Here is a 57,671-nt window from a genome sequence, read left to right as displayed (position 1 = left end):
GGTTCTGTTCGCAGCAGAACGTGGTTATCTGGCGGATGTCGAACTGGCGAAAATCGGTAGCTTCGAAGCCGCACTGCTGGCTTACGTCGACCGTGATCACGCTCCGCTGATGCAAGAGATCAACCAGTCCGGTGGCTATAACGACGAAATCGAAGGCAAGCTGAAAGGCATCCTCGATTCCTTCAAAGCAACCCAGTCCTGGTAACGTCTGGCGGCTTGCCTTAGGGCAGGCCGTAAGGCATTGAGGAGAAGCTCATGGCCGGCGCAAAAGAGATACGTAGTAAGATCGCAAGCGTCCAGAACACGCAAAAGATCACTAAAGCGATGGAGATGGTCGCCGCTTCCAAAATGCGTAAATCGCAGGATCGCATGGCGGCCAGCCGTCCTTATGCAGAGACCATGCGCAAAGTGATTGGTCACCTTGCGAACGGTAATCTGGAATATAAGCACCCCTACCTGGAAGAGCGCGACGTTAAACGCGTGGGCTACCTGGTAGTGTCGACCGACTGTGGTTTGTGCGGTGGCTTGAACATTAACCTGTTCAAAAAGCTGCTGGCGGATATGAAGGCATGGTCCGATAAAGGCGTTCAGTGCGAACTCGCAATGATCGGCTCTAAGGGCGTGTCATTCTTTAATTCCGTAGGCGGCAACGTTGTCGCTCAGGTGACAGGTATGGGGGATAACCCTTCTCTGTCCGAACTGATCGGTCCGGTTAAAGTGATGTTGCAGGCCTACGACGAAGGCCGTCTGGACAAGCTTTACATTGTCAGCAACAAATTTATTAACACCATGTCTCAGGTGCCGACGATCACTCAACTGCTGCCGCTGCCGGCGTCAGAAGATGATGATCTGAAGCGTACAGCCTGGGATTACCTGTATGAACCAGACCCGAAAGCGCTGCTGGATACTCTCCTGCGTCGTTATGTGGAGTCTCAGGTTTATCAGGGCGTGGTAGAAAACCTGGCCAGCGAGCAGGCCGCACGAATGGTGGCGATGAAAGCCGCAACCGATAATGGCGGCAGCCTGATTAAAGAGCTGCAGTTAGTATACAACAAAGCTCGTCAGGCCAGCATTACTCAGGAACTCACCGAGATCGTCTCGGGGGCCGCCGCGGTTTAACCAGGTTATTTCGTAGAGGATTTAAGATGGCTACTGGAAAGATTGTCCAGGTAATCGGCGCCGTGGTAGACGTCGAGTTCCCTCAGGATGCCGTACCACGCGTGTACGATGCCCTTGAGGTGCAGAATGGTAATGAGAAGCTGGTGCTGGAAGTTCAGCAGCAGCTTGGCGGCGGTATCGTGCGTACCATCGCGATGGGGTCTTCTGACGGTCTGCGTCGCGGTCTGGATGTAAAAGATCTCGAACACCCGATCGAAGTCCCGGTAGGTAAAGCTACGCTGGGTCGTATCATGAACGTCCTGGGCGAACCGGTCGACATGAAAGGCGAGATCGGCGAAGAAGAGCGTTGGGCGATTCACCGCGCAGCGCCTTCCTACGAAGAGTTATCAAACTCTCAGGAACTGCTGGAAACCGGTATCAAAGTTATCGACCTGATGTGTCCGTTCGCGAAGGGCGGTAAAGTCGGTCTGTTCGGTGGTGCGGGTGTAGGTAAAACCGTAAACATGATGGAGCTTATCCGTAACATCGCGATCGAGCACTCCGGTTACTCTGTGTTTGCGGGCGTAGGTGAACGTACTCGTGAGGGTAACGACTTCTACCATGAAATGACCGACTCCAACGTTATCGATAAAGTATCCCTGGTGTATGGCCAGATGAACGAGCCGCCGGGAAACCGTCTGCGCGTTGCACTGACCGGCCTGACCATGGCGGAGAAATTCCGTGACGAAGGTCGTGACGTACTGCTGTTCGTCGATAACATCTATCGTTACACCCTGGCCGGTACGGAAGTATCCGCACTGCTGGGTCGTATGCCTTCCGCGGTAGGTTACCAGCCGACTCTGGCGGAAGAGATGGGCGTTCTGCAGGAACGTATCACCTCCACCAAGACCGGTTCTATCACCTCCGTACAGGCGGTATACGTACCTGCGGATGACTTAACTGACCCGTCTCCAGCCACCACCTTTGCGCACTTAGATGCAACTGTGGTACTGAGCCGTCAGATCGCATCCCTGGGTATCTACCCGGCCGTTGACCCGCTGGATTCCACCAGCCGTCAGCTGGATCCGCTGGTTGTTGGTCAGGAACACTACGACACCGCGCGTGGCGTTCAGTCCATCCTGCAGCGTTATCAGGAACTGAAAGACATCATCGCCATCCTCGGTATGGATGAACTGTCTGAAGAAGATAAACTGGTGGTAGCTCGCGCGCGTAAGATCCAGCGCTTCCTGTCCCAGCCGTTCTTCGTGGCGGAAGTATTTACCGGTTCTCCGGGCAAATACGTCTCCCTGAAAGACACCATCCGTGGCTTTAAAGGCATCATGGAAGGCGAATACGATCACCTGCCGGAGCAGGCGTTCTACATGGTCGGTTCCATCGACGAAGCCGTGGAAAAAGCCAAAAAACTTTAACGCCTTAATCGGAGGGTGATATGGCAATGACTTACCACCTGGATGTCGTCAGCGCGGAGCAACAAATGTTCTCCGGTCTGGTCGAGAAAATCCAGGTTACGGGTAGCGAAGGTGAACTGGGGATCTACCCGGGGCACGCGCCGCTGCTCACCGCCATTAAGCCTGGTATGATTCGCATCGTTAAGCAGCACGGTCACGAAGAGTTTATCTATCTGTCCGGCGGCATTCTGGAAGTGCAGCCTGGCAGTGTGACCGTTCTGGCGGATACCGCGATTCGCGGTCAGGATCTCGACGAAGCGCGAGCCCTGGAAGCGAAGCGTAAAGCCGAAGAGCACATTAAGAGCTCGCACGGTGACGTGGATTACGCTCAGGCGTCTGCGGAACTGGCCAAAGCGATCGCTAAACTGCGCGTTATCGAGTTGACCAAAAAAGCGATGTAACACCGGCTTGAAAGCATAAAACCAGTCTGATTGCGGACTGGTTTTTTTTATCCTCTCAATTTTTATTCGATAAACTAGCAACGACAAAAACAAGCGGCTGAAGGCGATGCGTTTTCAGCGACAGCGCTGTTTTCATTAAATCCTTCTTTCTGTCATTGGCATCTGCACATTGTGCGAAGAAGGAAGGAATGGATGCGTTTTTATTGCATAAAATGAGGGATTATTACTATGTCATTTCAGCCATCCTTTGCGGGGCCACAACCCGACTCAAGGATTGATCGTACTACCTTTATTCGTCGCGCTTATCTTCATCTCGCCGTCGCCATCGTCGGTTTTATCGTGTTGAGCGCGGCGTGGAGTTTTATAGGGGGCGGGGAGTATGCGCTTGATGTGCTGCTGGCTGGTGGAAGATATAGCTGGTTGGTTGTTCTCGGCGCTTTTATGCTGGTGGGAATGCTGGCGACCCGTCTGGCGGATAATGCGGGGACTAATCAAACGCAACTTATCGGGCTGGGGATTTATGTGTTGGCAGAATCCCTGATTTTTGCCCCCCTGTTAACGGTGGCGGCGTATATTAACCCGTCGAGCATTGGCGCGGCGGCAATAACGCCCCTGTTGCTGGTTGGCGGTCTGACGTTTACCGCGTTTTCCATAAAAAAAGACTTTTCTTTTCTGCGCTCGTTTCTGACTATGGCTGGATTCATTGCTTTTGGCGCGATTATTGCCAGCGTCATCTGCGGCTTTTCGCTGGGCGTCTGGTTTTCTGCGCTAATGGTACTGCTGTGCGCCGGGTTTATACTTTACGACACTTCTAACATTATTCACCATTACCCTACCGATCGCCCTGCTGGCGCGGCATTACATCTGTTTGCTTCTATCGCGACCATGTTCTGGTATATTTTGCGGATTTTTATGTCGCGTAATTAAGTAAAAAATACGCGCAACGGAAAACCAGCGGCCTCTGTCGCTGGTTTTTGCTTTTCTGACTCCCCTGCGCTTTATTTCGTTATCTTCTTTATTTATGGAGTAAAAAAACAGCAAAAACATCGGACTACGTTGCCAATACGCGGGTGTTTTTACTTTTCAGGAGACAAGAGGCGCGGTAATGAACGAAAATGATTCATTAGCAGGCGGGGATTTTATCCCGGTGAGCGTTTTATCCTTCTTCCATTTTACGATGAAAAAAATGTAGTATTTTCAACGTGAAACAGTATAAATTCGTTCTCAAATTACAGTCAGGACGCGTATGTTAAATAGTGCTATGAGCGTAGTGATCCTTGCCGCAGGTAAAGGCACGCGCATGTATTCCGATATTCCTAAAGTGCTGCACACGCTGGCGGGTAAACCCATGGTGCAGCATGTCATTGATGCAGCTACTAAATTAGGGGCCGCACAGGTTCATCTGGTCTATGGCCACGGTGGCGAGTTGTTAAAACAGACCCTGAAAGATGACAAGCTGAACTGGGTGCTTCAGGCGGAACAGTTGGGAACAGGTCACGCAATGCAGCAGGCCGCGCCCTTTTTTAGCGACGATGAAGATATTTTAATGCTTTACGGCGACGTGCCGCTGATTTCGGTTGAAACCTTACAGCGCCTGCGCGATGCCAAACCGCAGGGTGGTATTGGGTTATTAACCGTGAAGCTGGACGATCCGAGCGGCTATGGCCGTATTACGCGTGAAAACGGTAAAGTGACCGGCATCGTTGAACATAAAGACGCCACTGATGAACAGCGTCAGATCCAGGAAATTAACACTGGTATTCTGATCGCCAACGGCGCGGACCTGAAACGCTGGTTGTCTAAGCTGACTAACAATAATGCGCAGGGTGAATATTACATCACAGATATCATCGCGCTGGCTTATCAGGAAGGACGGGAAATCGCCGCGGTGCATCCGGCTCGCATCAGCGAAACGGACGGCGTGAATAACCGTCTACAGCTTTCTCGTCTGGAGCGTATTTACCAGGCCGAACAGGCGGAGAAACTGCTGTTATCCGGCGTTATGTTGCGCGATCCGGCACGTTTTGATCTCCGCGGCACCCTTTATTGTGGAATGGATGTCGAAATTGACGCTAACGTTATCATCGAAGGTTATGTAACGCTCGGTCACCGCGTGAAGATCGGCGCGGGCTGCATTATTAAAAACAGCGTTATTGGCGATGACTGCGAAATTAGCCCATACAGCGTGGTGGAAGATGCGCATCTGGAAGCGGCCTGCACCATCGGCCCGTTTGCTCGCCTGCGTCCCGGCGCTGAGCTGTTAGCGGGCGCTCACGTCGGCAATTTTGTTGAAATGAAAAAAGCGCGTCTGGGTAAAGGTTCTAAAGCCGGCCATCTGACCTACCTGGGCGATGCGGAAATTGGCGACAACGTGAATATTGGCGCGGGGACCATCACCTGTAACTATGATGGCGCGAACAAATTCAAAACGGTTATTGGCGACGATGTGTTTGTCGGCTCCGATACCCAACTGGTGGCGCCGGTTACTGTTGGTAAAGGGGCCACCATCGCCGCAGGGACTACCGTCACCCGTAATGTAGCCGACAATGAACTGGTATTAAGCCGCGTGCCGCAGGTGCATAAGCAAGGCTGGCAGCGTCCGGTGAAGAAAAAGTGATTTTGTAGGCCGGATAAGCGTCAGCGCCATCCGGCAGACCGGAGATGAGAGGATAAAATAATCCTCCGCTCCATGAGCAGTACTTATAAAAATAACCCCACTCTCTACAAGGCTCGGGGCGCCCGCAACGACGGGCATACAGGTCAGCGACAACGCATGGCGTAATGCCATAATCAGGAAATAAAACTATGTGTGGAATTGTTGGCGCTATCGCGCAGCGTGATGTAGCTGAAATCCTTCTCGAAGGTTTACGTCGTCTGGAATACCGTGGTTACGACTCTGCCGGTCTGGCCGTGGTGGATGCAGAAGGTCATATGACCCGCCTGCGTCGCCTCGGTAAAGTCCAGATGCTGGCTCAGGCAGCGGAAGAACACCCGCTGCATGGCGGCACCGGTATTGCTCACACTCGCTGGGCGACGCACGGTGAACCTTCAGAAGCTAACGCGCATCCGCATGTTTCTGAACACATTGTGGTGGTGCATAACGGCATCATCGAAAACCATGAACCGCTGCGTGAAGCGTTAAAAGCGCGTGGCTATACCTTCGTTTCTGAAACCGACACCGAAGTGATTGCACACCTGGTAAACTGGGAACTGAAACAAGGTGGTACTCTGCGAGACGCGATTTTGCGTGCGATCCCGCAACTGCGTGGCGCATATGGCACGGTGATCATGGATACCCGCCATCCGGATACGCTGCTGGCTGCCCGTTCAGGTAGCCCGCTGGTGATTGGCCTGGGTATGGGCGAAAACTTTATCGCTTCTGACCAGCTGGCGCTGTTGCCAGTGACTCGTCGCTTTATCTTCCTTGAAGAGGGCGATATCGCTGAAATCACTCGCCGTTCGGTAAATATCTTCGATAACACCGGCGCGGAAGTAAAACGTCAGGATATCGAATCCAATCTGCAATATGACGCGGGCGATAAAGGTATTTACCGCCACTACATGCAGAAAGAGATCTACGAACAGCCGAACGCGATCAAAAACACCCTTACCGGGCGCATCAGCCACGGTCAGGTGGATTTAAGCGAGCTGGGACCGAACGCCGATGATCTGTTGTCGAAGGTTGAGCATATTCAGATCCTCGCCTGCGGTACGTCTTACAACTCCGGTATGGTTTCCCGTTACTGGTTTGAATCGCTGGCAGGTATTCCGTGCGACGTTGAAATCGCCTCTGAATTCCGCTATCGCAAATCTGCCGTGCGCCGTAACAGCCTGATGATCACGCTCTCCCAGTCTGGCGAAACGGCAGATACCCTGGCTGGCCTGCGTCTGTCGAAAGAGCTGGGATATTTGGGCTCTCTGGCCATTTGTAACGTGCCGGGCTCTTCGCTGGTGCGTGAATCCGATCTGGCGCTGATGACCAACGCGGGTACGGAAATTGGCGTAGCATCTACCAAAGCCTTCACCACCCAGTTAACCGTGCTGTTGATGCTGGTGGCGAAACTGTCTCGCCTGAAAGGTCTGGATGCGTCCATTGAGCATGATATCGTGCATGGCCTACAGGCGCTGCCGAGCCGTATTGAGCAGATGCTGTCGCAGGACAAACGCATCGAGCTGCTTGCAGAAGATTTCTCTGACAAGCATCACGCGTTATTCCTCGGTCGTGGCGATCAATATCCGATTGCGCTCGAAGGCGCGCTGAAGCTGAAAGAGATCTCTTACATTCACGCGGAAGCCTATGCTGCAGGCGAGCTGAAACACGGGCCGTTGGCGCTGATTGACGCCGATATGCCGGTGATTGTGGTGGCGCCGAACAACGAACTGCTGGAGAAACTGAAATCCAACATCGAAGAAGTTCGCGCGCGTGGCGGTCAGTTGTACGTCTTCTCCGATCAGGATGCGGGTTTTGTGAGCAGCGACAACATGCACATCATTGAGATGCCGCATGTGGAAGAGGTCATTGCGCCTATCTTCTACACCGTTCCGCTGCAACTGCTGGCGTATCACGTGGCGCTGATTAAAGGCACCGACGTTGACCAGCCGCGTAACTTGGCGAAATCGGTGACGGTAGAGTAAGTCAAATGTTGTACCAAAAAAAAGGCTGTCGATAGACGGCCTTTTTTTATGAGTTTTTTGAACAAAAATAAAAAATATTTACGGGAGATGAGAATAACGGAATAGTGGTTGATAAATAAACAATTGTTTGATTGTTAAACTAAAAAATAAATTTTTTCCTAAAAATATGTACGTTAAATGTCTCTGACTTTAGTGTTTGTATATAATTATTTATATTCTTTGGTTTAGTAAAAATAAAATTTTAAAAAGATAATATTGCCTGTTATTTCACTCAAACAATTCCATTGTGTAAATTTGACTGCTTGATATTTATTTTCTCGGGAGTAGTATTCGCTTCCGTTGTAGACACATTGTGTTTTATTTATTTTTAAATGAAACATCGGGATATATAATATATCAATAGAGTTATAATGAAACTGAATTTAATTGCCAGCGCTCTGGTTCTGTCTTCTACTATGCTGGTAGGTAATGCAATGGCATCTGATGGCACCGTTCACTTCCTTGGTGAAGTGGTTGACAGCACCTGCCAGGTTACGCCACAAACCGCTGATCAAAACGTTAATTTAGGCAAAGTTAACAAAACGGCATTTGCTGGCGTGGGAAGTACCGCTGCGCCTACCGAGTTCCATATCGACCTGACCGGGTGCCCGGCTACGTATACTAAGGCTGCCGTTCGTTTTGATGGTACCGAAGCTTCCAACAGCGATGGCGACCTGGCTATCGGCAACCCTGCTAATGGCGATGCCCCGGGTGATTACACCGGTGACGGCGCTGCCATTACAGCATCTGGCGTAGCGATCCGTATTTACAACCGCGCGGATAACTCACAAGTTAAACTGTACAACGATTCTGCGTATAGCACGATTGATACCACAGCGGGTACGGCTTCTATGGAGTTTATCGCGCGTTATATCGCCACTGACGCAACCGTCACTGCGGGTACTGCTAACGCAGATTCTCAGTTCACTGTCGAATACCAAAAATAAGATTCGCTCTTCTTAAACGTCTTTTATTAATTTATTGACGCCTGCCATTGTGAACAACTGTAGTTGTATAAATGCCCGGCGTCTTTTTTATCCAGGGATGAGTTTGTCTATGTTTGCTCGTGGAATAAAAATAGTTATTCTGGCACTCCTGTGCCTTAATCTTCCCTCTGCTTTTGCAGGTATTGTGGTCGGTGGAACTCGCGTCATTTTTCATGGCAACGATCCTGACTCTACTATTTCTATTTACAATAAAGAAGTTGATTTGCCTTATCTAATACAAGTATGGGTTGATCCTTTCAGTAAGGATGATAAGAGCAAACCACCTTTTACCGTCATTCCGCCTGTTTCTCGTCTTGAGCCGAGTCAGGAAAAAGTGCTGCGCATTATTAAAACAGCGGGTGAGTTGCCAAAGGATCGCGAATCTGTTTTTTGGTTTAATGTGAAAAACATTCCGCCATCCAGTAAAAATAAAGATAGCAGTACGCTTGAGATCGCAATTAAAACGCGTATCAAGTTATTCTGGCGCCCGGCCTCTATTACGCTTATCCCGGAAAAGGCGGTAGCTAAAGTCAAATGGTATCGACAGGGAAGTAAACTGGTTGTAGAAAATAATAGTCCTATTCATATGAATATCATGGATGTCTCTGTAGACGGTAAAGATGTTCCATTGAATATGATAAAGCCTTTTGAAAAATTAACGCTGGATTTACCTACTGGTGTTACGGGGCACGCTTTAGCCTGGCGTTTTATTAATGATTACGGCGCGATTAGTAGCCCTGTTAAGCAAGCGCTTTAGTTTTGCGATAAGGATATCTTGATGATTCACCCTCGTCTTTGCCTCGTCTTGATTTCAGGTGCTTATCTGAGTATCGCTTTCCCGACAATGGCTAGGGAAACGCTATTTAACCCTGGTTTGCTGGAAATCGATCACCCCGTGGACGTGGATATTCATCAGTTTAACCGTTCCAACGCGTTGCCGCCGGGCGATTATAAGGTCGATATCGTCATTAACGGGAAACTGTTTGAACGACGGGATGTGACCTTTGTGCAGGATCAACCGGATGCCGAACTGCATCCCTGCTTTGTCGCGGTTAAGGATGTATTGTCGTCGTATGGTGTTAAGGTAGACGCGGTGAAAGGCTTGCAGGATGTCGATAATACAGCCTGCGTGAATCCCGTTCCGTTAATTGATGGCACCACCTGGTTATTAGATGCGAATAAGCTGGCGTTAAATATATCTGTTCCACAGATCTATCTGAACACGGCGGCCTATGACTATATCAGCCCGTCACGCTGGGATGAGGGCATCAATGCGATGATGGTCAATTAAGATTTTTCCGGATCGCACACGGTAAAGTCTAATTACGACAATGGGAACGATGACTCTTATTATCTGAACCTGCGTAACGGGATTAACCTGGGAGCATGGCGGTTGCGTAACTACAGTACGCTGAGCGCCACCGGCAGCGACACGGAATATCACTCCATCAGTAGCTATGTCCAGCGCGATATCGCCGCGCTGCGCAGCCAGATTATGGTCGGCGACACCTGGACGGCGAGTTATGTCTTTGATAGCGCCCAGATCCGCGGGGTCAGACTCTATACCGACGATGACATGCTACCGTCGAGCCAGAACGGGTTTGCGCCAGTGGTTCGCGGGGTGGCGAAAAGTAACGCCACCGTCATCATCCGGCAGAATAGATATGTCATTTATCAGTCAGCCGTGCCGCAGGGCGCTTTCGAGATCACCGACCTGAACACCACCAGCGGCGGCGGCGATCTTGATGTCACCATAAAAGAAGAAGACGGCAGCGAGCAGCACTTTACCCAGCCGTACGCGTCGCTGGCGATACTGAAGCGTGAAGGCCAGACCGATTTTGATATTAGCGTCGGTGAAATGCGCGATGAAAGCGGATTTACCCCTAACGTCGTTCAGGCGCAGGTGTTGCATGGCCTGCCATGGGGATTAACGCTCTATGGCGGCACGCAGGTTGCGGAAGATTATGCTTCCGCCGCGCTTGGTATGGGTAAAGATATGGGGTCGATCGGGGCCGTATCGTTTGATGTGACCCACGCCCGTTCACACTTTGACGATGGTGATAATGAAAGCGGCCAGTCCTGGCGTTTTCTCTACTCCAAACGTTTTGATGATACCGACACCAGTTTCCGTCTGGTGGGGTACCGTTATTCCACGGAAGGCTATTACACCCTCGGCGAGTGGGCATCGAGGCAGGACAACAGCTCTGATTTCTGGGAGACGGGCAACCGCCGTAGCCGCGTGGAAGGAACCTGGACGCAATCATTTGGCCCCGGTTTTGGCAACATTTATCTGACGTTAAGCCGTCAGCAATACTGGCAAACGGATGAAGTCGAGCGCCTGGTGCAGTTTGGCTATAGCAATAGCTGGCGGCGAATTTCGTGGAACGCGTCGTGGAACTATACCGACTCTGCGAATCGTTCTTCCGGCAGCAATAATAAAAACGACAACGATGACAGCGATCACGAACAGATATTCATGCTGACGGTTTCCATCCCGCTTTCAGGGGCGAAGGAGAGCAGCTACGTTAACTACTCGATGACGCAAAATAATCATAACGACAGCACAATGCAGGCTGGCGTTGGCGGCACGTTGCTGGAGGGCCACAATCTTTCCTATAACGTGCAGGAATCCTGGACCAGTACGCCGGAGGATACCTATGGTGGTAACGCCAGCATGGGGTATGACGGTACTTATGGTTCAGTAAACGGCGGTTATGCCTGGAGCCGTGATTCACAAACGCTGAACTATGGCGCCCGCGGCGGCATCCTGGTTCACAGCGGCGGTGTGACCTTCTCGCAGGAGTTGGGGGAAACCGTCGCGCTGGTGGAAGCGCCGGGTGCTGATGGCCTTACCGTAGAAAACACGACTGGGGTTGCTACAGACTGGCGGGGCTATACGGTGAAAACGCAGCTTAACCCGTACGACGAAAACCGCATGGCGATTGACAGCAACTATTTTGCCAAAGCCAATATTGAGCTGGATAACACGGTAGTCAATCTGGTGCCAACGCGCGGCGCCGTGGTGAAAGCGGCGTTTGTGACGCATGTCGGTTATCGCGTGTTGTTTAATGTGATGCAAGTGAATGGCAAACCTGCGCCGTTTGGCGCGATGGCGTCGGCGGAGCTGGATTCCGGAACGGTAACCGGGATTGTCGGCGATAACGGCGAACTCTATTTATCGGGGATGCCGGAAAACGGTCATTTCACTCTAAGTTGGGGCGGTGATGAATCAACAACATGTGCCGTTAATTATACGTTAGGTCATAAAACAGAGAATGCTGAACTGGTGCAGCAAGCCGTCACTTGCCAATAAGGAATTTAATTATGCGCTTATGGACAATAATATTATTTTCATGCTTTATGGTTCTTATTTCGCCTGTTTGCCGGGCTGGCGATGGCATTTGTCATGCGGTTAAAGGGACTTATATTTATAACCTTAATCTCAATGACGCCCGGATTCCCGCAGAAAAAAATAAAGCCGGAACAGAGGTCAGGGATCTGGAGACATTAACATCGTCAGAATCATATAAAGTTGGCTGTAGCTGTTTGACCCATTTTTCATCGACGTTTCGTGAAGTCTATTATACCGCTCGTTCGCCGCTGAGTATTGATACCACCAGAAATGGTTACACCTACTATACGCTTAACGATAACCTAAGTATTGCAACGTCGATTGCTGTTCTTGGACGAGGCTTTATTGCGGTTCCCTTTGAGGCTGAACCTAATGTAGTAAAAGATGGGATGAATTGTTATACCGATACCGTTGAGGGCAATCTCGCAACGTTATATACCGGGTCGGAGGTCAAGGTCTCTTTCCTTATCAATAAACCGTTTGTCGGTCAGGTTGCCATTCCTGGCACGATTGTGGCTAATTTATACGGGGGGCTTGATGCCAGCTCCTCGACTGCCAGTACCGACAAATTGGCGGAAGTCAGAATTGTTGGCGATATCGTGGCGCCGCAGAGCTGTGAAATTGATTCCGGCCAGGTGATAGAGGTGAATTTCGGTAAGATCCCGGTTGCGGATTTCTCGACAACGCAAGGCACCGCTGCTGCGGGTCATAAAGTGACTAAAACGGTACAGGTGAAATGTACCGGAATGTTGGATGAGAATATCGTCTATTCGACATTTAATGCTGATCCCGTTGATTCCAGCGCAAATATGATGAAAGTTCTGGGTAATGATGATGTCGGAATTATGATTTATGACAAATGGGATCGGATGGTTAAGGTGACAGGCGGAAAAATGGATATGGATATGGGCGTCAATAATGGCGGCGCCGAGACTAACTCATTGACTTTTTCTGCCGCGCCTGCCAGCGCGACGGGAGCGCGGCCTCAACCTGGTACATTTGAAGCTTACGCCACGATCACGCTGGAAATAACGAACTAATCTAATTACAAAATAAGTCATATCAATGAACTACGGCCCTGGCTCAATCCAGGTGGATCGGAAATCAAACCATCCCAGGTTATTCAGGTGGATCCCCCTGGCCCGGTCGGGGCTTTTGAGTCGCATCCAGTGGTGAAAAAGCGGCTGTAGCCAGCCTGAACGGGTGGTTTCCCTGACCAGTTGTTCCGCGCTGATGGTTTCGGCATGCCACTGGGTTTCCCATTGGGCCAGCAGCGCATCATCCCCACCGCTGATGGCGTGGCGCAGTAAAGGGGAGCCCAGTAGCCATGTACCGACGTTCCACTCTTCGGGAATGGGGAAATTGACCGTCCCCAGCCAGAGATCCACATTGGTTTTGCCATTCGCCCAGTCATCATAATTCAGCTCAACGCCCTCAAGTAAAATGCCCTGCTGGCGCATGATCTCTTGCATAATATCCAGGAGCATTGGAAATTCAGGGTGCTGATCGTGATAGGCCAGACGAAGTTTTGCGTAGGGCGACGACGAGATAAAAGGTGAACAGGCCGGGCCCGCCTCAATAGTATGAAACCAGGAGGACAGCAGGCTGCCGCCCGGTACCCAGAAGGGGCGAATTGCCTCACTCAGATGCTGGAGTAAGGCGTAAGGGCTGAGAGTTTCCCGCAGCCAGCGGCGATGTTCGGCGGTATGCCAGTGCGGGGAGCGGCTGTCGCATAATAAAAAATATCCTCCACGCTCAAGAAACATCTCGCGCAGGTTGTCAGAAGGTTTGCCTGATACCTGGCTAAGCCGTCCGGAAACGTAATCCTCATCGCTCAGGCTGGAACTGAGCCAGGCTGCCGTGTCGTTATCCGACAGCGATTCCGCCAGGTTGTCTGTCTCCGTTAAATTCGGCCAGATAAAGACCTCCACTTCATCCAGCAGCCCGCGCAGGCCGAAATAGTGGTCAAAGGCCTTCATTTGCAGATGAAAGCCATTGTTTTCCACCACCTCATAAGGGCCAGTCCCCACAGGATGTGCCGGGAAATCAGCGCGTTGTGTATGGTCAGGCGGTAGGATCATGGCATCAATATGGCTGAGCAGCAGCGGCAGTCGGTTATCCGGGTGCGCCAGCGTAATTTCAAGGCTCAGCGGCCCGGTGGCCTGAATGGTCTGCAAGTGCGAGAACAACGGCAGCTTAGCGCTGCGGGTCAGTGAAGCGATAACCGCGTCGATCGTCAGCTCCTGACCATCATGCCAGAGGACGGCGGGGCGCAGATAAAAACGCCAGCGCAGTGGATCAATCTGCCGCCAGTGGTGGGCAAGATCGGCTTCGACTTCACCTTTTTCCTCATTTATGCGCGTCAGGCCGCTAAAAATCTGCCTGACCAGATGCTGCTCAGAGCGACGCAACGGTATGCCGGGGCACAGCGACGGCATTGTCCGGTAATAGGGGATGCACAGCCGCTGATAGTCTGCCCGCACGCTATAGCCCAGTTTTGAGCGCAGCAGTTGCGCCACCTGGTGCTTATTTTTACCCAGCAGCTGAATGGCCTGATCAACATGACCAGACTCCAGCAACTGCTCCGCCTTTTCGCTTAACAGCTGTTCTGGTTTATAGCGCAGGTGAAGCCGGGCGCGATGCCCACGTCCGGCCTGTGATTGCCAGATGAGCCACTTTGCCTCCTGCATCTGAAGCAACAGATTACGCATATGCCGCCGGGTGCAGAACAACACATCCGCCAGCTCCTGTAGCGTCACGCTAACGGGCTTATCGCCATAGTGCTGGAGTAGCTTTAAGTATTTTTGTTCAGTGTGCCGGGTTGCCATAAAAGATGAAATTTCCCGAACGGGAATGAGCAATTTTTAATATCCCCTTTTTAGCCGATGATTTTCTCTATCGCAACTTCTATGAGGATTCATCATGACAAAGCGCATTAATAAAGACACTCAGGTCTGCATGTCCCTGGCTGCACGCCCAAGTAACTTCGGTACACGCTTTCACAACTATCTGTACGAAGCGCTGGATCTCAATTATCTCTACAAAGCTTTCTCGCCGACCGATCTTACGCAGGCCATTAGCGGCGTGCGCGGGCTGGGGATACGTGGGTGCGCGATCTCTATGCCATTTAAGGAAGCCTGCATTCCGCTGGTGGATGAACTGGATGCTTCCGCTAAGGCGTACAACACCGATTACATTGCAATAGCTCGCTTGCTGGCGAATTACAAGGTCTCTCCCGACCAGGTGTTTGCTTTGCGTGGCAGCGGTGGTATGGCAAAGGCGGTGGCCTGCGCGCTGAAGGATGCGGGGTTTACCCGTGGTTATATTGTCGCGATTGATGAAGCGTCAGGTAAACAACTGGCCGAACTCTATGGCTATGAATGGCGCCCGGATACCGACGGTATTGAAGCCGATTTGTTAATTAACGCCACGCCTATCGGAATGGCTGGCGGTAATGATGCCGACAAACTCTCTTATTCCGAACAAGAAGTGGATAAGGCGAGCGTTATCTTTGATGTGGTGGCGCTACCGCCCGTCACGCCGCTAATCCGCTACGCCCGTGAACGCGGTAAAACCGTGATTATCGGTTCCGAAGTGTTTGCTATTCAGGCCGTGGAGCAATTTGTCCTTTATACCGGGATTCGCCCGGATGACGCACTGTTCCAGAAAGCCGCGGCCTGGTCACGTCTGTAACATTTTTTCCCGCTTTTTCTTTAAATTAAAAGAACAGGGTATCCTACTATGACTAAAAAAATTGTTGCTGTGACGGCCTGTCCGACGGGCGTCGCCCATGCCTTTATGGCTGCCGAAGCGCTGGAAATTGAAGCCCGCAAGCGTGGTGACTGGATCAAGGTTGAAACCCGCGGTTCCGTCGGGGCGAAGAACACGCTGACCGCGGAAGAGATAGCGCAAGCGGATGTGGTGATTATCGCGGCGGATATTGAGCTGGATCTGTCAGGCTTTGTTGGCAAAAGACTCTATCGCACCAGTACCGGCGCGGCGCTAAAAAAGAGTGCGCAGGAAATGGATAATGCTTTCAATAGCGCCGAGGTCTATCAGGGGAGTGCCGGGCGCTCTTCTTCAGCTGGTAAAACAGAGCTACCCGGCGTTTATAAGCATTTAATGACCGGCGTATCCCATATGCTTCCTTTGGTGGTGGCGGGAGGGTTATGTATCGCGCTCTCTTTTGTCTTCGGTATCCAGGCCTTCAATGAGCCGGGCACGCTGGCGGCTGCGTTATTTCAAATCGGTGGTAAGGCGGCCTTTGCGCTGATGGTGCCGGTACTGGCTGGGTTTATTGCCTTCTCAATTGCCGATCGTCCGGGTCTGGCCCCGGGGCTTATTGGCGGGATGTTGGCCAGCCTGTGCGGTGCTGGTTTCCTGGGAGGGATTGTGGCCGGTTTTCTGGCCGGTTACAGCGTACGGTTTCTGGCGCAAAATATTAAGCTGCCAGCGTCAATGGAAGCGCTTAAGCCGGTACTGGTTCTGCCGCTACTGTCTACGCTGATTACCGGCCTAATCATGATTTACGTGGTGGGTGGCCCCGTTTCTGCGGTGATGGAAGGGCTGACGACGTTCCTGGGGAATATGACCTCTACGAATGCTATCTTGCTGGGAATGTTGCTGGGCGCAATGCAAGGTTTTGACCTTGGTGGGCCGGTGAATAAAGCTGCGTATACCTTCGGCGTCGGTTTACTGGCTTCTCATTCCTATATGCCGATGGCGGCCATTATGGCGGCAGGGATGGTACCGGCATTAGGGATGGGCGTCGCAACCTGGGCGGCCAGAGCGAAATTCACTGCCTCTGAGCATGAAGCGGGTAACGCATCCTTTATCCTGGGGCTGTGCTTTATCTCTGAAGGGGCGATTCCCTTCGCTGCGCGTGACCCGATGCGCGTCATCCCTTCCACGATGGTCGGTGGCGCAATCGCCGGGGGACTGTCCATGTATTTCGGTTGTACACTGATGGCGCCACACGGTGGTCTCTTTGTCCTGGCGATCCCGCATGCGGTAGAACATGTGATGCAGTACCTGCTCTCGATTGCCCTGGGCACGATTGTCTGCGGCCTGATGTACGCGCTGTTGAAACCGTCTGCGGTTGCGCAAACAGTTTAATTCATCTCCCCCTGCAGGCTGGTCTGGTGTCTCCCCGGGCCAGCTTTTTTATTTCCATTGTCATCAAACCGTCATAATCAAGACATATAACTGTCATCAATTTGTCCTATTTTGCTCATCGTAGCAACTCAAACAACGATTTACCGAAACCGTGCAGGAGACATTATGAAAGTTATGCGTACCACTGTCGCAACTGTTGTCGCCGCGACTTTATCGATGAGCGCGTTCTCTGCCTTTGCAGCAGCAAGCCTGACAGGTGCCGGTGCAACGTTTCCTGCGCCGGTGTATGCCAAATGGGCGGATACCTACCAGAAAGAAACCGGTAACAAAGTCAATTACCAGGGGATAGGCTCTTCCGGCGGCGTGAAACAAATTACCGCGAATACCGTTGATTTTGGCGCTTCCGATGCGCCGCTGTCTGACGAAAAACTGAATCAGGAAGGCCTGTTCCAGTTTCCGACGGTGATCGGCGGCGTGGTGCTGGCGGTGAATATTCCAGGCCTCAAATCCGGCGAACTGGTGCTGGATGGTAAAACGCTGGGTGACATCTACCTCGGTAAAATCAAGAAGTGGGATGATGAAGCCATCACCAAACTGAACCCAGGCGTGAAGCTGCCCTCACAGAATATCGCTGTGGTGCGTCGCGCTGACGGTTCCGGTACCTCCTTCGTGTTCACCAGTTACCTGGCGAAAGTCAACGACGAGTGGAAATCGAAAGTGGGCGCGGGTTCTACCGTGAACTGGCCAACCGGTCTGGGCGGTAAAGGTAACGACGGCATCGCGGCATTTGTACAGCGTCTGCCAGGCGCTATCGGCTACGTTGAATACGCTTACGCTAAACAGAACAACCTGGCCTACACCAAACTGGTTTCTGCCGACGGCAAACCGGTAAGCCCGACGGAAGAGAGCTTCTCTAATGCGGCGAAAGGCGCAGACTGGAGCAAAACCTTCGCGCAGGATCTGACCAACCAGAAAGGTGACGATGTGTGGCCAATCACCTCCACCACCTTTATCCTGGTCCACAAAGCGCAAAAGAAACCTGAGCAGGGTGCTGAAGTGTTGAAGTTCTTCGACTGGGCCTACAAAAATGGCGCTAAACAGGCGAATGATCTGGACTACGCCAGCCTGCCGGATAACGTTGTTGATCAGGTTCGTACCGCCTGGAAGACCAGTATAAAAGACAGCAACGGTAAGGCGCTGTATTAATTAACGAATTGGCGGATGGCGCTACGATTATCCGCCCTACGGTTTCGACCGCAGGCCCACGTTGTAGGCCGGATAATCGTAGCGCCATCCGGCAGGGGCAACGTCGTAAAATGCGTTTAATGGAAAGAGTAATTTATGGCTGCAACCAAGCCTGCTTTTAACCCGCCGGGTAAAAAAGGCGACATGATTTTCAGCGCGCTGGTAAAACTGGCTGCGCTGATTGTGCTATTGATGTTGGGCGGTATTATCGTCTCATTGATCATCTCCTCCTGGCCAAGTATTCAGAAATTTGGTTTCTCATTTCTTTGGACTAAGGAGTGGGACGCGCCAAACGATATCTACGGCGCACTGGTGCCCATTTACGGCACGCTGGTAACCTCCTTTATCGCACTGCTGATCGCCGTTCCGGTTAGTTTCGGCATTGCCCTGTTTTTAACCGAGCTGGCGCCAGGCTGGCTGAAGCGTCCGCTCGGCATCGCCATTGAACTGCTGGCGGCAATTCCCAGTATCGTGTACGGCATGTGGGGGCTGTTTATCTTCGCGCCGCTGTTTGCGACGTACTTCCAGGAGCCGGTCGGCAATATTCTTTCCAACATTCCGTTTGTCGGCGCGCTGTTCTCCGGCCCGGCCTTTGGTATCGGTATTCTGGCGGCGGGCGTCATCCTCGCCATCATGATCATCCCCTACATTGCGGCGGTTATGCGCGACGTCTTCGAGCAAACGCCGGTAATGATGAAAGAGTCCGCTTACGGTATCGGCTGTACTACCTGGGAAGTTATCTGGCGCATCGTGCTACCGTTCACCAAAAATGGCGTGATCGGCGGCATTATGCTGGGGCTGGGCCGTGCTCTGGGTGAAACGATGGCGGTCACTTTTATCATCGGCAACACCTACCAGCTCGACAGCGCGTCGCTGTATATGCCGGGCAACAGCATCACTTCCGCGCTGGCCAACGAATTCGCTGAGGCGGAATCGGGTCTGCACGTGGCAGCGTTGATGGAGCTGGGGCTGATCCTGTTTGTGATCACCTTTATCGTCCTGGCGGCGTCTAAGTTCATGATTATGCGTCTGGCGAAGAACGAGGGAGCACGTTAATGGCTACGCTTGATATGCAGAACACCGCGCAGCTCGCGGAATTCCGTCGCAAGATGCAGGCGCGTCGCCGCATGAAGAACCGTATCGCACTAACGCTCTCAATGGCGACGATGGCATTTGGCCTGTTCTGGCTGATCTGGATTTTGATGTCCACCATCACGCGCGGCATTGATGGTATGTCGCTGGCGCTGTTTACCGAAATGACGCCGCCGCCGAACACGGCGGGCGGCGGGCTGGCGAACGCCCTGGCGGGGAGTGGATTATTGATTCTCTGGGCTACCGTATTGGGTACGCCGCTGGGGATTATGGCGGGTATTTACCTGGCCGAGTATGGCCGTAAATCCTGGCTGGCGGAAATCATTCGCTTTATTAACGACATTCTGCTTTCCGCGCCGTCAATTGTTGTGGGGCTGTTTGTTTACACCATCGTGGTGGCGCAGATGCAGCACTTCTCCGGCTGGGCAGGGGTGATTGCGCTGGCGCTGTTGCAGGTGCCGATCGTTATCCGTACCACTGAAAACATGCTCAAGCTGGTACCGGATAGCCTGCGTGAAGCCGCTTATGCGCTGGGTACGCCGAAGTGGAAGATGATCTCCGCGATTACGCTGAAAGCCTCTATCTCCGGGATTATGACCGGTATTCTGCTGGCTATTGCGCGTATCGCCGGGGAAACGGCGCCATTGTTGTTTACCGCGCTCTCGAACCAGTTCTGGAGCACCGACATGATGCAGCCGATCGCCAACCTGCCGGTGACCATTTTTAAATTCGCGATGAGCCCGTTTGCCGAATGGCAACAATTAGCCTGGGCGGGCGTGCTGATTATTACCCTGTGCGTACTGCTGCTGAATATTCTGGCGCGTGTTGTTTTCGCGAAGAAAAAACACGGTTAAAGACATTGTAGGCCTGATAAGCGTAGCGCCATCAGGCATTATTTTACGGCGTGGCGGATGCGGCGCTGGATGAGGAAAAGAGTGAAATGAGTATGGTTGAAACTGCCCCGAGTAAGATTCAGGTTCGTGATTTGAACTTCTACTACGGCAAATTCCATGCCCTGAAGAACATTAATCTGGATATCGCGAAGAATCAGGTAACGGCATTTATCGGGCCATCCGGCTGCGGTAAATCAACGCTACTGCGTACCTTCAATAAAATGTACTCGCTTTATCCGGAGCAGCGCGCGGAAGGTGAAATTCTGCTGGATGGCGACAATATTCTCACCAACACCCAGGATATCGCGCTGCTGCGCGCAAAAGTGGGGATGGTATTCCAGAAGCCGACGCCGTTCCCGATGTCCATCTATGACAATATCGCCTTTGGCGTGCGTCTGTTTGAGAAGCTGTCTCGTGCCGATATGGACGAGCGCGTGCAGTGGGCGTTGACCAAAGCCGCATTATGGAACGAAACCAAAGATAAATTGCACCAGAGCGGGTACTCTCTCTCCGGTGGTCAGCAGCAGCGTCTGTGCATTGCGCGCGGTATCGCCATTCGCCCGGAAGTGTTGCTGCTGGATGAGCCATGTTCAGCTCTGGACCCGATCTCCACCGGGCGTATCGAAGAGCTGATCACCGAGCTGAAACAGGATTACACCGTGGTGATCGTGACCCATAACATGCAGCAGGCGGCACGTTGTTCCGATCATACGGCGTTTATGTACCTGGGCGAGTTGATTGAGTTCAGCAACACGGACGATCTGTTCACCAAGCCCGCGAAGAAACAAACAGAAGATTATATCACCGGTCGTTACGGTTAATTCAGGAGTGCGTAATGGACAGTCTGAACCTTAATAAACATATTTCCGGCCAGTTCAACGCCGAACTGGAAAGCATCCGCACTCAGGTAATGACCATGGGCGGCATGGTGGAGCAGCAGCTTTCTGACGCTATTACCGCCATGCACAACCAGGACAGCGAGCTGGCGAAGCGCGTGGTAGAAGGCGACCATCAGGTTAATATGATGGAAGTCGCCATCGATGAAGCCTGCGTGCGTATTATCGCCAAGCGCCAGCCGACGGCGAGTGACCTGCGTCTGGTGATGGCGATTATCAAAACCATCGCCGAACTGGAGCGCATTGGCGACGTGGCGGATAAAATCTGCCGTACCGCGCTGGAGAAATTCTCCCAGCAGCACCAGCCGCTGTTGGTGAGTCTGGAGTCGCTGGGCCGCCACACCGTGCAGATGCTACACGACGTGCTGGATGCGTTCGCGCGCATGGATCTCGACGAAGCGGTGCGTATCTACCGTGAAGACAAGAAAGTTGACCAGGAGTACGAAGGTATCGTGCGTCAGCTGATGACCTACATGATGGAAGACTCGCGCACCATTCCCAGCGTGCTGACCGCGTTATTCTGCGCTCGTTCTATCGAGCGTATCGGTGACCGTTGCCAGAATATCTGCGAATACATCTTCTACTTCGTGAAGGGGCAGGATTTCCGTCACGTCGGCGGCGATGAGCTGGATAAGCTGCTGGCGGGGAAAGATCCGAAAGAGTAAATCTCATTCTTTTGCCCGGTGGCGCTGCGCTTACCGGGCCTACAGGTACAGATGCTGTAGGCCGGATGAGCGTTAGCGCCATCCGGCATTTCAGTTAACGCGTAATCTTCCACCCGCGCGCTTTCCACAATCCCGGCAACTGCGCCAAATCGGTAAATGTCGTCACGTTAGGGTGATCGATCGGCTTGTTATGCGGATCGGCGCAGAAATAAAATACTTCCATTCCCGCCGCAATTCCTGACTGCGCGCCTGCGCTGGAATCATCCACCAGAATACACTTCTCAACATTGACCTTCATGGCGTTCGCCGCATGGAGCATCAGCGCCGGATCGGGCTTCCAGCGTTGAATATCGTAACCGCTAAACAGCAAATCGGGAAAATGATGCAACATGCCCAGTTTACCCAGCGAATGCTGCATCTTACTGACCGGCCCGTTGGATACCACGCACATGGGCGTCTTAATGCTCTCCAGCAGGGTATTTGTGCCCGCGATCGCTTCCAGTTCGGTATCGAACAGGCGCGCCACTTCCGCGCGATACACCGGCTCCAGCTCCGCCTTTGCCAGCGCAACGCCATGCTCTTTACTGATGGTATCGATAATTTCGTAGAGCTTTACGCCTTTAAAGCGTCTGAATACTTCCGTGAGCTCAAGCGTAATGCCGAACTGCCGGAACATAGTGACATAGGCGCGCGAGCAAATTACTTCACTGTCGACCAGCGTGCCGTCACAGTCAAAAAACACCGCTTCGATTTGGGACATGTCATTTCCATTTTAACAAGTTTAACGTTTACGTAATGCTGAATGAGGGGACGCAATCGTTGCCGTACTAACAAATTGAGTGAAAAAAATTACCACACAACTGCGCCAGGTGTCGCATTTTGGTATAGGATAACGGCGAATTTTCCCTCCTTTCTCCGGAAATTGATAATGAGTCAACAACACACCACCCAGGCTTCTGGTCAGGGTATGCTGGAACGCGTGTTTAAACTGCGCGAACATGGCACGACGGCACGAACCGAAGTGATCGCCGGTTTTACCACTTTCCTGACGATGGTTTATATCGTTTTTGTTAACCCGCAAATTCTGGGCGTAGCTGGCATGGACACCAGCGCCGTCTTTGTGACCACCTGTCTGATTGCGGCCTTTGGCAGTATTCTGATGGGCCTGTTCGCTAACCTGCCGGTGGCGCTGGCGCCCGCGATGGGGCTGAATGCGTTCTTTGCCTTCGTGGTTGTGCAGGCAATGGGACTGCCGTGGCAGGTAGGCATGGGCGCCATTTTCTGGGGCGCTGTTGGTCTTTTATTGCTGACTATCTTCCGCGTGCGTTACTGGATGATTGCCAACATTCCGGTCAGCCTGCGCGTGGGCATCACCAGCGGCATCGGCCTGTTTATCGGCATGATGGGGCTGAAAAACGCCGGCGTGATCGTCGCTAACCCGGAAACGCTGGTCAGCATCGGCAACCTGACTTCGCACAGCGTGCTGCTGGGGGTTCTCGGATTCTTTATTATTGCGATTCTCGCTTCGCGCAACATTCATGCGGCGGTGCTGGTGTCCATCATCGTCACGACGCTGCTTGGCTGGATAATGGGCGATGTGCACTACAACGGCATTGTCTCCGCGCCGCCAAGCGTCACCAGCGTGGTAGGGCATGTCGATTTGGCAGGCTCGTTCAATCTTGGCCTGGCGGGGGTTATTTTCTCCTTCATGCTGGTAAACCTGTTTGACTCCTCCGGTACGCTGATTGGCGTGACCGATAAAGCCGGCCTGGCGGATGAGAAAGGCAAATTCCCGCGCATGAAGCAGGCGCTGTTTGTTGATAGTATCTCTTCCGTCACTGGCGCATTTGTCGGAACCTCTTCTGTGACCGCTTATATTGAATCGTCTTCCGGCGTTTCGGTGGGCGGTCGCACCGGTTTGACGGCGGTGGTAGTCGGTATTTTGTTCCTGCTGGTTATCTTCCTGTCGCCGCTGGCGGGCATGGTGCCGCCTTACGCGGCGGCGGGCGCGTTGATTTACGTCGGCGTGCTGATGACCTCCAGCCTGGCGCGGGTAAACTGGCAGGATTTAACCGAATCGGTCCCGGCGTTTATTACGGCGGTAATGATGCCGTTTAGCTTCTCGATCACCGAAGGTATCGCGCTGGGCTTTATCTCTTACTGCGTGATGAAAATCGGTACCGGTCGCCTGCGCGACCTTAGCCCGTGCGTAGTGATTGTCGCGCTGTTATTCGTGCTGAAGATTGTGTTTATTGACGCACACTGATGAAATGAACCCTCGCCCCATCGGGGGGAGGGTGTTTAACTAACTTACGCTTTAACGCGCTGAATATACTCGCCAAATGCGGTCAACTGACCGGTCAAATGATCTAACGTTCCCTGATCCACCACTTCTCCAGTCTGCGGGTCGACTTTATTCTGAATCACGCCGCCCATAAATTCCGGTTTATTCATCACCATCGCATCAAGGAACACCAGAATCTGGCGCAGATGATACTGGCAGCGCGCGCCGCCAATCGCTCCCATTGAGCTGGTCTGGATAAGAACGGGCTTACCCGCCAGCGGCTGCTCAGGCAGACGGGATAGCCAGTCGATGGCATTTTTCAGGCCGCCGGGAACGGAATAGTTATATTCCGGCGTCACAATGACGACGCCGTCGGCGTTGCGAATCTGCTCCGCCAGCGCCTCTACGCTGGCTGGAAATCCCTCTTCCTGCTGGATATCGGCGTCATACAGCGGAATATCCCCGATTGAAGGCAGCGGCGATACCGTCATTCCTGCCGGCGCGACTTTAGGCAGCGTACGCGCCACCATCCCGTTAAAGGAACCTTTGCGTAAACTTCCCAGCAATGTAACCACATTCAGCATTTCAGACATACGTGCCCCTTTTTTCATTATGAACGATTAAGCGTATACGATTTGGCGGCGGGGAGTTGGGCGAATCGCATCAGACGGCCGGTTGGCTCATTGGCGCGCGTCTGGATATCGGGCAGGCTTTTCCAGCCCAGTTTGCCATCGAACTCCCACACTTTTAATTTTTCTATCGCTGGCGTAACGGTTACGGACCATACCAGCACATCTTCCGCATCGCACACGGCTTCAAGCTGCGTGACATGCGCGCACTTCAGGCGTCCGGCAACGGGTAAAAGTTGCAGCTCCCGCGGATCGTCATTCATGACATCGCCGGTGAGTTTTAACACGCTCTGGCGCAATGTAATGAGTTGCGCTCGCGCTTCGTTGGGATCGTTTTGATTGGCTACCCATAAGTTTTCATTACGGGAGAAAGGGTGGCGTTCGAGCGAATGCGGATGGTGAAAGCCGCGGGAGGTGCGCTGTAATTCCATATCCAGCCCGCACTCTCCTTCGGTGGTCAACGCCACGCCAACCATATTTCCGGCGTAGGAGATAGAAAAACCTGGCAGATTTTTGTCACGAAACGCGGGTTTACCTTTCGCCTGAATAATGATTTCCGGCAGCTCGCTAATTCCGTACAGCATAAACATCAGTTCGGCAAGAAGGCCTCTGGAGGCGAGAAAACGCGTTCGTCGGTGAGCAGGCAGGTTTCTGGCTTCAATATGGCAAGACGAAGAGAGACGAATTGAAACCAACTGTCCCTCCGTAAGTATCCCTCTGGCAAAGTGAGTCGCCATTTTTCGCTCCGTGATTAATGGGCCGTGATAATGACGAGAGTAACATTAACGTAAATTATGGACAGGTTTTACGCGCTAAAAATTCAATTTCAGAAGGTTCTTTAATCAGACGGTGACATTTCTGGTAAGAGTAAGGTTAATTTATCAACGCAGGTGGTCAGATAAGGCGACGGCAGAGCGTGTTGATAGCCTGTCGTAGCCACACAATCTTGGGATTATGACTATTACGTTTGTGCCATAATAGGGTAAACGGCACCATCAGCTTTTCCCGCTGTTGCGCATCAAAAGGCAGGGGGCGCGCCACTAACGGTAGCTGGTGGAGCTGATTGTAGTGCTGGCAATAGCGCGGCGCGGTTGCTATCAGGGTGTGACCCGGCTGGGCGGCCATAAAGAGCGACTGCTCGAACCCCGGCAGGCTTAACGCGATATGGCGTTTGCGTCCCATTTCTTGTAGGACATCATCCAGCGCCCAGGTATCGCTTTGCTCCCAGCAAATACTGATATGCGGGTAGCGCAGAAAAGTGTCCAGATCCCACGCTTCGCGCAGTGCCGGATGATCTTCCTGCAGCCAGACCCACGGTAAATCGCTAAACAGTACCTCAAAGTCAATCGCGAGCGGCAACAGACTGATCAACTCTCGCGAGCGGGGATGGCTTTCGCGTCCGGTAAATCCGATATCGACTTTCCCGCGCGTAATCGCCTCCAGCGAGTCATAATCCCAGTTGCGAACCTTAATGGTAGCCTGCGGATAGCGCTGATAAATCTGCTGCGACAGTGAATTAAACATAATCATCATCAGCGGCGACTCTGCCGCCAACTCAAATTTTAAACCGCGCGGCGTTTGATGATGTGGCTTATCAAGCAGTTGATTCCCCATCTGCATCCAGTCCGCCAGACTTTGCTCCATACTGACCATCAGCGGCGTCGGCGCCAGGCCCAGCGGCGTATTGACGAACAGCGGATCGTCAAACCATGCCCGGAGTTTCGCCAGCGATTTGCTGACCGCAGAGGGCGTTACGTTCATCCGTTTTGCAGCTTTAGTGACGCTGCGCTCCTGCATGAGTAACTGTAGGCATAACAGCAGATTAAGATCGAGACTGGTAAGGGATTTCTTCATGCTCGGCTACGGACCTGTTGGGCGCGACGGAGAAGATCAGCAGAATACTCACTATGCTACAACCAATCAGAATCCCGATCAGCATATTCATCGCGCTGATACCGAGTATTGCCGCCAGCCAAATCCACAGTGATGAACCGCAAACCTGAGCGATACCCAGCGTGGAACTGGCCACTCCGGCGCGCAGCGAAAACGGCCCCAGCGCCTGGCTCATCGCGACGCCAAAACCAACCGAGAATCCGGCGCAGATAAGCGTCAGGCCAAAGAGCGTGACGGTATTGGTATGAGCAAGGCTTAACGTCACGCCAGCCGTCAAAAACAGCCCCTGTGAGACGAGCATTAAGGTTCGCGGCTTAAATAACCCAAGCGCAAAAGGGGTAGAAAAAGAGACGACCATGCTGACGCCTGCGGTGAGCGCCATGGTAATGGCATAGTCGCCACGGCTAAATCCCATCACCTCCATCAGCAGCACTGGAGAGGCATTGACGAAGGTCAGGATCACCGACACGCTAAGGGTGGTGATCGCTAGTCGACTAACGAAAAAACGGTTAACCAGCGACTCGGCGGCGGACGACGATGGTGATAAATCGCGTGGAGCCAGCCTTGCCGGGCGCGTCTCGCGCAGGATAAACAGTGATAACAGGCCCACCATAATGCCCATCGTGGACATCGTATAGAACAGACTTTGCCAGGGGAAACGAAGCATAATCAAATGCCCCATCACCGGGGCGAGTACCGGCACAATACAGGTAATCCCATTCAATAATGACAGCACTTTCGCCCGGCGATGCTCGTCGAGCGTGTCGCGCAGAATGGCGAACGCCACCACATAGCAGCCGCCTGCTCCTACCCCCTGAAGAAAACGCCCACTCAGAAATAGCGAGCCTTCCGACGCCCGTGAACAAAGCAGTGAGGCCATCATAAAGACGATCGCGCCGACGATCGCGACCGGCTTGCGGCCTGACTGGTCGGCTATCTTCCCGGCAAACAGCATGGCCGTCGCCATTCCGGCCAGGTAAACGGAGAAGGCGATATGCAACTGCGCCTCGCTGGCGTTCAGATCGGCGGCTATACGCGGTAAACCGACCAGATACATATCAATACCAGCAGGATAGAGTAAAACCAGGGCAAAACTACACAGTAGAAAACGTTTCATAGCGGCCTCACGAAAAGTGTGGCGCTAAGAATACGGGGCGACGTTGCGCGAGACGAGTTGTCATTTGGACAACAGTGATTTCCGCATGGGAAATCATTGCTGCCGGATGGCGGCGTAAACGCCTTATCCGGCTTACGGGTTTTGTAGGCCCGGTAAGCATCGCGCCACCGGGCAACACAACGTTATTTACCGATACAGAAGCTGGAGAAAATCCGTCCCAGCAGGTCGTCGGAGGTAAACTCGCCGGTAATCTCGCTTAAGCTTTGCTGCGCCAGGCGCAACTCTTCCGCCAGCAGTTCCCCCGCCCATGCGCCTAATAGCTGCGCTTTGCCCTGTTCAAGATGGTTAGCGGCTTCCGCCAGCGCCTGCAGGTGACGGCGGCGGGCCAGGAAGCCGCCTTCCATATTGGTATCAAACCCCATGCTCTGCTTGAGGTGGTTACGCAACACGTCGACGCCTTCGCCGGTACGCGCCGAGAGGCGAACCAGTGAGTGACCGTTTACTTCACTAATACCCAGCGTTTCGCCGGTGATATCCGCCTTGTTACGTACCACGGTAATCGGTAGATTTTTGGGCAGACGGGCGATAAAGTCCGGCCAGATGTCGGCAGGGTCAACGGCGTCCGTCGTGGTGCCATCCACCATAAACAGCACTCGATCGGCCTGTTCAATCTCCTGCCAGGCGCGTTCGATGCCGATACGCTCAACTTCGTCGTTGGCGTCGCGCAGTCCGGCGGTATCGATGATATGCAGCGGCATCCCGTCGATGTGGATGTGCTCGCGCAACACGTCGCGCGTGGTACCGGCGATATCGGTGACAATGGCCGCTTCACGGCCTGCCAGCGCATTCAGCAGGCTGGATTTCCCGGCATTCGGGCGTCCGGCAATCACTACCTTCATCCCTTCGCGCAGCAGGCTGCCCTGGCGCGCTTCGGTGCGCACGGCGTCAAGATCGGCGATGACGCCATTGAGCTGCGCTTCGATTTTGCCGTCAGAGAGAAAGTCGATCTCCTCATCCGGAAAATCAATAGCCGCTTCGACGTAGATTCGCAGGTGAGTAAGTGCTTCCACAAGGTGGTTAACGCGGGCGGAAAATGCCCCCTGTAACGAGTTTAGCGCCGAACGCGCCGCCTGTTCGGAACTGGCATCGATCAGGTCGGCAATGGCTTCCGCCTGGGCTAAATCGAGCTTATCGTTGAGGAACGCTCGCTCGGAGAACTCGCCCGGTCGGGCAATTCGCACGCCTGGAAGCGTCAGGATACGTTTTAACAGCAGGTCCAGAATCACCGGACCGCCGTGCCCTTGTAGCTCCAGCACATCTTCACCGGTGAAGGAGTTCGGGCCGGGGAACCACAGCGCAATACCCTGATCCAGCGCGCTGCCGTCAACATCTTTAAACGGCAGGTAGTCGGCATAGCGCGGCTTCGGCAGCTTGCCCAGCACCTCTTGCGCAACGTCGCGCGCCTTCAGACCGGAAATACGCAGGATACCCACGCCACCGCGTCCCGGTGGGGTTGCCTGGGCGACGATAGTGTCGTTATGGCTCATGGTTAGTCTCAACTTTGTTGCAATAAAAAAAGGCGGTCATATGACCGCCTTTTGATTGTAGGCCTGATAAGCGTTAGCGCCATCAGGCTGACCGGCGCGCCTTGCCGGATGGCGGCTTCGCCTTATCCGGCCTACACCGAATCAGGATTTTTTCTTCTCGCGGCTATGCAGGCCACGCTTCTCCAGACCACGGTAAATCAGCTGCTGCTGAATGATGGTGACCAGGTTGCTGACGATATAGTACAGCACCAGACCTGACGGGAACCACAGGAAGAACACTGTAAAGATGACCGGCATAAAGGTCATGATCTTCTGCTGCATCGGGTCGGTCACGGTGGTCGGCGACATCTTCTGAATGAAGAACATCGTTACGCCCATCAGGATCGGCAGAATGTAGTACGGGTCCTGTGCAGACAGGTCATGAATCCACAGCGCGAACGGCGCATGACGCAGTTCAATGGAACCCATCAGCATGTAGTACAACGCCAGGAAGATAGGCATCTGGATGATCAGCGGGAAGCAGCCGCCCAGCGGGTTAACCTTCTCCGCTTTGTACAGGGCCATCATCTCCTGGCTTTGGCGCTGTTTATCATCGCCAAGACGTTCGCGCATCGCCTGAATTTTCGGCTGCAGCATACGCATCTTCGCCATTGACGTGTACTGCGCTTTGGTCAGCGGGTACATGATACCGCGAACGATAAAGGTAATGATGATAATGGAGAAGCCCCAGTTGCCCACAAAGCTGTGGATCCACTTCAGCAACTTGAACAGCGGCTGAGAGATGAACCACAACCAGCCGTAGTCCACGGTCAAATCCAGGTGCGGTGCAACAGCCGCCATTTTATCCTGAATTTCCGGGCCGACCCACAGGGTGCTGGTCATCGCGCCAGTCTGGCCTGGCTGTACCAGTACCGGCTGCGCTTTATAGCCGATAGCGACAATGCCGTTACCCAGATTGGCGGTGTAGAAATTGTTGGTGCCGTCGTTACGCGGAATCCATGCGGTAGCGAAATACTGCTGCAACATTGCCACCCAACCGCCTTTGGAGCTGACGTTGAGGTTTTCGTTATCGGCAATGGTGTCGAATTTGTATTTCTCATACTTCTCATCCGGCGTGGAGTACGCTGCGCCGCGGAACGTATGCAACGCAAAGTTGCTACTGCCGGTGTCGCGATGAGGAGGCAGGTTGACGGATTGTTTTAACTGACCAAAGGTGGAGACTTCCAGCGGTTTTTCGCCGGTGTTCTGCACGCTATAGTTCACGTTAACCGCATAATCGCCACGCTTAAAGACAAACGTTTTGGTAAACGTGTTGCCTGCGGCGTCAGTATAAGTCATCGGAACCTGCAGTTCGTTCTGACCGTCGGCCAGTACAAACGCATCTTTCTCGACGTTGTACAGCGGACGCGGGCCGTTCGCCGGGTTATCCGGGCCGTCGCGGCCTGTCAGGCCGCTTTGCGCCTGATAGATAAACTGCGGGGTGGTTTCCAGCAGCTGGAACGGTTCGTTGGAACCCAGTTCTTTCGGGTAAGCCGGGAGCAAGGCCTGCTCGACATCACCACCACGGGTGTTGATAGTCAAATCAAGCACATCGGTTTTCACCGTAATCATTTTCCCCTGGCCACTGGCTGGTACGCCCTGGTCGGCGGCGCTACCCGCTGCGGTGGTCGTTGTCTGCATGGTCTGTTGAGTCTGAGGTTGCGGATTTTTATCCTGCTCCCAGGCTTGCCAGATCATGAAAGACACGAACAGCAAAGCGATGACTAAAAGATTGCGTTGCGAATCCATCGTTAGTGTTCTCTGGTATCAAATGGTCCGGGCGGGACGGGATCGTCACCACCAGGGTGTAAAGGGTGGCATTTTAATACGCGTTTCACCGTCAACCAACTGCCTTTTATCACTCCAAACCTGCGCAATGCCTCAATTCCGTAGCTTGAGCACGTTGGCGTGAAACGACAATGCGGCCCAAGCAGCGGACTGATCAGGCGTTGATAGACCCGAATAAGGGCTATCAGGACCCGCGAGCCAGGCGACAGTGGCGGCGCCATAATTTTTCCAACGCTTCCGAGAGAGCACGGTTATCGAGGTCGGCAACCCCTTTTTTCGCCACCACCACGAAATCCATTGCAGGAAGTTCATGCTGGCGCAGACGGAAGCTTTCACGCGTCAGACGTTTAATCCGGTTGCGTTCATGCGCACGTCGAACATTTTTCTTGGCGACGGTAAGACCGATACGGGGATGCCCCAGCGAATTCAGGCGGCCGAGGATGGTGATTTGCGGCGTGCCAGCCCGTTGAGGTTGCTGGAAGACGAATGTGAAATGAGCGGGAGTTAACAAACGTAACTCCCTGGGAAATGCGAGCTTAACCACTCAGGGGTTAGCTTTATTACTTGGAAACGGTCAGACGAGCGCGGCCTTTAGCACGACGACGTGCCAGAACCTGACGACCATTTTTAGTAGCCATACGAGCACGGAAGCCGTGAGAACGGTTGCGCTTCAGTACAGACGGTTGAAAAGTGCGTTTCATGGCGATTTCTACCTAAACTTGAATAAATTCACTGACTTTTGCGTATACCCGAACAAACTTTGAACGACTTACGCCACAGTGTGGGTGATTAAAGAGGCCGGATTGTAATAATTGTACACTCCGGAGTCAATTCTCTTTCCTTACTTTCCCGCGATTTTCCACGCCTTTTTGTGCGGAAAATAAGCAGCGTTGACGCCATATGACGGGCATTGCGCGACGGGTGGAGAATTATACGGACTGCCAGGTAAAGCGCAAGGATCGCCCTGGATCTTTATGCGATCTTTTAGGCGTCTGCTCACCTTTACATATTAATTTTTTCAATATGCGCGCGAAAGCGTACAGGAGTTCCCCTGGATCGATTACACTTATCCTTTCCTGGAAAGCCCTGTGGATAAATCGGGAAGAATCTGTGAGAAACAGAAGATCTCTTGCTCAGTTTAGGCTATGATCCGCGGTCCTGATCGTTTCAAACGATCCTGGTCAGGCATGAACACGAAATCTTTCAGACTGCGTGAAGTCGCGATCGTTTGAAAGATCCGTGAAAACCGCAGACAGCGGTTAGTGCGTCACCCTTCATGCAGGGTCTTATCGACGTGCGCCAACAATCATTAATGTATCAGCCTTTGTCATTTATCGACTTTTGTTCGAGTGGAGTCCGCCGTGTCACTTTCGCTTTGGCAGCAGTGTCTTGCCCGATTGCAGGATGAGTTACCAGCCACAGAATTCAGTATGTGGATACGCCCGTTGCAGGCGGAACTGAGCGATAACACGCTGGCTTTGTATGCGCCAAACCGTTTTGTGCTCGATTGGGTAAGAGATAAGTACCTCAACAATATCAATGGATTACTCAACACATTCTGCGGCGCGGATGCCCCACAACTGCGTTTTGAAGTGGGAACAAAGCCCGTTACGCAAACGCTAAAAACGCCTGTGCATAACGTTGTCGCGCCTACGCAGACAACGACGGCGCAACCGCAGCGCGTAGCGCCCGCGGCCCGTTCGGGCTGGGATAACGTACCAGCGCCGGCGGAGCCGACCTACCGCTCCAACGTCAATGTTAAGCATACATTTGATAACTTCGTCGAAGGTAAATCCAACCAACTGGCGCGCGCGGCGGCACGTCAGGTGGCGGATAATCCTGGCGGCGCCTATAACCCGTTATTCCTCTATGGCGGCACCGGTCTGGGTAAAACTCACCTGCTGCACGCGGTGGGTAACGGCATTATGGCGCGCAAACCCAACGCGAAAGTCGTGTATATGCACTCCGAGCGCTTTGTGCAGGACATGGTAAAAGCCCTGCAAAATAACGCCATCGAAGAGTTTAAACGCTACTACCGCTCCGTTGACGCATTGCTGATCGACGATATTCAATTCTTCGCCAATAAAGAACGATCCCAGGAAGAGTTTTTCCACACCTTTAACGCTCTGCTGGAAGGCAATCAGCAGATCATTTTGACGTCGGATCGCTATCCGAAAGAGATCAACGGCGTTGAGGATCGTCTCAAGTCCCGCTTTGGTTGGGGGCTGACAGTGGCGATCGAACCACCAGAGCTGGAAACCCGCGTGGCGATCCTGATGAAAAAAGCGGACGAAAATGATATTCGTCTGCCAGGCGAAGTAGCGTTCTTTATCGCCAAGCGTCTACGCTCTAACGTACGTGAACTGGAAGGCGCGCTGAACCGGGTGATCGCCAATGCCAACTTTACCGGCCGGGCGATTACTATCGACTTTGTGCGCGAAGCGCTGCGCGATTTACTGGCGTTGCAGGAAAAACTGGTCACCATCGACAATATTCAGAAGACGGTGGCCGAGTATTACAAAATCAAAATTGCGGATCTGCTTTCTAAGCGTCGATCTCGCTCGGTAGCACGTCCGCGCCAGATGGCTATGGCGCTGGCAAAAGAGCTCACCAACCACAGTCTGCCGGAAATCGGCGATGCGTTTGGCGGGCGCGACCACACTACCGTACTTCATGCCTGTCGTAAAATTGAGCAACTGCGTGAAGAAAGCCACGATATCAAAGAAGATTTTTCGAATTTAATCAGAACATTGTCGTCGTGATCCTATGAAATTTACCGTTGAACGTGAACATTTATTAAAACCGCTTCAGCAGGTCAGCGGCCCGCTGGGCGGTCGTCCTACGCTGCCGATTCTCGGTAACCTGCTCCTCCAGGTAGCGGACGGTACGCTTTCTCTGACCGGCACCGATCTTGAAATGGAGATGGTCGCGCGCGTTACGCTTTCTCAGCCGCATGAGCCAGGCGCCACTACCGTGCCGGCGCGGAAATTCTTTGATATCTGCCGCGGCCTGCCGGAGGGCGCGGAGATTGCCGTTCAGTTGGAAGGCGATCGGATGCTGGTGCGTTCTGGCCGTAGCCGCTTCTCGCTGTCTACGCTGCCTGCCGCCGATTTCCCGAATCTTGACGACTGGCAAAGCGAAGTTGAATTTACGCTGCCGCAGGCCACGATGAAGCGCCTGATTGAAGCGACCCAGTTTTCGATGGCCCATCAGGATGTGCGCTACTACTTAAACGGTATGCTGTTTGAAACGGAAGGTAGCGAACTGCGCACTGTTGCGACCGACGGCCACCGTCTGGCGGTGTGCTCAATGCCGCTGGAGGCGTCTTTACCTAGCCACTCGGTGATTGTGCCGCGTAAAGGCGTGATTGAACTGATGCGTATGCTCGACGGTGGCGAAAACCCGCTGCGCGTGCAGATCGGCAGTAATAATATCCGCGCGCACGTCGGCGACTTTATCTTTACCTCGAAGCTGGTGGATGGTCGTTTCCCGGATTACCGTCGCGTATTGCCGAAGAATCCGGATAAACATCTGGAAGCGGGCTGCGATATCCTCAAGCAGGCGTTTGCCCGCGCAGCAATCCTCTCGAATGAGAAATTCCGCGGCGTGCGTCTGTACGTCAGTGAGAATCAGCTCAAAATCACCGCCAATAACCCGGAACAGGAAGAAGCGGAAGAGATTCTGGACGTGAGCTATGGCGGGACGGAGATGGAAATCGGCTTTAACGTCAGTTACGTGCTGGACGTGCTCAATGCGCTGAAGTGCGAAACCGTGCGCATTATGCTGACGGATTCCGTATCCAGCGTACAGATTGAGGATGCGGCGTCACAGTCGGCTGCCTATGTTGTTATGCCAATGCGCTTGTAAAGAATATCGGGCTATCTTACTTGTTATTCTGGCTCCGGGCAGTGCTCGCACAAAATACGAAGTATTTTGGACGTCTTATGGACGGCCCGAAGGGCGAGCGCAGCGAGCAATCCTCACGTACTCCAGTACGCTCCGGTTGCTGTGCGCTGGCCGTAACCAGACTAACTGCGCCGATAACGCCCTGGTTATGAGTTGATATGTCGCTATCCAGACTGCTAATCAAAGACTTCCGCAACATAGAAAATGCGGATCTCGCTTTATCCCCCGGCTTTAATTTCCTGGTTGGCGCCAACGGTAGCGGCAAAACCAGCGTGCTGGAAGCTATTTATACGCTTGGCCACGGTCGGGCGTTTCGCAGTTTGCAGCCTGGCCGCGTGATTCGTCATGAGCAGGAAGCGTTTGTTCTTCACGGGCGCCTGCAGGGCGAAGAGCGTGAGACGTCGATTGGCTTAACCAAAGATAAGCAGGGCGACAGCAAAGTCCGTATCGACGGTACCGACGGTCACAAGATCGCGGAGCTGGCGCATTTAATGCCGATGCAGTTGATTACGCCGGAGGGGTTTACTTTACTCAACGGCGGCCCCAAATACAGAAGAGCGTTCCTTGACTGGGGATGCTTTCACAACGAAGCCGGATTCTTCACCGCTTGGAGCAACCTGAAACGATTGCTGAAACAGCGTAACGCCGCGCTGCGCCAGGTGAGCCGTTATGAGCAATTGCGCCCGTGGGATAAAGAGCTGATTCCGTTGGCGGAACAAATTAGTACCTGGCGGGCGGAGTACAGTAGCGCTATCGCACAGGACATGGCGGATACCTGTCAGCAGTTTTTACCTGAATTTTCCCTGACGTTCTCTTTCCAGCGCGGCTGGGAGAAAGAGACAGACTATGCGGACGTGCTGGAGCGAAGCTTTGAGCGTGACCGTATGTTGACCTACACCGCGCACGGGCCGCATAAAGCGGACTTTCGCATTCGCGCTGACGGCGCGCCGGTGGAAGATACCCTGTCGCGCGGTCAGCTAAAGTTGTTGATGTGCGCCTTACGTCTGGCGCAGGGCGAGTTCCTTACCCGCGAAAGCGGGCGGCGCTGCCTGTACCTGATAGATGATTTTGCCTCTGAACTTGACGATGCGCGTCGCGGACTGCTGGCCAGCCGCTTAAAAGCCACGCAATCGCAGGTCTTTGTCAGCGCAATTAGCGCTGAACACGTTATAGACATGTCGGATGAAAATTCGAAGATGTTTACCGTGGAAAAGGGTAAAATAACGGATTAACCCAAGATTAAATGAGCGAGAAACGTTGATGTCGAATTCTTATGACTCCTCCAGTATCAAAGTCCTGAAAGGGCTGGATGCGGTGCGTAAGCGCCCGGGTATGTATATCGGCGACACGGATGACGGCACCGGTCTGCACCACATGGTATTCGAGGTGGTAGATAACGCTATCGACGAAGCGCTCGCGGGTCACTGTAAAGATATCGTCGTGACTATTCACGCCGATAACTCCGTGTCCGTAACGGATGATGGCCGTGGCATTCCGACCGGGATTCATCCGGAAGAAGGCGTCTCGGCGGCGGAAGTGATCATGACCGTTCTGCACGCGGGCGGTAAATTTGACGATAACTCCTATAAAGTCTCCGGTGGTCTGCACGGGGTGGGCGTCTCGGTAGTCAACGCTCTGTCGCAAAAACTGGAGCTGGTTATCCAGCGAGATGGCAAAATTCACCGTCAGATCTACGAGCACGGCGTGCCGCAGGCACCCCTGGCCGTCACTGGCGATACCGATAAAACCGGCACGATGGTACGTTTCTGGCCGAGCCACGAAACCTTCACTAACGTCACTGAATTTGAATATGAGATCCTGGCGAAACGCCTGCGTGAACTGTCATTCCTGAACTCAGGCGTTTCCATCCGCCTGCGCGACAAGCGCGATGGCAAAGAAGATCATTTCCACTACGAAGGCGGCATCAAGGCGTTTGTTGAATATCTCAACAAGAATAAAACGCCGATCCACCCGAATATCTTCTATTTCTCCACCGAAAAAGACGGTATCGGCGTGGAAGTAGCGCTGCAGTGGAACGATGGTTTCCAGGAAAACATCTACTGCTTTACCAACAACATTCCGCAGCGCGACGGCGGTACTCACCTGGCAGGCTTCCGTGCGGCGATGACCCGCACGCTGAACGCCTACATGGACAAAGAAGGCTACAGCAAAAAAGCCAAAGTCAGCGCCACCGGCGACGATGCCCGTGAAGGTCTGATTGCGGTGGTTTCCGTAAAAGTGCCGGACCCGAAATTCTCCTCACAGACCAAAGATAAGCTGGTCTCTTCCGAGGTGAAATCGGCGGTAGAACAGCAGATGAACGAACTGCTGAGCGAATACCTGCTGGAAAACCCATCTGACGCGAAAATCGTCGTCGGCAAAATTATCGACGCCGCGCGTGCGCGTGAAGCGGCGCGTCGCGCCCGTGAAATGACCCGTCGTAAAGGCGCGCTGGATTTAGCCGGTCTGCCGGGCAAACTGGCGGATTGTCAGGAACGCGACCCGGCGCTGTCCGAACTGTACCTGGTGGAAGGGGACTCCGCGGGCGGCTCTGCGAAGCAGGGGCGTAACCGCAAGAACCAGGCGATTCTGCCGCTGAAAGGTAAAATCCTTAACGTCGAGAAAGCGCGCTTCGACAAGATGCTTTCCTCCCAGGAAGTGGCGACGCTGATCACCGCGCTGGGCTGCGGTATCGGTCGCGACGAGTACAACCCGGACAAGCTGCGCTATCACAGCATCATCATCATGACCGATGCGGACGTCGACGGCTCGCACATCCGTACGCTGCTGTTGACCTTCTTCTATCGTCAGATGCCGGAAATCGTCGAGCGCGGCCACGTTTACATTGCCCAGCCGCCGCTGTACAAAGTGAAGAAAGGCAAGCAGGAACAGTACATCAAAGACGACGAAGCGATGGATCAGTACCAGATTTCCATCGCGCTTGACGGTGCGACTCTGCACGCGAACGCTCATGCGCCAGCGCTATCCGGCGAAGCGTTAGAAAAACTGGTCTCTGAATATAACGCCACGCAGAAAATGATTGGTCGTATGGAGCGTCGCTTCCCGAAAGCGCTGCTCAAAGAGCTGGTGTATCAGCCAACTCTGACCGAAGCCGATCTTTCTGATGAGCAGACTGTAACGCGTTGGGTGAATGCGCTGATTACCGAGCTGAATGAGAAAGAGCAGCACGGCAGTCAGTGGAAGTTCGATGTTCATACTAATACGGAACAGAATCTGTTCGAGCCGATCGTTCGCGTGCGTACGCATGGCGTGGATACCGATTATCCGTTGGATCACGAGTTTGTGACCGGCGCGGAATATCGTCGTATCTGCACGCTGGGCGAGAAGCTGCGCGGTCTGATTGAAGAGGACGCGTTCATCGAACGCGGCGAGCGTCGCCAGCCGGTAACCAGCTTCGAGCAGGCGCTGGAGTGGCTGGTGAAAGAATCACGTCGCGGTCTGGCTATCCAGCGTTATAAAGGTCTGGGTGAAATGAACCCGGATCAGCTGTGGGAAACCACCATGGACCCGGAAAGCCGCCGTATGCTGCGCGTGACCGTCAAAGATGCAATTGCTGCCGACCAGCTGTTCACTACGCTGATGGGTGATGCCGTTGAGCCGCGTCGTGCCTTTATCGAGGAGAACGCCCTGAAAGCGGCGAACATCGATATTTAACCTGCCTTAATCCCCGGCCCGCCGCTGGCTGGCCAGGGCATCATGATGTTCATCCATATATCTGAATAGAAACTCTTTAAAGCGCTGCGTGGCGGGCGTTTGCGCGCGCCACGCATGGAAATAAAGGTTCATATTGCGCCGCAGCGGAGGCGTGAGCGAACAGGTCGCTAATTGATAGCTTTTGGCGTAATGGCGGGAAAAGGTTTCGGCGATCACCACGCCTTCACACTGCGCCGCCAGCGACATGGCGGTCGCCATATGTTCCACCGTCATTTTGGGCTTAATGCGCACGCCAGCGGTCGCGGAGATCATCGGAACGGATTCGTTGCCAACGGCGATCAGCTCTTCGCTCTGAATCTCTTCCCAGCGCACCGTTTTTTTATGCAGCCGATAGTCCGGATGGCAGTACAGGGCGATTTCCGTTGTGAACAGCGTTTGTTTGTCGATTTCCGGTTCCAGCGGCCGCTCCGGGCCGATACCAAAATCGGCTTCTCCCAACATAATGCTTTTTTGTAATTGCGACATGGGCTTATCAATAAGCTGTACGTGGGTATGCGGATGCTGCCGCTTAAAGGCATGGATGATTTGCGGCAGAAAAGCACAGGCGATCAGCGGCGCGCCGACCACCCGCACCAGGGATTTTTTGATCTCTTTCAGGTCGCGGGCATAATTTTCGGCCCGTTGAAACTCTTCAACAACCCGCATGGCGGCGGGTAAAAACTTTTCGCCGTCGGGCGATAGCTTCACCACGCGCGAAGTGCGGTCGAAAAGGGAAACCTCCATCTGGCTTTCCATTTCGTTGATTAAACCGCTAACAGCTCCCTGCGTGATGCACAGATATTTGCTGGCGGCGGTAAAACTACGCAAATCCGCGACGGCCAGAAACGCGCGAAATTGCCGGATAGTTAAATTCATTTGCCACCTGTGTTACCCCTTTACTGAGAGGATTTTATCTCAGGCTGGATAAGGTCGCGTTGATACGACTCGCAAATACAGGGTGTCTGCCTGCGGCGCAGGCAGACAGTTGGCTTATTTTACGGTGATGGTTGGTGATTTTTTCATGGTTTCTTCGGTCAGTTCCTGGCCGATGCCGGGAAGCTCCGAGACTTCGTACATGCCGTTCTTCGGCAGGTAGTTGTATTTACAGGTCTGTGTATTCGGCTCCAGCAGCGCATACCGGTGCAGTTCGTGGATGACGAAGTTAGGGATTGCGGTTTCCATATGCAGCGCCACTGCTGTGGAAATCGGCCCGCCGCAAACGTGGATTTGCACCGTTTTGTCATAAACATGCGCCATATCGCAGATTTTCTTCACTTCGGTGATGCCGCCGCAGGTACAAATATCGGGCTGGATCACGCTCAGGCTGCCGTTTTCCAGGAAAGGACGGTATCCCCAGCGCCAGTAAATGCGTTCGCCAGCCGCCAGTGGAATATTAATTTTATCAGCCACTTGTTTCATTTGTCCGGGGTTTAACGGCATGACCGGTTCCTCGTAGTAGAAGATGCCCAGCTCTTCTATCATGCGGCCAAACTGAATCGCCGAGGTGGTATCCGTAAAGGCATGCATTTCGGCGATGATATCCACGTCCGGGCCGACTGCATCGCGAATGGCGGCCATACGGTCGTAGCCCAGACGCAGGATTTTATCGGTGAGAGGCCCGTTGAGGTTTTGCTGGTTCCAGTTGCCGTGGCGATCCATTGCGACGGTATCCACTTTTATCGCGTCATAGCCTTCGCTGACGGCGGTCAGCGCCGCCTGTGCATACTGCTCCGGCTCGGTCAGCATATCTTTATCGCTGCCGTCCCCCCAACCAAACTGTAACTGACTGGCGTAGGTTCTGATTTTCTCGCGGCTTTTGCCGCCAAGCATTTTATACAGCGGCACGCCCCACGCTTTGCCTTTGATATCCCACAGCGCGATATCGATACCGCTCATTGCTGCGGAAAAGATGCCGCCGCCGCCTTGTCCCCAGAACGTCTTTTTGAGCATCTTTTCCCAGATGGCTTCGTTATTCATCGGGTCCATGCCGATGATAATGGCGGCTAAATCTTTTGCCATGCCGATGCCTGCGGAGGCGCCGACGCCGTAGGCCAACCCGACTTCGCCAAAACCGGAAATGCCCTCGTCGGTATTAATTTTTACCACCACCGGACGCCATTTGCTGGTGGCGGACGCAAAATCATTAGCAACATCAATAATATCAATGCTGGTAATTTTCATCATTTACTCCTTGTGATTAATATTTTTTAATCGTTAAAACGAATGCAGATACCACGGCGATAGCGCTGATGAAAACCAGACATAATAAGCCGCCGGTATAGGTTCCTGTAATAGAGATAAATAAACCGATAAATACTGGTGATAATGATGACAGGCCGTTCGCGACGCCGTTCATTACGCCGCTGGCGGCGGAAATAGATTTCCCGGACACCATCCCTTGTAATAATGTCCACGCAACAGGCGTACCCATCGTGCAAAAAGCGACGGCGAAGGAGAGTAGTACCGCTGACATATATTTGTGTTCGGTTATTGTGCCGAAATAGATACTGATACCGGCGAAAAACATTAACACCATTAATATGGGGGCGCTGCGTCCTATTTTATCGACGAAGACGCCCGCGGCGGCTTTGGAAAATATCGACAAGACAAACGGCAGCGACGCTAGCCAGCCCATTTCTGCCCAGCTAAATCCTCTGGCTGATTTAAGATAGGTTGGCAGCCAGGTAATCATCCCCCAGTACAGGCATTGCAGACACAGGTACCACAGCACCAGCAACCAGTAGCAATAGTTGGTAATCACCGGTTTTACCCGCAACATAAAACTTTCGCTGCTGCTTGCGCTTTCCGTTTCCTGCCCGGCTTTGATATAAGCCAGTTCCTGCTCGCTGATACTTTTATGTTGTTCTGGTTTATCAGCAACATATCGCCAAAGTAGCCAGAGTGGGATTAACCCGAGAGCGGCGCATAAAAAGAAGTTGGAACGCCAGCCGTGGGTGCCTATCCACCAGGTGAAAAAAGGCATCGCAATGGCGGGCGCGACCGACTGGCCGACGATCCACGCTGCGTTTGCCCGGCCACGCTCCTGCTTCGGAAACCAGTTTTTAATAAATACGCTTTGCAGCGGATAATAAAAACCCTCTCCGATACCCAGTAATATGCGGCAAATAATAATTAATGCAAACGATGTCGCAACTCCGCCAATAATTAAGGCGATGGTCCAGATTAGGATACAAAGCATCATCGCTTTTCTCGGACCAAGGTAGTCGCCAAGTGGTGATAATACAACATTAGCGATACCATAAGCGGCAAGAAAAACGGTCATCATCATGCCAATTTGCAATGGCATGCCTTCAATACCCATATAGGCTAAGAAGGGTTCGTTTGCGGCTAATACCGAAACATTAACGCGGTCGAGATAGGCAATGAATATTCCAATAAACAGACAGGCAACGATTAAAAATCTTTTCCTGCCAGGCGGGGCGGTAAGGGCCATCGACATTTGGCGATCTCCTTTAATTAAATTAACATCATTTTTGTTTATTTTTACAATAGGGTGATTCATGACCAGGGTAACAATATCGATGAGATTAGAAAAACGGTATTTTCTGTTTGATTAATGAGGTTATCTAATAAATGTGAGTATTCACTGCACAAAACTCGCCTTCTGTACTGAGCAAAAGAGGAAGGTTTGTCTTATTCTTTAGCCCCGTTTATCCCTGACTCTTTTGCTGTTTTTTGAGCGGAATCGCGTTAGCATGAGTCAGGACTCATTTAATGCGGGGATTTCATGGCTATTAAACTCATTGCTATCGACATGGATGGCACCCTTTTGCTGCCCGATCACACCATTTCTCCGGCGGTTAAAAACGCCATTGCCGCTGCGCGTGAAAAAGGGGTAAACGTGGTGCTGACCACAGGCCGTCCGTATGCGGGTGTGCACAGCTATCTGAAAGAACTTCATATGGAACAACCCGGCGACTACTGCATCACCTACAACGGGGCGCTGGTGCAGAAAGCAGGGGATGGCAGTACGGTAGCGCAAACAGCGCTCAGCTATGATGACTACCGTTATCTGGAAAAACTATCCCGTGAGGTGGGTTCTCACTTCCACGCATTAGATCGAAATACGCTTTATACCGCTAACCGCGATATCAGCTACTACACGGTGCATGAGTCGTATGTGGCGACCATTCCGCTGGTATTTTGTGAAGCGGAGAAGATGGACCCGAACACTCAGTTCCTGAAAGTTATGATGATCGATGAGCCTGCCGTTCTCGACCGAGCGATTGCGCGTATACCGGCAGAGGTGAAGGAAAAGTATACCGTGCTGAAAAGTGCGCCGTACTTCCTTGAAATCCTCGATAAACGGGTTAATAAAGGCACCGGCGTAAAATCACTGGCCGAGGCGCTGGGTATTAAGCCAGAGGAGGTGATGGCGATTGGCGATCAGGAAAACGACATTGCGATGATCGAATACGCCGGTATGGGCGTGGCAATGGACAACGCCATTCCGTCGGTCAAAGAGGTGGCTAACTTTGTGACTAAATCGAACCTTGAAGATGGTGTTGCCTGGGCGATTGAACAACATGTTCTGTCCTGATTCACTCCGGCCCGATCGCCGTCGGGCCGATAGTTCCACTCATGAAGCTAATGTGTTGCAACAAAGACGTTGTAGAAAATAGTTTTTTATTTCAAAAGATTAATTCGCACAGAAATCCCGCCCACCAGGCGACGATTACTATATTCTCCCTCCTCCTTTCGATCCGGCGGCGCTTCTCGCCAGAATAAACGCTTCATCATTATGAAAAAACGCTCCCTTTTGCTGTTGGCGCTGCCCGCTATGGCTTTTTCTACCTGGGCGGCTACCAGCCCCCCGGCGAACCTGTCGCCGGTTTATAGCTATCAGGATGACGTCCCATCTGCTGCCACACCGCCAGTCGCGACAACGCCGGTGGCAAAGCCTGCCAGTACATCAGTGTTGCCTTTTCTGGGTGATGAAGCCCGAAAGCGTGGCTATGAGCTTCCCGAGCCATTTGGCCTCAATATTAACTACATGAATATTGGGCAGAATATTAACGTTGATAGCATCAACTTTAATGGCCTGGCTTTAGGTCCCAACGGGGGAATTCCATTAGATAACGCGTTTAAAATTAACGTCGGTCATACCCGTGAAAAGAGCAAGACCGAAACGGTCAAGCTGGATGCCTGGCTGCTGCCATTTATGAATGTGTACGGCCTGGTGGGCTATACCGATGGTCATTCCGTTTCGCAAATTGGTGTTGGGTTGATGACGAAAAATGGCCACGTTTTTCATCCCGCCGATCTGCAAAACCTCAAGTTTAAACTCGACTTTAAAGGCACTACCTATGGTATCGGCACCACGCTGGTCGGCGGCGTAGGTAACTGGTTTACCGCTGTTGATGCTAACTACACCCAGACACAGTTCGATATTCTTGATGGCAGCATCGACGCCTTTACCGTCTCACCTCGCGTTGGTTACCGTTTTACCACCCCGGGTATAGATAAGATGCATCTGCCGTCGGGCAAGCTAAACGTCTGGGTCGGCAGCATGTATCAGGATGTGCAGCAGGAGTTTAAAGGCAGCCTCGACGACCTGACCATGCCATCAGCGACGCTACAAAGGCTGGTGAGTATGGCTAACTATAACAATAACGGCCGCTTTGACGTCAAACAGCATCTGCAATCACCGTGGAACATGCTGCTGGGCGCTCAGTATGAAATAACCCGCCATTTCAACGTTACCACCGAGTTTGGCTTTGCCGAGCGCAACAGCTTCTTTGTGGCCGGTGAGTATCGCTTTTGAACCGCTGCCATTGCCGACAGTTGCTTTGCGTCGCCGGTGTGCTGTCCGGCGTGGCGCAGGCGGCGCTGCCCAGCCGCAGTCAGGTGGACGGCTGGCTACAACAAATGGGGGATAGCGATACTTACGATGCCGCCAAAGGCGTCAACTGGGGAGTAATGCCCGGGCCATTTTATACCCCTGAACTGGGGCTGGGCATCGGCACCGCCATTGTCGGTATGTATCGCCCCGATCCTGCCGATAAGGTTAGCCAGATATCCACGCTGTCGCTGAGCGGCTATTTTAGCTCCACGGGCGCTTTCGGCGTAAGCCTGCAAAATTACGCCTTTTTCGCGCAAGATCGCTGGCGTTTCTTCCTTACTGGCGCATTGAGCGACACGCCCACTTACTATTGGGGGCAGGGTTTTGCCGCCGGTGATAAAGACAGCCATAAGCAGGCCTATACCGCGCAGGTGCTGGATCTGCAACCCATGCTGTATCGTCGGCTGGTCAACAATATCTATCTTGGCGTTGGCTGGACGCTGGATGTACAGCACGCCGCGCAAATCAATGAGGACGATCCGCCCAGAATTCAACATACAGCGCAGGGCGGTTCTTCACTGAGTAACGGCGGTAGCGTTGAGATTAGTTGGGACGACCGTGATTTTATGCCTAACCCACGCAAAGGACAGTATGCCACCCTTCGCTATACCCACTTCGCGCCAGACATCGGTAGCGATACGCGGTTCGATGAATACCAGTTGCACTACAGTCAATACCACGCCGTTGATGATAAAGACGTGCTGGCCTGGGAAGCTGACGGTGCCTTTACCCAGGGCTACGTGCCATGGAATATGCTGCCGCTGCTGGGCAGTAACCATCGTATGCGCGGCTATTATGAAGGGCGCTATCGCGATAAAAACGCCGTCAGTGGCCAACTGGAATATCGCCATAAGTTGAGCTGGCGGCATGGCGTTGTCGGTTGGGTGGGAGCGGGCACCATGGGATCGTCTTTGCACCATCTGGATGACGGGCGATGGCTGCCTTCTGCGGGCGTGGGCTATCGCTTTGAGTTCAAGCCGCGCGTCAACGTGCGGCTGGATTACGGCGTGGGCAAAGGCAGCAGCGGTTTTTATTTTCAGGTAGGAGAGGCATTTTGAGGACTATCGTTCGGGTTATCTTTCTGGCGCTGCTGTTTCTGGCGGGGAGCGCCCGCGCCGCCTTACCACTGACGCTCTATCTGTCCACGCTCCCAATGCCTGCTGCCAGTGAAGCCTGGCCAACGATGCCGCCACAGCCGCTGCCAAAGGGGTTGCGTCCGTGTTGCGCTTTTGGTTACGACCTGCATGCCGAGCTGCTGGGACTGCCGGTTCCGTTTTATCAGTTAAATAACGTCGTGACGGTAGACTCGCTGGGGCATCATCAGTACAACGACCATCTGTACTCGGGCGTGGCAAACCTGATCGGCCTTAGCGGTGAGAATAACGGTATTGTGTATACCTTGCGTGGCGGATTCATCGACACCGCACATGTGCGGGATACCGCTGATATGACAGTGTATATCTTCAGCCAACTACTACCAAAGCTGGGGCAGGCTTTTACGCTGAATCTGGGCGAGGAGCTGGCCGAACGGCGTCTGGTCTTTACTGCTTTTACCCCTCCGGTCGATGCACGCGAGCGTTACACGCTGGCCGCCTGGCTGTCGGCGCATCTGGCGTTCCAGGTGGCGGAGTGGCACGAAATCGCCCAATGGTACGGTTTCGAGTCCGTTCGCGGATTTTCTGAGGGAGTATCGGCCTTTTCGCCGGAAGATCTCTATTCTAACCTCGCGGGTGCCCGTCTGGCGGCGTCTTTAATTGTCGACGGCCAGACGAAAACGCAAGAGATGTACAACACGGCGATGGAAACTGCGCTGCGGCAAGCGCTGACGCAGCTGGCAGCGCAGCCGGCGCAGATCACCCGTTTTCAGTTTGATATGCTTGATGGTCGTTGGTGGAACAGCCAGCGGCGGGTACCGGAAAAATATCTGGTGCTGCATCGTAATTATCAGATGGGCGATGACCGCCTGCCGACCGCGGTTCCTGGCGAGATAACGTCGCTATTGCCGCTGAGCTTGCCCCATCGCTGGCGCGGTATCCAGCTTAGCACGCTGGCGCAGCTACAATTGTGGCCCAGCGAGGATATGGCGCAGCTACCGCCTCCCGCGCACTATTACAGCGAAAAAGATTTTGCCGCCCTGGCGGAGCAGGCACGGCTACAGGACGAAAAAACACAGAATCATTAAACAGGCGGTAGCCGTAGGCTATTTCCCTCTTATACCCTCGGCGTACTGTTTTATGTCCTGATAACTGGCGATGTGAAACGCGTCGTTTGGCGAGCCGGAAATCATCATGGCGAAGGATGACCGGCTATCCATGCGTCGAGCGCCGTCACTCCCTGCGTCACGATAGTTTTAATATCTATATCGCTAAGCGGTTGCAATTCCAGCTCCCGACAGGCTTCGGTTGCCTGCGTCATCCCCAGGCTGGCGCAGCCGCTTTTTAATTTATGCGCCAGCCGCTTAATGTTAACGTCGTCATTCATGGCGCGCGCCGCCTCGATCTCCTCGACTAAAGGCAGCGCGCTGTCTTTGAATAAGGCGACCCATTGCCGGAGCTTTTCCGGGCCGACAGACGCCATATCGCCGGCAAGCTGATGTTCATTCAACATCACCCGCGCGTTGTGAGATTTGCCCTGTAAATAGTGCGCTATCATGCGGTAAAGCTCCTCGCGGGGAACGGGCTTTTGAATAATCCCGCAGAAAAGACCGGCGGTACGCTGACGAAGATTATCGTCTATCACATGCGCGCTAAAACCAATGCGTTTCATGGCGGGATACAGGCTCATCAACTGCTGCGCCAGGGTTAAGCCGTCATAATCCGGTAAATCAAAATCCACCAGCGCCACATCAAAGGGCTCGCCTTCGGCTAAACAGCGTAGCGCGTCATTCGCGCTTTCAGCTACTGAGACCTTCACCCCTTTACCCGTGAGCATTTCAGCGGTAATACGCTGCGTCAGCATATTATCTTCAATCAGCAACAGGCGTAGTCCGTTAAGATTTACCGGTTCCCTGAACGCACTTTTGCTTGCAGGTTTGGGGTGGCGAACCGGCAGTTGTAAGCGAAAACAACTGCCAACATGAAGCGTACTGGTGACGGTTAGCGTCCCGCCCATCGCCTCTGCCAGGCTGGCGCTGATAGCCAGCCCCAGGCCCGTCCCGCCCCGGCATCCTGTCGCCTGCACAAACGGTTTGAAAATAGCCGTCAGCTTCGCTTCAGGGATACCGCATCCGGTATCTTCAACCTCAATAAACCAGCTCTGATCGTCGCAAAACGTGCGCAGCACTATGCTGCCGCGATCGGTAAATTTCGCCGCATTACTTAAAAGATTAATCACAATTTGACGTATCCGGCGCGGATCGCCTTGTAGCGTGGAAGGGAGTTGCTCGCTAAAGTCGGTGATGAGCGCCACCTGCACGCGGCTGTGCATTAAATGCAGCGCGCTATTCAACAATTGTCGCGGTTCAAACGGTTCCTCGCTAATGGAAACGTTGGTGCCGCCTACTTCAATCGCCGAGTAATCAAGAATATCGTTAAGAATCGCCAGTAGCGATTCGCCTGAATCATTAATGGCCTGTAAATCGTCGCGGTAGTTTGCCATGAGCGGTTTATCGGCCAGCAATTGTACCGTACCGAGAATGCCGTAAAGCGGCGTGCGAATTTCATGGCTCATGGCGGCAAGGAACGTCGATTTCGCCTCGTTGGCCTTTTCCGCTTCGGCGCGCGCCTGCCGGTGTTCCAGCACCAGCGCATGAAGCTCCGCCGTTTGCGATCGCACCTGTTCCGCCAAATCCTCACGATGGCGGTTCAATTTGCGCACGTTGGCGCGAAACGCTTCCATCAGACGGCTGATGGTATCCAGTTCGCTGACGCCAGCCGCCTCCGGAAACGGCGAGTCAATATCGCCCTCCAGTAGCCGCTGTAAGGCCTGCGTTTGTTGCGCCAGCGGGCGGGATACGGAACGGTAAACCACTCGCCAAAGAATAAAACTTAATGAGCACAGCGCCAGGATACCTAAGATCACTAACCCTATTTGCCCACGCTGACTGGCGTGTGTAAGACGCGCTAACCCAGCCTCGTTTCGTTTTTCGATGGCGTTCACCAACTGCGACACTTCCGTACTGAAGCGGGTAAACTGAAAGAGGTTATTGGCCATAAGCGTTTGAAGCTGGTCGCGGATGGCGTTTTCCTTACGAAACAGGGTAACCAGTGTCGTGTACTGGTTTATTTTCCCCAGCGCGTCGGCGATTTGGGCGCGAACGGTAGGATCTTCTATACGCTGCTGGCGGCGGGATAAAATTTTAACCAACTGATTAAGTTTTTCATCGGTTTCCTCGGCATCGCTCAGCCCTTGCGCGTCTTTTAAGGTCACAATGAGCTGCTTAAACCGCAGGGCATTGACCCGCAACTCATTCATCTGATTCACATACTCAAGGTCGATATCAATCAGTCGGTCAAGCGCGCGTTCAGCCTGATCCCCTTTACCGCTTTCGATAAGATCGTAAATACCGGCCTGGGTGGCGCCCGCAGATGTCGCTGCATTATTGGCTTGACCGTGAGCCTGGGCGGCAATGCTTTCCGCCGCCTCCGCAATCTGGCGGCTTAACTGCTGTTGCTGTGCGCGCAGCGTGAGAATTTCACCGACCAGCGTTCCCTGCTGCCCAAGCGTTTGCGCAATCTCTTTTTCTTGCCGGGCGATGGCCGAGGTATTAAACCCCTGCTCGCTTAATGCCTGCAAAAGATGGTTAATTTTAAGGCTTTGCGCTTTCAGCATCTTCCCCTGCGCCAGCCAAACGCCCTCGCTGTCGGCATTGGTCAGATTTTGCGCGGAAAAGAGCTCGTAAGCGCTGGCTTCGCTTAACTGCCTGGCCATATTCATCGTGGGGAGCAGCGCTTGCGTATTGGTTTGCTCCACCTGACTAATGACGCGCAGGCTTATCCAGCCGATCACGGTGCTGAGCAGGGTGAGTGCCGCCATCAGAGCGAAGGCCAGCCATAATCTGTGGGTCAGTGAAGGCGTTGACATTTATGCGCCGCGGGTGAAATGGGTTGAGTTGCCGCCGGAAAAACCATTAGGATAAAACCTTGTTGCTGGTGGGGCTATCATGCGCACGCTTATTTCGTTCTTTTTTTTGATAATCATCGTCTCGAATGTAGAAACGGCGTCAGCCGAAACCGGGTTGCTACACTGGACGCGCGCCGATCGGGCGATTCCCTGGCGGCAAACGTCAGTCAATGCGAGTAAACCCTGGAAACTGTGCGCATTATACCCCAGCCTGAAAGATTCTTACTGGTTGTCCGTCAACTACGGGATGCAAAAAGCGGCCAAATTGTATGGCGTTGATTTAAAAGTGCTGGAAGCGAATGGCTATCGGCAACTGGCGACGCAACAACAGCAAATGACGCAGTGCCGGGAGTGGGGCGCCGACGCTATTCTGCTTGGCAGCAGTACCGATCGTTTCCCGGAGCTGGAACGATATGCCGGTAATGTGCCGGTTATTGAACTGGTGAACATGATTCACGATGCCAGCGTCGCAACCCGCATTGGTCTGCCGTGGTTTCAGATGGGTTATCTGCCGGGACGTTTCCTGGTGCAGTGGAGCAAAGGAAAAACGCTTAACGTTTTACTCTTCCCGGGGCCGGAAGAAGCCGGCGGCAGTCAGGAGATGGTGGCGGGTTTTCGTCAGGCAATTAAAGGCAGCGCCATCAACATTGTGGATATCGCCTGGGGCGATAACGACATTGAAGTGCAGCGAAACTTACTCCAGGAAATGCTGGAACGCCATCCGGACGCCAATGTGGTCGCCGGGTCGGCGATAGCGGCGGAGGCGGCGATGGGCGAAGGGCGAAATTTGACGACTCCGCTCACGATCGTCTCATTTTATCTGACGCATCAAGTTTATCGCGGTTTAAAACGCGGCCATATCCTGATGGCGCTCAGCGATCAGATGGCCTGGCAGGGAGAATTAGCGATAACGCAGTCGATTAAGGTCTTACAGGGGCAACCGGTGCCTGAAAATATCAGCCCGCCGGTACTTATTTTGACGCATAACAACGCCGACAGCGCGCGCGTTCGCCGTTCGCTATCGCCTCCGGGATTTCGGCCCGTCTATCTGTATCAATACACCTCCGAGGCTAAAAAGTAGCCTTCGCCATGCTGTGTGACCAGCAGTTCCGGCGTAATTTTATGACGTAAGCGGCGAACCAGGACATCAATCGTGCGGAGATCCGGGGTCTCTACGCGGCGGGCGGAAAGCATTCGCAGCAGACGTTCGCGATGCAGCACTTTGCCTGGGTTGGTCACAAAGGCCAGCAGCAGCTCGTACTCCGCGCGCGTAAGCTTAATGGCTTCACCGTTGTGCTCCAGCGTGTGATTCATCACGTTCAGGCAGTAGCCGGAAAACATATAGCAGTTTTCACTGGCATTTTGCGGCGTGGGGCGGGCCAGATCGATACGCCACAAAAGATTTTTCACCCGCACTACCAGCTCGCGCAGTTCCAGCGGCTTGGTGACGTAGTCGTCCGCGCCCATCTCCAGCCCGACGATGCGGTCGATTTGGTCGCAACGCCCCGTCACCAGAATAATGCCCACCGTGGAGCGTTCGCGTAGCGCCCTGGTCAGCATCAACCCGTTTTCATCGGGGAGGTTGATATCCAGCAGGATCAGCGAAACGTGCTCATGCTCCATGATGTCACGCGCAGGCCCGCGCCGCTGTCGGTCACCGAAACGCGATACCCCTCCTGCTCAAAATAGGCCTGTAACCTGGCCTGAGTAACAGGTTCATCCTCAACAATAACAATGTGATGTGACATCCTGCGCGCGGTCTCTTTCTGTTCATATCTGTTCATATATTGCCGTATCCCGTTCATCCTGACCAGTGACGCTGTTCATATTTGCGGAATAAGATCTGCGCATTAAACCATATAATTACAGGGGCTATTATGCGAAAACTCTGGAGAGCGTTACTCAGGCCAAGCACCCGTTGGTCGATACTGGCGCTGGTCATTGTCGGGATTGTGATCGGCGTTGCGCTGATCGTGTTACCTCACGTCGGTATCAAACTGACCAGTACGACAGAGTTTTGCGTCAGCTGCCATAGTGTGCAGCCGGTGTATCAGGAATATAAACAGTCCGTACATTTCCAGAACGCTTCCGGCGTACGCGCGGAATGCCACGATTGCCATATCCCCCCCGATATTCCAGGCATGGTGAAACGTAAGCTGGAAGCCAGCAACGATCTTTACCAGACATTTATCGCCCACTCGATTGATACCCCGGAAAAATTTGAAGCTAAACGCGCCGAGCTTGCCGAGCGAGAATGGGCGCGCATGAAAGAGAATAACTCCGCGACCTGTCGTTCCTGCCATAACTACGATGCGATGGAGCACGCGAAACAGAACCCGGAAGCGGCGCGGCAAATGAAAATCGCCGCGAAAGAAAATCAATCCTGCATCGACTGCCATAAAGGGATTGCCCACCAGCTACCGGATATGAGCAGCGGTTTCCGCAAACAGTTTGATGAACTGCGCGCCAGCGCCAGTACGCATAATGACGGCGATACGCTCTATTCGCTGGATATCAAGCCGATTTACGCCGCTAAAGGCGATAAAGAACCGGCAGGTTCGCTGTTGCCTGCTTCTGAAGTGAAAGTCCTTAAACGGGACGGTGACTGGCTGCAAGTGCAAATCGAAGGCTGGACGGAGACGGACGGTCGCCAGCGCGTGCTGACGCAGTTGCCCGGTAAACGTATTTTTGTCGCCTCGATTCGCGGCGATGTGCAACAGCATGTGAAAACGCTGGAAGAGACCACCGTCGCGGCGACCAATACTCAGTGGAGCAAATTACAGGCAACCGCGTGGATGCAAAAAGGTGACATGGTAAATGACATTAAACCGATTTGGGCCTATGCCGACTCCCTCTATAACGGCACCTGTAATCAGTGTCACGGTGCGCCGGACAAAGCGCACTTTGACGCTAACGGCTGGATCGGCACGCTCAACGGCATGATCGGTTTCACCAGTCTGGATAAGCGTGATGAACGTACCTTGTTGAAATATCTCCAGATGAATGCGTCTGATACCACCAACACGCCGCACAGCGATAAGGGAGAACACAATGAAAAATAAGGACTCGTTACACGTCTCTCGTCGACGTTTTCTGGCGCAGCTTGGCGGCTTGACGGTGGCAGGAATGCTGGGGCCGTCACTACTGACGCCCCGTAGCGCCCGCGCAGCGGATGCCGTTGCGCCAGGCGCCGCGACGAAAGAGGGTATCCTTACCGGTTCTCACTGGGGGGCGATTCGCGCCACGGTGGTTGACGGTCGATTTGTGGCGGCAAAACCGTTTGAACAGGATAAATACCCGTCCAAAATGATCGCCGGTCTGCCCGATCACGTCCACAACGCGGCGCGTATTCGCTATCCGATGGTGCGCGTCGACTGGATGCGCAAAGGTCATCAAAGCGACACCTCGCAGCGCGGCGATAATCGTTTTGTGCGCGTCTCCTGGGATGAAGCGCTGGATCTGTTCTATCAGGAACTGGAGCGGGTGCAAAAAACCTACGGGCCGAGCGCGTTACTGACGGCGAGCGGTTGGCAATCTACCGGCATGTTCCATAACGCCTCCGGGATGCTGGCGCGCGCGATTGCGCTACATGGCAATAGCGTCAGCACGGGAGGGGACTATTCGACCGGCGCGGCGCAGGTGATTCTGCCGCGTGTGGTGGGTTCAATGGAAGTGTACGAGCAGCAAACGTCATGGCCTCTGGTTTTACAGAACAGTAAAACGATTGTGCTATGGGGTTCTGATATGGTGAAAAACCAGCAGGCAAACTGGTGGTGCCCGGATCACGATGTCTATCAGTACTATGAACAATTAAAAGAGAAGGTTGCCAGCGGCGCTATCTCGGTCATCAGCATCGACCCGGTCGTCACCTCCACGCACGATTATCTGGGGCGCGATAAGGTCAAACATATCGCCATTAACCCGCAGACGGATGTCCCGTTACAACTGGCGCTGGCGCATACCCTGTACAGCGAGAAACTGTACGATAAAAATTTCCTCGATAACTACTGCGTCGGTTTTGACCAGTTCCTCCCCTATTTGCTGGGCGAGAAAGATGGACAGCCCAAAGATGCCGCCTGGGCGGAAAAACTGTGCGGTATTGACGCCGACACCATCCGCGCGTTGGCGCGGCAGATGGCGGGCGACAGAACGCAAATCATCGCTGGCTGGTGCGTACAACGTATGCAGCATGGCGAACAGTGGTCATGGATGGTCGTCGTGCTGGCGGCAATGCTGGGACAGATTGGTTTACCGGGCGGCGGCTTTGGTTTTGGCTGGCACTATAACGGCGCCGGGACGCCTGGTCGTAAAGGGATCATTTTAAGCGGCTTTTCCGGTTCGACGACCGTTCCGCCAGTGCACGACAGCACGGATTACAAAGGCTACAGCAGCACCATTCCTATTGCGCGTTTTATGGATGCCATTCTTGAACCGGGCAAGATCATTAACTGGAACGGGAAATCGGTTAAATTACCGCCGCTGAAGATGTGCGTGTTCGCCGGGACCAACCCGTTCCACCGACACCAACAAATTAACCGCATAATTGAAGGCTGGCGCAAGCTGGAAACGGTCATCGCTATTGATAACCAGTGGACGTCGACCTGCCGCTTTGCGGATATCGTTTTGCCGGCTACCACCCAATTTGAGCGTAACGACCTCGATCAGTTCGGCAACCACTCTAACCGCGGCATTATCGCCATGAAACAGGTGGTGTCGCCGCAGTTTGAAGCGCGTAACGACTTTGATATTTTCCGCGATCTCTGCCGACGCTTTAACCGTGAAGCGGCATTCACGGAAGGTCTTGATGAAATGGGCTGGCTGAAACGCATCTGGCAGGAAGGGAGCCAGCAGGGAAAAGGTCGCGGTATCCACTTACCGACTTTCGAGGTGTTCTGGAATCAACAGGAGTACATCGAGTTTGATCATCCGCAGATGTTTGTGCGCCATCAGGCTTTCCGTGAAGATCCGGACCTGGAGCCGTTGGGCACGCCAAGCGGTTTGATCGAGATTTACTCCAAAACGATCGCCGACATGCAATACGACGATTGTCAGGGCCATCCCATGTGGTTCGAAAAAATCGAACGCTCGCATGGCGGGCCGGGATCGCAGCGCTGGCCGCTGCACTTACAGTCCGTCCACCCTGATTTCCGTCTGCATTCCCAACTGTGCGAGTCGGAAACGCTGCGTCAGCAATATGCCGTTGGCGGCAAGGAGCCGGTCTTTATTAACCCACAGGATGCCAGCGCGCGCGGGATCCGCAACGGTGACATCGTGCGGGTATTCAATGCACGCGGGCAGGTACTGGCGGGAGCGGTAGTTTCCGATCGCTATGCGCCGGGCGTGGCGCGAATTCATGAAGGTGCCTGGTACGATCCTGATAAAGGCGGCGATCTCAACGCGTTATGTAAGTACGGCAACCCTAACGTATTAACGCTGGATACCGGTACATCACAGCTCGCGCAGGCGACCAGCGCGCATACGACGCTGGTGGAAATTGAAAAATATACCGGTCCTATGGATAACGTCACGGCGTTTAACGGTCCGGCCGAGATGGTCGCGCAGTGTGAATATGTACCCGCATCGCAGGGGAATCCGCATGATTAAGCAGCCAGCGCTTGCTCAGGAACAGTACGCCTGCGTATATGCATGGCTGGCGTTACTCTTTTTCCGGGAAGTGGATGATGAAGGGTTAATACAATTACAGTCCGCGGAAATCGCGGACTGGCTGGCGCTGTTAAAGCGTCAGCCAGCGCTGGCGGCGTCGGTGGCGTTACTCGAACAAAAAATTGCCGCGCTTAGCCTGCGTCAGGATGCGCAGCTGGAGCTGGCCGCGGATTTTTGCGGATTGTTCCTGATGACGGATAAAAAATCGGCCTTGCCCTACGCCTCGCAATACCCGCAGCAGGAACCCGGCATGATTAAACATTTATTGCTTGAAGCCGGGATGGAAGTCAACGACGATTTTAAAGAGCCGGCCGACCACTTGGCGATTTATCTGGAATTACTCAGCCATTTACATTTTTCATTGGGTGAATCGTTCCAACAACGGAGAATGAATAAATTACGCCAGAAAACATTATCGTCATTACTGGAGTGGCTTCCGGAATTTACAAATAATTGCCTTAAGCATGATCCCTATGGTTTTTATGCTGCGTTAAGTCAATTATTGTTGGCTATCGTTCGTTTTGATGACGGAAAAGAGGATTTATCCATTGTTGCGGTTGAATAAACCCTGTGACGGGCATCGCAAAATAAATCTTACGATAGTCGGGGGTTATCATATCTATAGGTTTAGCCAATTGTAATTATTGATACCAATCAATATCCATGATGGGTTTGTATTTAGTATTGACGGGCCTCATGAGTAAAAAAATAAAATTTAATTAATTATGCCGCAATACCCCATAAGGATAGTGATATGAAAAAAATTACCCTCTATGCGACAACGGTTATCACCGTTGGGCTGTTATGTTATTTAGGTTTGTCCGGGTATGTATGGTATTACGACAAACAGCGCAGTAAAAAAAGCGATGTGCAGGCCTCGGTTGTGGGTGAAAATAATAAAATACTGGGTTATTTCAGGGAGAAAGGATGTGATTATTGTCATACGCCTTCCGCTGAATTGCCTTTTTATTCCTCTTTTCCGGTGGCAAAGCAGCTAATGGATTACGATATCCAGCTCGGCTACAAGTCGTTTAACCTGGAGGCGGTACGGGCCGCCCTGATTGCGGATACGCCGGTGCCGCAAAGCGAACTGAATAAAATTGAATGGGTTATGCAACATCAGACTATGCCACCAACCCGCTATGTCGCGCTGCACTGGGCGGGGGGCGTCAGCGATAAAGAGCGTACTGACATCCTGAACTGGATAGCCGATCAGCGTGAGCGCAACTATGCCAGCGCCGATACCGACCCCGCACACCGGAATGAACCCGTTCAGCCTATTCCGCGCAATATTCCCGTCGATGCGAAAAAAGTCGACTTAGGTTTCCGACTTTATCATGATGAACGTTTATCCGGCGACAGCACAATATCCTGTGCGCATTGTCACGCGTTAAATGCGGGCGGTGTCGATGGCAGAAAAACCTCAATTGGCGTTGGCGGTGCGGTAGGGCCAATAAATGCGCCGACGGTATTCAACTCCGTATTTAATATCGAACAATTTTGGGATGGTCGTGCTGCAACCCTGCAGGAGCAAGCAGGCGGACCGCCGTTAAATCCTATTGAAATGGCCTCTAAATCCTGGGATGAAATTATTAGCAAGCTTGATAAAGACCCTGTCCTGAAAAAAGATTTCCAGGCGGTTTATCCGCAAGGATTTACCGGGGAAAATATTACTGATGCGATCGCCGAATTCGAAAAAACGTTGATAACGCCGGATTCCGCTTTTGATAAATGGCTACGTGGAGATGAAAATGCGCTGACCGCGCAACAGAAACACGGTTATCAATTATTTAAAGAAAATAAATGTGCAACCTGTCACGGCGGTATCATTTTAGGCGGGCGCTCTTTTGAACCATTGGGATTAAAGCGAGACTTTAATTTTGGCGAAATTACCGCAGCGGATATTGGTCGTATGAACGTCACCAAAGAGGTTCGCGATAAATTACGGCAAAAAGTCCCAGGCTTACGCAACGTCGCGTTAACAGCGCCTTATTTCCATCGGGGCGACGTACCGACGCTGGATGGCGCGGTAAAACTGATGCTGCGTTACCAGGTTGGCACCGATCTGCCGCAAAACGATATTGACGATATCGTCGCCTTCCTGGAAAGCCTGACCGGTGTTTATACGCCATATCAACCTGAATATGCGCAATGACAATGATGCTTGAAGCCAGAGATCTGTACTGCGAGCGGGACGAGAGGACGCTGTTTCGCGGGCTGTCGTTCACCGTGGAGGCCGGGGAGTGGGTGCAGGTCACCGGCGGCAACGGCGCCGGAAAA

General features: G+C 53.1%; 46 protein-coding genes and 3 pseudogenes (1 of these 49 running past the window's edge). 33 read left to right on the top strand and 16 right to left on the bottom strand.

Features of this window, described 5'->3' with window-relative positions:
* The 11 genes and pseudogenes from atpA to stgD form a co-directional block, all read left to right on the top strand.
* A protein-coding gene (gene atpA / locus AAYN39_RS00255) for a F0F1 ATP synthase subunit alpha (protein WP_001176751.1) crosses the window boundary here: on the top strand, positions 1-205 show its 3' portion. 1,337 nt of this gene lie to the left of the window's left edge; 205 of the gene's 1,542 nt are visible here — the last part of the coding sequence; its start codon lies off the left edge, out of view; it ends in the stop codon at positions 203-205.
* A 50-nt stretch (positions 206-255) separates the two neighbouring features.
* Positions 256-1,119, top strand: a complete 864-nt coding sequence (atpG, locus tag AAYN39_RS00250) for a F0F1 ATP synthase subunit gamma (protein WP_000896504.1) — start codon at positions 256-258, stop codon at positions 1,117-1,119.
* Between the two features lie 26 nt (positions 1,120-1,145).
* Positions 1,146-2,528 carry a F0F1 ATP synthase subunit beta gene (atpD, locus tag AAYN39_RS00245; RefSeq protein ID WP_000190499.1) on the top strand — a complete coding sequence of 461 codons (1,383 nt, stop codon included), beginning with the start codon at positions 1,146-1,148 and terminating at the stop codon, positions 2,526-2,528.
* A 20-nt stretch (positions 2,529-2,548) separates the two neighbouring features.
* A complete protein-coding gene (locus AAYN39_RS00240; RefSeq protein ID WP_001251971.1) occupies positions 2,549-2,968 on the top strand; it encodes a F0F1 ATP synthase subunit epsilon in 420 nt (139 codons plus the stop codon).
* A 228-nt stretch (positions 2,969-3,196) separates the two neighbouring features.
* Complete coding sequence (locus AAYN39_RS00235) at positions 3,197-3,895, top strand: Bax inhibitor-1 family protein (RefSeq protein ID WP_000009901.1); 699 nt, start codon at positions 3,197-3,199, stop codon at positions 3,893-3,895.
* A 319-nt stretch (positions 3,896-4,214) separates the two neighbouring features.
* The gene (gene glmU / locus AAYN39_RS00230; protein ID WP_000934853.1) at positions 4,215-5,585 is read left to right on the top strand and encodes a bifunctional UDP-N-acetylglucosamine diphosphorylase/glucosamine-1-phosphate N-acetyltransferase GlmU; all 1,371 of its coding nucleotides are present in this window, start codon (positions 4,215-4,217) and stop codon (positions 5,583-5,585) included.
* A gap of 188 nt (positions 5,586-5,773) precedes the next feature.
* Positions 5,774-7,603 carry a glutamine--fructose-6-phosphate transaminase (isomerizing) gene (glmS, locus tag AAYN39_RS00225; protein ID WP_000334049.1) on the top strand — a complete coding sequence of 610 codons (1,830 nt, stop codon included), beginning with the start codon at positions 5,774-5,776 and terminating at the stop codon, positions 7,601-7,603.
* Between the two features lie 410 nt (positions 7,604-8,013).
* Positions 8,014-8,589: a chaperone-usher fimbrial major subunit gene (locus AAYN39_RS00220; protein ID WP_000773772.1), complete on the top strand. Its 576-nt coding sequence runs from the start codon at positions 8,014-8,016 to the stop codon at positions 8,587-8,589.
* Positions 8,590-8,698: 109 nt separating this feature from the next.
* Positions 8,699-9,385, top strand: coding sequence for a fimbrial chaperone (locus tag AAYN39_RS00215; protein WP_000457996.1), 687 nt, complete (start codon positions 8,699-8,701; stop codon positions 9,383-9,385).
* 21 nt (positions 9,386-9,406) lie between these two features.
* Positions 9,407-11,941: pseudogene (locus tag AAYN39_RS00210) on the top strand (fimbria/pilus outer membrane usher protein).
* A 47-nt stretch (positions 11,942-11,988) separates the two neighbouring features.
* Complete coding sequence (gene stgD / locus AAYN39_RS00205) at positions 11,989-13,020, top strand: fimbrial protein StgD (RefSeq protein WP_230374033.1); 1,032 nt, start codon at positions 11,989-11,991, stop codon at positions 13,018-13,020.
* Positions 13,021-13,050: 30 nt separating this feature from the next.
* On the opposite strand, the gene AAYN39_RS00200 is transcribed toward stgD, so the two are convergent.
* Positions 13,051-14,808, bottom strand: coding sequence for an SgrR family transcriptional regulator (locus AAYN39_RS00200; RefSeq protein ID WP_000235491.1), 1,758 nt, complete (start codon positions 14,806-14,808; stop codon positions 13,051-13,053).
* Between the two features lie 94 nt (positions 14,809-14,902).
* Here AAYN39_RS00200 and AAYN39_RS00195 point away from each other — a divergent pair, with 94 nt between their 5' ends.
* The 7 genes from AAYN39_RS00195 to phoU all read left to right on the top strand — a co-directional run bounded on the left by AAYN39_RS00195 (position 14,903) and on the right by phoU (position 21,886).
* Positions 14,903-15,673 carry a shikimate 5-dehydrogenase gene (locus AAYN39_RS00195; protein ID WP_000166706.1) on the top strand — a complete coding sequence of 257 codons (771 nt, stop codon included), beginning with the start codon at positions 14,903-14,905 and terminating at the stop codon, positions 15,671-15,673.
* Between the two features lie 48 nt (positions 15,674-15,721).
* A complete protein-coding gene (locus tag AAYN39_RS00190) occupies positions 15,722-17,095 on the top strand; it encodes a fructose-specific PTS transporter subunit EIIC (RefSeq protein ID WP_000162538.1) in 1,374 nt (457 codons plus the stop codon).
* A 165-nt stretch (positions 17,096-17,260) separates the two neighbouring features.
* A complete protein-coding gene (gene pstS, locus AAYN39_RS00185) occupies positions 17,261-18,301 on the top strand; it encodes a phosphate ABC transporter substrate-binding protein PstS (RefSeq protein ID WP_000867129.1) in 1,041 nt (346 codons plus the stop codon).
* A 135-nt stretch (positions 18,302-18,436) separates the two neighbouring features.
* Entirely contained in the window at positions 18,437-19,396 is a 960-nt protein-coding gene (pstC, locus tag AAYN39_RS00180; protein WP_000741630.1) for a phosphate ABC transporter permease PstC, read from the top strand.
* Positions 19,396-20,286 carry a phosphate ABC transporter permease PstA gene (gene pstA, locus AAYN39_RS00175; RefSeq protein WP_000212190.1) on the top strand — a complete coding sequence of 297 codons (891 nt, stop codon included), beginning with the start codon at positions 19,396-19,398 and terminating at the stop codon, positions 20,284-20,286. Before pstC ends, pstA begins: the two co-directional genes overlap by 1 nt.
* An 86-nt stretch (positions 20,287-20,372) precedes the next feature.
* Entirely contained in the window at positions 20,373-21,146 is a 774-nt protein-coding gene (pstB, locus tag AAYN39_RS00170) for a phosphate ABC transporter ATP-binding protein PstB (RefSeq protein WP_000063118.1), read from the top strand.
* Between the two features lie 14 nt (positions 21,147-21,160).
* Positions 21,161-21,886 carry a phosphate signaling complex protein PhoU gene (gene phoU / locus AAYN39_RS00165; protein WP_000377800.1) on the top strand — a complete coding sequence of 242 codons (726 nt, stop codon included), beginning with the start codon at positions 21,161-21,163 and terminating at the stop codon, positions 21,884-21,886.
* A gap of 94 nt (positions 21,887-21,980) precedes the next feature.
* Here the strand turns inward: phoU and yieH are convergent, their stop codons facing one another.
* Positions 21,981-22,646, bottom strand: a complete 666-nt coding sequence (gene yieH, locus AAYN39_RS00160) for a 6-phosphogluconate phosphatase (RefSeq protein ID WP_000078084.1) — start codon at positions 22,644-22,646, stop codon at positions 21,981-21,983.
* A 168-nt stretch (positions 22,647-22,814) separates the two neighbouring features.
* Here yieH and adeP point away from each other — a divergent pair, with 168 nt between their 5' ends.
* Positions 22,815-24,152, top strand: coding sequence for an adenine permease AdeP (gene adeP / locus AAYN39_RS00155; protein WP_001583487.1), 1,338 nt, complete (start codon positions 22,815-22,817; stop codon positions 24,150-24,152).
* A 44-nt stretch (positions 24,153-24,196) separates the two neighbouring features.
* On the opposite strand, the gene AAYN39_RS00150 is transcribed toward adeP, so the two are convergent.
* From AAYN39_RS00150 to rpmH, 9 genes are all read right to left on the bottom strand, one after another.
* The gene (locus AAYN39_RS00150; RefSeq protein ID WP_021013212.1) at positions 24,197-24,781 is read right to left on the bottom strand and encodes an NAD(P)H-dependent oxidoreductase; all 585 of its coding nucleotides are present in this window, start codon (positions 24,779-24,781) and stop codon (positions 24,197-24,199) included.
* A complete protein-coding gene (locus AAYN39_RS00145; protein WP_000190678.1) occupies positions 24,781-25,536 on the bottom strand; it encodes a 4'-phosphopantetheinyl transferase superfamily protein in 756 nt (251 codons plus the stop codon). Before AAYN39_RS00145 ends, AAYN39_RS00150 begins: the two co-directional genes overlap by 1 nt.
* 157 nt (positions 25,537-25,693) lie before the next feature.
* A complete protein-coding gene (gene yidZ / locus AAYN39_RS00140) occupies positions 25,694-26,653 on the bottom strand; it encodes an HTH-type transcriptional regulator YidZ (protein ID WP_000749373.1) in 960 nt (319 codons plus the stop codon).
* Positions 26,622-27,809, bottom strand: coding sequence for an MFS transporter (locus AAYN39_RS00135; RefSeq protein WP_000819608.1), 1,188 nt, complete (start codon positions 27,807-27,809; stop codon positions 26,622-26,624). The genes yidZ and AAYN39_RS00135 overlap by 32 nt, the downstream gene beginning before the upstream one ends.
* Positions 27,810-27,991: 182 nt before the next feature.
* Entirely contained in the window at positions 27,992-29,356 is a 1,365-nt protein-coding gene (mnmE, locus tag AAYN39_RS00130) for a tRNA uridine-5-carboxymethylaminomethyl(34) synthesis GTPase MnmE (RefSeq protein ID WP_000019075.1), read from the bottom strand.
* Positions 29,357-29,497: 141 nt separating this feature from the next.
* Entirely contained in the window at positions 29,498-31,144 is a 1,647-nt protein-coding gene (yidC, locus tag AAYN39_RS00125) for a membrane protein insertase YidC (RefSeq protein WP_000378272.1), read from the bottom strand.
* Between the two features lie 2 nt (positions 31,145-31,146).
* Positions 31,147-31,404, bottom strand: coding sequence for a membrane protein insertion efficiency factor YidD (gene yidD, locus AAYN39_RS00120; protein ID WP_001307474.1), 258 nt, complete (start codon positions 31,402-31,404; stop codon positions 31,147-31,149).
* On the bottom strand, positions 31,368-31,727 hold the full coding sequence (gene rnpA / locus AAYN39_RS00115) for a ribonuclease P protein component (protein ID WP_000239725.1): 360 nt from the start codon (positions 31,725-31,727) through the stop codon (positions 31,368-31,370). The genes yidD and rnpA overlap by 37 nt, the downstream gene beginning before the upstream one ends.
* A gap of 16 nt (positions 31,728-31,743) precedes the next feature.
* Positions 31,744-31,884 carry a 50S ribosomal protein L34 gene (gene rpmH, locus AAYN39_RS00110; protein WP_000831330.1) on the bottom strand — a complete coding sequence of 47 codons (141 nt, stop codon included), beginning with the start codon at positions 31,882-31,884 and terminating at the stop codon, positions 31,744-31,746.
* A 660-nt stretch (positions 31,885-32,544) separates the two neighbouring features.
* Here rpmH and dnaA point away from each other — a divergent pair.
* The 4 genes from dnaA (at position 32,545) to gyrB (ending at position 38,764) form a co-directional block, all read left to right on the top strand.
* Positions 32,545-33,945, top strand: coding sequence for a chromosomal replication initiator protein DnaA (gene dnaA, locus AAYN39_RS00105; RefSeq protein ID WP_000059095.1), 1,401 nt, complete (start codon positions 32,545-32,547; stop codon positions 33,943-33,945).
* Between the two features lie 4 nt (positions 33,946-33,949).
* Entirely contained in the window at positions 33,950-35,050 is a 1,101-nt protein-coding gene (gene dnaN, locus AAYN39_RS00100) for a DNA polymerase III subunit beta (RefSeq protein WP_000673474.1), read from the top strand.
* 197 nt (positions 35,051-35,247) lie between these two features.
* On the top strand, positions 35,248-36,321 hold the full coding sequence (gene recF, locus AAYN39_RS00095; protein ID WP_000059373.1) for a DNA replication/repair protein RecF: 1,074 nt from the start codon (positions 35,248-35,250) through the stop codon (positions 36,319-36,321).
* Between the two features lie 28 nt (positions 36,322-36,349).
* The gene (gene gyrB, locus AAYN39_RS00090) at positions 36,350-38,764 is read left to right on the top strand and encodes a DNA topoisomerase (ATP-hydrolyzing) subunit B (RefSeq protein ID WP_000072047.1); all 2,415 of its coding nucleotides are present in this window, start codon (positions 36,350-36,352) and stop codon (positions 38,762-38,764) included.
* 6 nt (positions 38,765-38,770) lie between these two features.
* On the opposite strand, the gene AAYN39_RS00085 is transcribed toward gyrB, so the two are convergent.
* The 3 genes from AAYN39_RS00085 to AAYN39_RS00075 all read right to left on the bottom strand — a co-directional run bounded on the left by AAYN39_RS00085 (position 38,771) and on the right by AAYN39_RS00075 (position 42,263).
* Positions 38,771-39,679, bottom strand: a complete 909-nt coding sequence (locus tag AAYN39_RS00085; protein WP_001054598.1) for a LysR family transcriptional regulator — start codon at positions 39,677-39,679, stop codon at positions 38,771-38,773.
* A 114-nt stretch (positions 39,680-39,793) separates the two neighbouring features.
* Positions 39,794-40,987 (bottom strand): mandelate racemase/muconate lactonizing enzyme family protein, encoded by a 1,194-nt coding sequence (locus tag AAYN39_RS00080; RefSeq protein ID WP_000975831.1) that lies wholly within the window; start codon positions 40,985-40,987, stop codon positions 39,794-39,796.
* 13 nt (positions 40,988-41,000) lie between these two features.
* The gene (locus AAYN39_RS00075) at positions 41,001-42,263 is read right to left on the bottom strand and encodes an MFS transporter (protein WP_000061243.1); all 1,263 of its coding nucleotides are present in this window, start codon (positions 42,261-42,263) and stop codon (positions 41,001-41,003) included.
* Positions 42,264-42,551: 288 nt separating this feature from the next.
* Here AAYN39_RS00075 and yidA point away from each other — a divergent pair, with 288 nt between their 5' ends.
* The 4 genes from yidA (at position 42,552) to AAYN39_RS00055 (ending at position 46,848) form a co-directional block, all read left to right on the top strand.
* Positions 42,552-43,364, top strand: a complete 813-nt coding sequence (yidA, locus tag AAYN39_RS00070) for a sugar-phosphatase (protein ID WP_000985571.1) — start codon at positions 42,552-42,554, stop codon at positions 43,362-43,364.
* Between the two features lie 201 nt (positions 43,365-43,565).
* Positions 43,566-44,588: a hypothetical protein gene (locus AAYN39_RS00065; protein WP_000747401.1), complete on the top strand. Its 1,023-nt coding sequence runs from the start codon at positions 43,566-43,568 to the stop codon at positions 44,586-44,588.
* Positions 44,585-45,724 (top strand): BamA/TamA family outer membrane protein, encoded by a 1,140-nt coding sequence (locus AAYN39_RS00060; protein ID WP_001078027.1) that lies wholly within the window; start codon positions 44,585-44,587, stop codon positions 45,722-45,724. The genes AAYN39_RS00065 and AAYN39_RS00060 overlap by 4 nt, the downstream gene beginning before the upstream one ends.
* A complete protein-coding gene (locus AAYN39_RS00055) occupies positions 45,721-46,848 on the top strand; it encodes a DUF4056 domain-containing protein (protein ID WP_001259271.1) in 1,128 nt (375 codons plus the stop codon). Before AAYN39_RS00060 ends, AAYN39_RS00055 begins: the two co-directional genes overlap by 4 nt.
* A gap of 104 nt (positions 46,849-46,952) precedes the next feature.
* Here AAYN39_RS00055 and torS read toward each other — a convergent pair whose 3' ends face one another.
* Positions 46,953-49,688: a TMAO reductase system sensor histidine kinase/response regulator TorS gene (gene torS, locus AAYN39_RS00050; RefSeq protein WP_000106933.1), complete on the bottom strand. Its 2,736-nt coding sequence runs from the start codon at positions 49,686-49,688 to the stop codon at positions 46,953-46,955.
* Between the two features lie 79 nt (positions 49,689-49,767).
* Here torS and torT point away from each other — a divergent pair, with 79 nt between their 5' ends.
* Positions 49,768-50,808 (top strand): TMAO reductase system periplasmic protein TorT, encoded by a 1,041-nt coding sequence (torT, locus tag AAYN39_RS00045; protein ID WP_001259560.1) that lies wholly within the window; start codon positions 49,768-49,770, stop codon positions 50,806-50,808.
* Here torT and torR read toward each other — a convergent pair.
* Positions 50,781-51,475 (bottom strand): annotated as a pseudogene (gene torR / locus AAYN39_RS00040) (two-component system response regulator TorR). The gene torT and the pseudogene torR overlap by 28 nt on opposite strands.
* A gap of 129 nt (positions 51,476-51,604) precedes the next feature.
* Here torR and torC point away from each other — a divergent pair.
* The 5 genes and pseudogenes from torC to AAYN39_RS00015 form a co-directional block, all read left to right on the top strand.
* Positions 51,605-52,789, top strand: a complete 1,185-nt coding sequence (torC, locus tag AAYN39_RS00035; protein WP_001230265.1) for a pentaheme c-type cytochrome TorC — start codon at positions 51,605-51,607, stop codon at positions 52,787-52,789.
* On the top strand, positions 52,779-55,331 hold the full coding sequence (gene torA / locus AAYN39_RS00030; protein WP_000790669.1) for a trimethylamine-N-oxide reductase TorA: 2,553 nt from the start codon (positions 52,779-52,781) through the stop codon (positions 55,329-55,331). Before torC ends, torA begins: the two co-directional genes overlap by 11 nt.
* A complete protein-coding gene (gene torD / locus AAYN39_RS00025) occupies positions 55,324-55,956 on the top strand; it encodes a molecular chaperone TorD (protein ID WP_000595416.1) in 633 nt (210 codons plus the stop codon). Before torA ends, torD begins: the two co-directional genes overlap by 8 nt.
* A gap of 189 nt (positions 55,957-56,145) precedes the next feature.
* Positions 56,146-57,546 (top strand): cytochrome-c peroxidase, encoded by a 1,401-nt coding sequence (locus AAYN39_RS00020; protein ID WP_000724476.1) that lies wholly within the window; start codon positions 56,146-56,148, stop codon positions 57,544-57,546.
* A 5-nt stretch (positions 57,547-57,551) separates the two neighbouring features.
* Positions 57,552-57,671 (top strand): annotated as a pseudogene (locus tag AAYN39_RS00015) (heme ABC transporter ATP-binding protein CcmA); the annotation flags it as partial.

This window comes from Salmonella sp. K21076, from assembly GCF_039650795.1.
GTDB lineage: Bacteria > Pseudomonadota > Gammaproteobacteria > Enterobacterales > Enterobacteriaceae > Salmonella > Salmonella enterica.
Note: the sequence above shows the minus strand (reverse complement) of the source record. Positions and strands in the feature narration are given on the sequence as shown.

Excerpts from the sequence above, each read along its gene's own strand:
- atpG (WP_000896504.1), top strand. The coding sequence starts at position 256 with ATGGCCGGCGCAAAAGAGATACGTAGTAAGATCGCAAGCGTCCAGAAC.
- atpD (WP_000190499.1), top strand. The coding sequence starts at position 1,146 with ATGGCTACTGGAAAGATTGTCCAGGTAATCGGCGCCGTGGTAGACGTC.
- AAYN39_RS00240 (WP_001251971.1), top strand. The coding sequence starts at position 2,549 with ATGGCAATGACTTACCACCTGGATGTCGTCAGCGCGGAGCAACAAATG.
- AAYN39_RS00235 (WP_000009901.1), top strand. The coding sequence starts at position 3,197 with ATGTCATTTCAGCCATCCTTTGCGGGGCCACAACCCGACTCAAGGATT.
- glmU (WP_000934853.1), top strand. The coding sequence starts at position 4,215 with ATGTTAAATAGTGCTATGAGCGTAGTGATCCTTGCCGCAGGTAAAGGC.
- glmS (WP_000334049.1), top strand. The coding sequence starts at position 5,774 with ATGTGTGGAATTGTTGGCGCTATCGCGCAGCGTGATGTAGCTGAAATC.
- AAYN39_RS00220 (WP_000773772.1), top strand. The coding sequence starts at position 8,014 with ATGAAACTGAATTTAATTGCCAGCGCTCTGGTTCTGTCTTCTACTATG.
- AAYN39_RS00215 (WP_000457996.1), top strand. The coding sequence starts at position 8,699 with ATGTTTGCTCGTGGAATAAAAATAGTTATTCTGGCACTCCTGTGCCTT.
- stgD (WP_230374033.1), top strand. The coding sequence starts at position 11,989 with ATGGTTCTTATTTCGCCTGTTTGCCGGGCTGGCGATGGCATTTGTCAT.
- AAYN39_RS00200 (WP_000235491.1), bottom strand. The coding sequence starts at position 14,808 with ATGGCAACCCGGCACACTGAACAAAAATACTTAAAGCTACTCCAGCAC.
- AAYN39_RS00195 (WP_000166706.1), top strand. The coding sequence starts at position 14,903 with ATGACAAAGCGCATTAATAAAGACACTCAGGTCTGCATGTCCCTGGCT.
- AAYN39_RS00190 (WP_000162538.1), top strand. The coding sequence starts at position 15,722 with ATGACTAAAAAAATTGTTGCTGTGACGGCCTGTCCGACGGGCGTCGCC.
- pstS (WP_000867129.1), top strand. The coding sequence starts at position 17,261 with ATGAAAGTTATGCGTACCACTGTCGCAACTGTTGTCGCCGCGACTTTA.
- pstC (WP_000741630.1), top strand. The coding sequence starts at position 18,437 with ATGGCTGCAACCAAGCCTGCTTTTAACCCGCCGGGTAAAAAAGGCGAC.
- pstA (WP_000212190.1), top strand. The coding sequence starts at position 19,396 with ATGGCTACGCTTGATATGCAGAACACCGCGCAGCTCGCGGAATTCCGT.
- pstB (WP_000063118.1), top strand. The coding sequence starts at position 20,373 with ATGAGTATGGTTGAAACTGCCCCGAGTAAGATTCAGGTTCGTGATTTG.
- phoU (WP_000377800.1), top strand. The coding sequence starts at position 21,161 with ATGGACAGTCTGAACCTTAATAAACATATTTCCGGCCAGTTCAACGCC.
- yieH (WP_000078084.1), bottom strand. The coding sequence starts at position 22,646 with ATGTCCCAAATCGAAGCGGTGTTTTTTGACTGTGACGGCACGCTGGTC.
- adeP (WP_001583487.1), top strand. The coding sequence starts at position 22,815 with ATGAGTCAACAACACACCACCCAGGCTTCTGGTCAGGGTATGCTGGAA.
- AAYN39_RS00150 (WP_021013212.1), bottom strand. The coding sequence starts at position 24,781 with ATGAAAAAAGGGGCACGTATGTCTGAAATGCTGAATGTGGTTACATTG.
- AAYN39_RS00145 (WP_000190678.1), bottom strand. The coding sequence starts at position 25,536 with ATGGCGACTCACTTTGCCAGAGGGATACTTACGGAGGGACAGTTGGTT.
- yidZ (WP_000749373.1), bottom strand. The coding sequence starts at position 26,653 with ATGAAGAAATCCCTTACCAGTCTCGATCTTAATCTGCTGTTATGCCTA.
- AAYN39_RS00135 (WP_000819608.1), bottom strand. The coding sequence starts at position 27,809 with ATGAAACGTTTTCTACTGTGTAGTTTTGCCCTGGTTTTACTCTATCCT.
- mnmE (WP_000019075.1), bottom strand. The coding sequence starts at position 29,356 with ATGAGCCATAACGACACTATCGTCGCCCAGGCAACCCCACCGGGACGC.
- yidC (WP_000378272.1), bottom strand. The coding sequence starts at position 31,144 with ATGGATTCGCAACGCAATCTTTTAGTCATCGCTTTGCTGTTCGTGTCT.
- yidD (WP_001307474.1), bottom strand. The coding sequence starts at position 31,404 with ATGGCGCCGCCACTGTCGCCTGGCTCGCGGGTCCTGATAGCCCTTATT.
- rpmH (WP_000831330.1), bottom strand. The coding sequence starts at position 31,884 with ATGAAACGCACTTTTCAACCGTCTGTACTGAAGCGCAACCGTTCTCAC.
- dnaN (WP_000673474.1), top strand. The coding sequence starts at position 33,950 with ATGAAATTTACCGTTGAACGTGAACATTTATTAAAACCGCTTCAGCAG.
- recF (WP_000059373.1), top strand. The coding sequence starts at position 35,248 with ATGTCGCTATCCAGACTGCTAATCAAAGACTTCCGCAACATAGAAAAT.
- gyrB (WP_000072047.1), top strand. The coding sequence starts at position 36,350 with ATGTCGAATTCTTATGACTCCTCCAGTATCAAAGTCCTGAAAGGGCTG.
- AAYN39_RS00085 (WP_001054598.1), bottom strand. The coding sequence starts at position 39,679 with ATGAATTTAACTATCCGGCAATTTCGCGCGTTTCTGGCCGTCGCGGAT.
- AAYN39_RS00080 (WP_000975831.1), bottom strand. The coding sequence starts at position 40,987 with ATGATGAAAATTACCAGCATTGATATTATTGATGTTGCTAATGATTTT.
- AAYN39_RS00075 (WP_000061243.1), bottom strand. The coding sequence starts at position 42,263 with ATGTCGATGGCCCTTACCGCCCCGCCTGGCAGGAAAAGATTTTTAATC.
- yidA (WP_000985571.1), top strand. The coding sequence starts at position 42,552 with ATGGCTATTAAACTCATTGCTATCGACATGGATGGCACCCTTTTGCTG.
- AAYN39_RS00065 (WP_000747401.1), top strand. The coding sequence starts at position 43,566 with ATGAAAAAACGCTCCCTTTTGCTGTTGGCGCTGCCCGCTATGGCTTTT.
- torS (WP_000106933.1), bottom strand. The coding sequence starts at position 49,688 with ATGTCAACGCCTTCACTGACCCACAGATTATGGCTGGCCTTCGCTCTG.
- torT (WP_001259560.1), top strand. The coding sequence starts at position 49,768 with ATGCGCACGCTTATTTCGTTCTTTTTTTTGATAATCATCGTCTCGAAT.
- torC (WP_001230265.1), top strand. The coding sequence starts at position 51,605 with ATGCGAAAACTCTGGAGAGCGTTACTCAGGCCAAGCACCCGTTGGTCG.
- torA (WP_000790669.1), top strand. The coding sequence starts at position 52,779 with ATGAAAAATAAGGACTCGTTACACGTCTCTCGTCGACGTTTTCTGGCG.
- torD (WP_000595416.1), top strand. The coding sequence starts at position 55,324 with ATGATTAAGCAGCCAGCGCTTGCTCAGGAACAGTACGCCTGCGTATAT.
- AAYN39_RS00020 (WP_000724476.1), top strand. The coding sequence starts at position 56,146 with ATGAAAAAAATTACCCTCTATGCGACAACGGTTATCACCGTTGGGCTG.